A 55948-nucleotide genomic window follows, 5' to 3' on the forward strand; every position below is an offset into this window, starting at 1 on the left:
ACCTTCGACGGAGCGACCTGGCGCGCGCGTCTGACGCCGAAGGACGGAGTCGTTCAGGCGATCGCGGGCGCGGGATCGCTCACCGCCGCGGTGGGGGACGACGGTCTCGTCCTCACGCTCGACCGCCACGAGCCGCGCCTCGTCGCGCACGACGGCGCGACCTTCGAGGGGGTCTTCGTCCACGCGGACGGGAACGTCTCCGTCGCGGGGCGCGACGGCTGCTTCGAGGGACCGCTCGAGCGCCTCACCTCGCTCGACGCGCCGGCGGCGTCGTTCAACGACTGCGTTTCGTTTCAGGGAAAGACGTACTGGAGCGCCGCCGGCGACGAGGGGGTCGGAGGTCTGTACGTCCAGAACGGCCGGAAGCTCGGGCTCGTCTTCGAGGACGGGAGCTGCTTTCGCCTCACCGCGACCGACCGTTACCTCTTCGCCGCGACCGACTTCGGCGTCGTCCGCTACGACGGCGAGACCTGGAAGCCGCTCTACTTCGACTACGACGCGGACGCGTCCGTGTGGAAGGTGACGCGCACTCCGCCGGCAGACGACGAGTGAGTCCTCGCCGCGACGCGCGGGTGATGCTACGGAGCGCGACCTCCGATGTCTGCCGCTTCGAAGACCGACCTCGAATCGAAGATCGACGACCCCGCGCCCGCCCCGCCGGAGCCGCCGCACACCGAGGAGAAGCTCTCCTTCCGCGAGACGATCAAGACCTTTCGCAAGGTCTTCTACATGTGCTGCACGATCGAGATGTTCGAGCGCTTCGCGTACTACGGCACGCGACAGGTCGTCGGGATCTACATCGCGCAGGCGGACGATCCGGGCGGGCTCCACTTCACGCAGGCGCAGAAGGGCACCATCTTCTTTTACTGGGCGCTGATGCAGTCGCTCATCCCGATGGTGAGCGGCGGCTTCTCCGATCGCTACGGCTACAAGAAGACGATCGCGATCTCCACGCTGACGACCATCGCCGGCTACTCGTTGATGGGCACGCAGCGCACGTTCGGCGGCTTCCTCGCCGGCTGCCTCGTCCTCGCGTTCGGCACCGGCATCTTCAAGCCCGGCATCCAGGGAACGCTCGCGCAGACGATGACGAAGCGGAACTCCAGCGTCGGCTGGGGCCTCTTCTACTGGCTCGTCAACGTCGGCTCCTTCTTCGGCCCGATGTACGCCGCCTTCATGCGCGGCCGCGGGTGGAACTACGTCTTCTTCGGGTCGGTCGTCGTCGTCGCGCTGAACCTGCCGATGCTCCTCACGTACAAGGAGCAGGACTCGGGCGCGGACAAGACGAAGAAGCTGGGGCGCGTCATCGTCGACACGCTCGCGAACTTCTTCCTGAACCCCCGCCTCATCCTCGTCGTCGCGCTCTTCAGCGGGTTCTGGATGCTGCTCTACCAGCTCTGGGATCTGATGCCGAACTTCTACACCGACTGGGTCGACTCGCTCTCGTTCGTGGAGAAGAACAAAGGCTGGCTCCCGTCGAGCTGGATCTTCGACAAGGACATCCGCGGGCTGCAGCTCAAACAGGAGGTCGCGCTCTCGCTCAACGCCGCGCTCGTCGTGTGCTTCGTCATCCCGATGTCGTACGCGGTCGCGCGCCTCCGCGTCATGACGTCGATCACGATCGGCGTCCTCATCGCGACGACGGGCACGATCATCTACGGCACGTCGCCGAGCCTCTACGTCGTCGCGCTCGGCGTCGTCTGCTTCTCGCTCGGCGAGATGCTCACCGGCCCGAAGAAGACGGAGTTCTTCTCCCTCATCGCGCCGCAGGGGAAGAAGGCGCTCTACCTCGGCTACGTCAACATCCCGGTCGCGATCGGCCAGGCCGTCGGCGCCAAGATCGCGGCGTGGCAGTACGGCTCGCACGGCGAGAAGGCGATGCTCTCGCTCCGCTACATGGTCGAAAACAAGCTCGTCGCGCCGGAGGGCACGTGGGACGGCGATCCGGCGAGCCTCCCCGACTTCACCGGCATCGAGCGCACCGACGCGTTCGCGCGCCTCGTGAAGGAGCTCGGCCAGGACCCCAACCAGGTCCAGAAGATGCTCTGGGACACGTACCAGCCGTACCAGGTCTGGTACGCGTTCGTGGTCATCGGCTTCTGCTCCCTCATCGGCATCATCACGTTCTCCCAACTCAGCAAGCGCTGGAAGGACATGAACGTCTGAGCTTGCTTGTTCGAGAGGGGCCAGCCTCTCCGCGCGCGCGGGGCGCGCTCCGCCGCCCCGGACCCCCGAGAGGAGGACCGCGGGTGTCCGATCTTCGATTGCTCAACGCAGGGGCTCTGCCCCTGCACCCCGCTCGTCGATGCACGTTCCGAGCGGGGGGTGAGCTCGCGGTCGCATTCTTGTTCACGCACCTTCGATGCGGAGGCGGTGGCCGCACGCGATCGCGATCTCCTCGCCTGGCGCGACCTCGGTCGGCTCGCGGATCGAGAGGTCGCGTACCCATGTGCCTTGCGTGCTGCGCTGATCGGTGACGAGGAGCGTCCCGCGCTCCGTGCGCTCGACCACGGCGTGCCAGCGCGCGGTCGTGTTCTGATCCGAGTGCGCGCCTTGGCGCAGGCAGATCGCGCAGCCGTCGGCGCGGCCGATCATGATGCGGCCGCGGACGATCACTGTGTGACCGAGCGGCGTCTTCGCCGTCACGCGCTCCTCGCCGAGCGAGCCGACGTAGACGAGCCGGAGCGGCCCCGCCCGCCGCGCCGCGCGGTCCTCGCTCCGCGCGTACGCGATCGCCGCCGCGAGCATCGCCCGATCGCTCGCGTACGCGTCGGCGCGCACCGCGCGCTCGATCGGCGAAGGTTGCTCCCCGAATCGCTTCTCACTCGCCGCGAGGAACGCGACCCGCGGCCGCTCACCGTACGCGCGCGTCTCGCGCTCCCGCTCCGGCGAGAACACGACGACCCCTTCGATCAGCTCGAGCATCCCGACCTCGACGCCGCGGCGCGCGGCGTCTGACCCGATGGTGACGTCGCAGAAAGGCAGATCCCGCCAGCGCCCCTGACCAACGACGTGGCAGCCTGCTGGAGACTCGTGCGAGGCCCATTAAGAAAAAGAAGCCCCGAGCTGGATCGATCGGGGTGGATCGCCGATGTAGCAAATGCTGACACTTGTCCTACGATCTGCGCCAACTGCGCTGGCATAATTGTATGAAATAACTAGAAGCGCACATCTGGCTACCTGAGGTACGGAAGCTGCTTTGGTTGGGCTCAGGATGCGGCTGTCCTCTACTTCTCTCCTCCTCGCGGGCGCGCTCGCGGCGGGAGCGGCGATGTTCAACTGCGCACCCGAGGCGAGCGAGGAGCCGCCGTCGATCGACAGCGCTGCGATCACCGGCACGAAGAACCACATGGGCCTTCGTCTCGTTTACGACAAGGAGACGAGCCGCGTGCGCGCGACGTTGAGGCGTCCGCTCGCCGAAGACGAGAAGCTCCGCCTCCAGGTCCGCCGCGGCCGCCTGTCGGCGCAGTCGCAGCAGGAGCTCGATTGCATGGCGCTCCCGGAGGCGCCGGCGGAGCCGCCGTCGACGGCGAACATCGTGGTCGGCTTCCTCACCGAGCTCGCGACGGTGTACCTCGGCCCGTTCGTCGATCCCTCGCTCCTCGCCACCGTCTACGACGAGCGCTGGATCATGCAGCACGTCACGCCGAAGATGCTCGAGGAGCTCACGACGCGCGGCGCCGACTCGATCGTCGAGGCGTGCGTCGTCGCGGGCGACGAGGTGCGCGCGCGCGTGCAGACGTCGATCGCGTACGCGTGGGACCAGTCCGATCCCTCGCTCGTCGGCCACTCCCTCCTCGCCGCCGGCGGCGGCAACATCGCCTCGAACAACCCGATCGAGGCGACCAACCACGCGAACACGATGATCGGGCGACCGATCCGGAGCATGGAGAAGTACGCCGAGCTCTGCGTCGACGAGCTCGGCGAGATCCCGTTCTTCCCGAAGCTCGCGGACGGCAGCTACGACACGTTCGACTGCCGCGACTTCACGACCGGCAGCGGCCTCCCGATCGAGGGCCTCGAGGCGGCGATGATCCCGCAGTCGCAGCACGACGCGAGCGGCAACGACACGACGCCGGCCGAGTGCGACGACACCGCGCCCGGCTCCGCGAACTGCTGGAAGACGTGCGACCACCCGGACTGGCGCTCGCAGACCTGCGAGCCGGGCCCGACCGTCGCCTCCGCGCGCAACGCGAGGGGCACGCACTGGACGCTCCTCTGCCGCTCGCCCGGCGACTCGACCGATTCGCTCGCGTCGCGCAAGGCGACGAAGGTCTTCAACGACATCGCGATGATCGGTCACAACCCGAAGACGGGGAAGACCTGCTTCTTCCAGAACAAGCTGCACGAGGGCAAGGACGGCGGCCACGTCACGCACCCCGCCGACGTCGAGCGCGCGCGCGAGATCTGGGACAACCCGAAGGGCTACTGCGGCAGCTGCCACTCCGCGGACGCGTTCATCCACTCGCCGTGGATCGATCAGGCGAAGCGCTCCGACGGCACGCCGATCGTCCCGATGATGGGCAAGCACCACGACTTCGAGGTCAGCTGGCTCTCGTCGCCGTACTCGATCGTCAACCGCGAGGCGATGAGCAATGCCCGCGTCGGCGACACCGACTGGGCGAAGCCGAAGCAGCTCGTGAGCGCCGAGGCGGCGGCGTGTCTGTCGTGTCACCGCATCGGCGACGGCGACGGCATCAAGCGCTTCCCGATGTGGTCGGTCGGCGAGGAGGGGATCGCGTCGACGCAGAGCTTCGGCAACTCGGACGGCACGATCGCGCATCGCTACTCGGCCCTCGGCGCGAAGTTCGAGAGCACGCACTGGATGCCCCCGCGCCTCGACGGCCTCACGGAGGCGACCTTCCCGCTCTCCGACTACGCGAAGGCCGTCGCGCACATCAAGAAGTGCGCGACGAACGAGGACGCACACGGCTGCGTCTGGGCCGACGTCCCGGGGGAGTGACTTCGTTCGATGCGAGCTAGGTTCTAGCCGCGCAGCGACTGTGCGCGCGGCTTGCGGCGGGATGGCGTCTTCGTGCTTGGCGCGGGTTTCGCTCGCGCCTTCGACCTCGGCGACGCCTTCGTCACGGGGACGGGCTCGGGCTCCGGCTCGACGACGATCGGCTTCGGGTCGGCGTCGCGCGCGGCCCAGTAGGCGCTCATCTTCGGCCACAGGTTCTTCTTCGCGGCCTTCGACACGACCGCGCCGACGTGACCGCCCGGCAGCTCGAGCAGCGTCTTGTCTTGCGACGAGATGCGATCGACGAGGACCGAGGCGGAGTGGGCGGGGACGATGTTGTCGGCGCCGAAGACGACGCACATCGTCGGGCAGGTGATGTTCTCCATCCGCGCCGGCGTGGCGGAGAGCGTGAAGGTGCCGTTCATGAGGGCGTCGTTGCGATAGAGCTCCTCGATGTAGCGCTCGTAGCAGGCGCCCGGGAACGACACGTTGTCGTTGCCCCACGTCTCGATCGCGAGGAAGCCGTCGAGGAACTCGTCGTTCGCGGCGCGATCGATGACGCCGACCGCCTTCGCGAGGTTGAGCGTGGGCCGCAGCATGTGGAAGGCGCCCTGCATCAGCTGCCACGGCACGTTGCCGAAGCCCTCGACGATGGCGCCGACCTTGAACTGCGGGCTCCGCGTCCACACCGCCATCGGTCCGGCGTCGGCGAAGGAGACCGGCGCGGCGAGGACGAGGAGCGACGCGACGTGCTCCGGGCGCGCGGCGGCGTGGATGACGGCGAGCGTGCCGCCGAGGCAGTAGCCGAGCACGTGCGTCTTCCCGCGCGGCGAGGTCTTCGCGACCTTGCGGATCGCGCGGCCGAGGTACGTGTCGCAGACGTCGTCGAACGTGACGAAGCGATCCTCGTCGCCGGGCGTGCCCCAGTCGATGCAGTAGACGTCGTGCCCCATCGCGACGAGGTCCTCCGCCATGCTCTTCCCGGGGAGGAGGTCCATGACGTAGTGCCGGTTGATGAGCGACGGCACGAGCAGGATCGGCGTGTCGAAGCGCCGCGGCGCGTTCGGGTTCGCGCGGTAGCGGAGGAGGCGCCACTTGTTCTCGCGGTGCACCACGTCCGCCGGCGTGGTGCCGACCGGCGGGCGCGGGCGCGTGAGGAGCGAGGCGAGGTTCTTGAGCCGGCTCATCAGGCGCTCGCGGTGGGGGCCGCGCCCTTGTCGCGCGTGTCTTCGTAGAGCGCCTCGAACGTGTCCTTGAAGCGCTCGTAGATCTTCTTGCGGCGGATCTTGAGCGACGGCGTGAGGAGCTCGCTCTCGACCGTGAGCGGCGCGTCGATGATCGCGAATTTTTTGATCGACTCGTAGCTCGCGAGCGACTTGTTCGCGGCGTCGATCTTGTCCTGCACCATCGCGACGCGCGCCGCCTCGTCCTTCGGCGCCGCGGCGTCGTTGAGCCATACGCCGGCGACGAGGAACTTCTTGCCCTCGCCGTAGACGACGACGTGCGCGATGACGGGATCGTCGCGGAAGCGCATCTCGATGTTCGCGGGCGGCACGTTCTTGCCGCCGGCGGTGACGAGGATGTCCTTCTTCCGATCGATGATCTGGAGGAAGCCGTCGTCGGTGAAGCGGCCGACGTCGCCGGTCATGAACCAGCCGTCGTCGGTGAAGCACGCCTTCGTCGCTTCGGGGTCTTTGTGGTAACCGCCGAACACGTTCGGGCCCTTCGCGAGGATCTCGCCGTCCTCCGCGAGCTTCAGCTCGACGCTCGGGAACGGCTTGCCGACCGAGTCGAAGCGGAACGCGTCGGGGCGGTTCATCGTGAGGGTGGGGGAGGTCTCGGTGAGGCCGTAGCCCTCGATGATGGTGACGCCGCACGAGTAGAAGAAGTCCTTCACCTCGCGCTTGAGGCCGGCGCCGCCGGAGAGGCAGAACTTCAGGCTGCCGCCGGTCGCCGCCGCGAACTTCGCGAGGCGCGCCTCGGGGGTGGGCTCGTGCATCGCCTGGATCGCGAGCTTCTCCCAGTGCGAGGGCACGCTGAAGAAGACCTGCGGCTTCAGCGTCGCGAGCTGGCCGAGGCAGCTCGCGGGATCGGAGAGGTACGTCGTCCACGCGAGCGTGTTGCCGATGCACATCTCGCCGAAGCCGAAGATGTGGCTCATCGGGAGCCACAGCACGTCGGTCTGACGCAGCTCGAGGAGCGGGGCGAGCACCTTGATCCAGTCGAGCCCGTTGTGGCCGACGTTCTCGTGCGTGAGCGGCACGCCCTTCGGGTTGCCGGAGGTGCCGCTCGTGTAGAGCATCACGCCCGGCTGCTTCAGGCTGACGCCGTGCATCTTGGTCGTGAAGGCGGCGGGGTCCTTGGCGTGGAGGTCGGCGCCTCGCTTGCGGGCGGCGCCGATCGTCACGAGCTTCTTCTGGATCTCTTCGAGCGCGGGCGGGTTCGTCGCCTTCGCGTGGACGCGCGCGACGTCGAGTCCGTCGTCGAGGAGCACGATCTTCTCCACCGCGGAGAGGTTCGGCCACGCGTCGAGGACGCGGCCGAGGAGCGCGGGCGTGTCGACGAAGAGGAGCTTCGCGTCCGAGTGCGCGACGACGTACGAGAGCTGCTCCGGCGTCGACGCGGGGTAGACCGGGACCATCACGCCGGCGGCGGCCTGGATCGCGAGCGCGGCGCTCGCCCACTCGACGCGGTTCGGCGCGAAGATCGCGGCGCGATCGCCGGGCTTCAGGATCGTGCCGGCGAAGAGCGCGAGCTCGCGGATCTGATCCGCGAACTGGCCGAAGGTCACCTTCGTCCACTCGCCCGTGCCGGTGGGCACCATGAACCTCACATGATCTTTGCGTTCGTCGAGCGCGTCGAAAACCGCGCGCGGAGCAATCTTCAGATCGAGAAACGGCGTGACGTCCATGGTGATCCTCCCCTCAGTTGGCCTTGTTCTTCGCGAGCGCCTCGGCGAGCTTCTCCTCGAGGTCGATGAGGCGGCTCTCGAGCTGGTTCAGCGCGTGGAGCGAGCGCTCCTGATCGCGCTTCGTCGCGAGGCCGAGGTTGCCGACGAGGTCGGCGGCCTTCTTGTCGTAGGCGGCCTTCGCCTTCATCGCGCTGCCGAGCATGAGGCCGCTCGGGGCGAGGAGGAGCGGGCTCTTCAGCCACTCCTCCATGTACTTCGCGGTCGCGTCTTCCCACGCGTAAAACGCCTTTTTCCAGGTCTCCCAGAGCATGTGTCCTTCTCCTCTTATTGTTGGGCAAGGCCGCGACGCCGGAGCTCGGCCGCGACCGTGAAGTCTTCGTTCGGTTCGCCCGGCGCGCTCGTCGCGCGGGTGACCTCACCGAGGCACTCGGTGAGAAACTGCGTTTGGCGCGTGATCGTCACGACGCCGGACGACGGCGACACCGTGACCTTGAGCTTCACGCGCAAGACTTGTTGGAGCGTGAGCTCGGGGAGGCGCAGCTCGCCGGAGCCGTCGACCTTCACCTCGTAGGTGTCGCGGCCGGCGTAGGGCAGGCCCTGGAAGGTGCCGTTCTGGACGTCGGCCGACGTCGTGTACGTGAGGCCGGGCGTGAGCGGGAAGCGATAGAGCTCGATCGGCGTCGTGTACTTGAGGATGGTGCGGTTCGGGCCGTCCGCCTTCGACACGATGCCGTGGAGCGAGAACGCCTGCTCCGAGTGCGTGTAGACGCCCTCGTTGGTCCCGCCCGCGTCGATGTTCGTCACGAACGCGTCGACGAGGCCCGCGAACTCGCCGGCGTACCACTTCCCTTCGAGGGTGCTCGCGGTGAGGAGGGCGACGGTGTCGTCGGGGAAGTCCTGGTCGAACGTCCAGAAGCGCTTGCCGTCGCGCTCGACGCCGACCGTGTCGACGGTGCGCTGCGTCCCCGGCGACGACACGAGCGTCTGCGCGGTCGCGCCGATGACGGGGCGGAGCTCGCTCGCGTCGATGCGCCCGTCGAGGTTGGGCACGCACGGGAGCGGCGGCGGCGTGGCCCCGACGTAGTTCCCTTTCGGAGAGGGCGGCGTCTCGTTGTCGCCGCACGCGAGCGCGAGGACGGTGAGAGCGAGCGGGAAGAGGAGACGGCGCATCGGATGACTCAGAAGAGGTAGTTGAGGCGCAAGCGGATGAGCTGCGCGGGCTTGGCGGAGAGGTTCGCGACCGTGTTGTCGAAGCCTGCGAGCGGGAAGAGGACGCCGTAGTCGAGGGCGGCGAGGAACTGGTGCGTCTCGAAGACGAGCGACGGATCGATCTCGACGCCGAGCGGGGCCTTGCCGGAGGGCGTGGAGTTCTTCTCGATCGCGGTCGACGCGACCCCGGCGACGTGGGCGGTGAGCTGGGTCGAGCGCGCGCGCGCGATCTGGACCCGCGCGTGCGGCCGCGCGTAGGCCGCGTCCGTGATCGCGCCGAGGATCTCGCGGAAGAGGATGCGGTCGACGCGGTAGTCGGGGTGGAAGCGGAAGTTGTCGACGCGGTTGTCGCGCGGCGGATTTCCCTGCGCGCCGTCGAGATCGCCCGCGACCGGCGCGGGGTTGCCTGCGCGCTGCACGACGCCGAAGCCGGGGGTGGGGTCGCCGCTCGCGTAGCCGGCGTCGAAGCCGAAGGAGAACGGGCCGGTGCCGAAGTCGCTCTGCAGCGCGGCGCCGACCTGCTTGCTCTTCGCGGGGCGGTTGAAGAGCGTGCCGGGGAAGAGCGACGGCTGATCGACGGTGGCGGTGAGGAACGCGGCCTCCGCCTCGACGCGCCCGAACGGCAGCGTGAGGCGCGCCCAGCCGTCGAAGGCGGTCGCGGTGTAGCCGCGCGACATGATGCCGGAGCCGCCGTTGAGGAGCGGGTCGACGTTCGTGGCCGTCGGCAGGTAGGCCGACGGCACGTCGTTCTCTTGCCAGCGATGCGTGACGTAGGCGCCGTAGTCGAGCGTCGACTTCGCCGCCTTCGCCCGCCGCTCGCGCGCCTCGTCGGTGTGGTAGCGCATCCACACGAACGTCGCGGTGCGCACGTTCGTCGTCGGCTCGAGCGCGATCGTGCGGTTCTGCGCGGGGCGAGCGCCGAGCGGCAGGGTCGCGCTGAAGTCGTAGGCGAAGCCCCAGATGTGGCCCGCGAGCGGGGTGAGGAACGCGATGCGGTCGGCGGCGTCGGCGCTGTCGCAGTCGAGGCAGTCGCCGCCGTTCGCGACCATGCCGAGACCCCAGTGCGTGCCCATCCGGCCGGCGGTGATGAACCCGAACGGGAGGAGCAGCTCGCCCCACGCGCGGCGCACGCGGACGACGTCGGCGGGCGATCGCTGCGTCGTCGTCGCGGACGGGATGCCGTCCGGCAGCGAGCCGAGCGCGATGTTGTCCAGCATGTCGATGCGCGCCTTCACGCCGACCATCGATCCCGGCGCGTAGAGCGAGAGGTCGGTGCGGAACCGCATGTCCGCGTGCGTGAGCGTCTGCGCCTTGGGATCGGCCTGCGAGACGGGGAAGATGGGGAGGCCCGACGGCGTGAGGCCGCGATCGAGATCGAGGTTGTGCAGCGCCTCGGTGCGGAGGCGCATGTAGCCGGCGAGGTTCACCTCCGTCTTGTCGCGCGTCCGGTAGTCCTGGCCGATCTCCTGGTAGCCGGTCGCGCTTGCGTGCGGTGCAGCAAGCGTGCTCGCAACGAATGCTGCGGCGCACCAAAAGGGCCTGCGGCGCGTCACTGGAAGACGTCCTTTCCGCCGAGCCAGGCAAGGAGGTCGCGGTTCGACGCGTCGCGCGCCTCGATCATCGGGAAGTGACCGCAGCGCGGGTACACGATCATGCGCGCGTTCTGCAGCTCGCGCGAGAGGCGCTCGCCGTACTTGAGCGGGGTGACGGTGTCCTCGCGACCCCACATGAGGAGCGTCGGCTGCTTGACGTCCTTGTACTTGCTCTCGACGTCGGCGTAGCGCTGTCCGCGCACCGCGGCGAGGGCGGCGGCGCGGGTGCCGGGGCGCGCGACGGCCTTCTCGACGTCCTCGACGAAGCGCTCGGTGACGAAGCGCTTGTCGTAGAACGCGAGCGACATGCGCTCGTCGACGCGCTCGTTGTACCAGAGTCCGAAGAGCGCCTCGCCGACGCCGGCGGCGCGCGACCAATGGAAGAAGGTCGGGAGCTGGTCCTCGTAGACCCACGCGTCGTAGAGCGCGACGCGCGTGAAGCGCTCCGGCGCCAGGAGGAGCGCCTGCAGCGCGACGGAGCTGCCCCACGAGTGCGCGACGAGCATCGCGGACTTCACGCCGCGCGCGTCCATGAGGCGGAGGACGAGCTTCGCCTGCGCCTCCGGCGAGTAGTCGCCCTCGGGACGATCGGTCCAGCCGAAGCCTTTCAGATCGAGCGCGACGATCCGGTACTGCTTCGAGATGACGGGGATGACGGGCGCCCAGTTCTCGAGCGACGAGGCGAAGCCGTGGACCATGACCACGGTCGGCTTCTCCTTCGTCGCGGTCGCGACGGCCTCGTTGCCGTCGTCGGTCTCGATCGTCGTCTGGCTCCCGACCGACGAGGGATCGGTGTCGAGGTAGCGCACGCGCGCGCCTTCGACCTCGGCGAACGTCGCGTTCTTCGGCTCGCCCGGCAGCGCGCCCGGATGGAACGAGAGGCACCCGGCGAGGGCCGGCAAGCAAGCGAGGAGGAGACGGCGCGTGCGGTTCATCGGCCTCGGTCCGGTCGGTCTCGTGCTCTCGTCGGGTCAGGGGGCGATGCGCCGGACTTCGGCGGCGTTGGTGAACTCGACGTTGGGCTCGTTCAGCTCGGAGGTGACGGCGGCGACGTTGCCGTAGCACTCGGTGACGAACGCGAACTGCCGCGTCTTCACCACCGTCTCGGTCGGCACGGCCGGCGGCACGGCGGGGAACGTGCGCGTGATCAGGATGCGGACGCGGAGCACGTCGAACGTCCCGAGGGGTGCGACGAGCTCGCCCTCGCCGTCGACCTCGTTCTCGTAGACGTCGGTGTACGCGTACGGTCCCGACGGCGACGTCGGCGCCGTGGGGTAGGGCGCCACGCCGGTCACGTTGATGACCGAGGACTCCCACTTCTTGCCTTTCTCGAGCGGGAACTTGAGGACCTCGACCGCCTTGTCGTTGATGAGCTCGGTGCGGTACGCGCCGTCGTAGGAGCTCACCGCGCCGAGGATGGTGAGGCTGCCGTCGTCGGACTTCGCGAACACGGCGAGGAGGTCGGGCGACTTGCCGATGGGGGTCGCGTACGAGCCGTTCGGAAACTTGGGTCCGTACCACTTGTCGTCGAGGGGGAGCGTCTCGATGAGGACGTTCGCGTCGCCGTTCAGCTTGCCCGAGAGGTCCCAGCGCCGCTTCCCGCCGCCGATGTCGGTGCCCTCGGTCGACACGAGCGCCTTCGTCGCGAAGCGGAAGATGCCGTGGAGGCCGGCGCGCGTCGGCACCTCGTTCGCGGCGATGACGCCGTCGCGATTGGCGACGCAGCCACGCGTGGTGAGACCGCCGCCGTCGTCGGAGGGGCGTTTGATGACCTCGTCGTCATCGTCGTCGTCGTCGTCGGCCGGCGGCGCGCCCGCGTCGAAGACGCCGCCGTCCTGCACCGGCACGCAGCGGCCGTCGGCGGAGCAGACGCCGGAGGCGCAGTCGGCGCCGACGCGGCAGGCCCGCGCTTCGGAGTCGGAGCACGCGACGACGACGGACGTGACGCCGATGGCGGCGACGGCGACGAGCGGGAAAGTGAAGGCACTTCGCACGGATACCTCGGAGCGAGAATTCGGCGCTCCCATGACACCGCGCCGCGTCGGCAGCAAGGCGACCGCAGCCGCGGAGACGCGGACGATCCCCTTCGCGGAGAAGGGCCGAGCCTCGAGCATGCTGCGTCGCACCATCGAGGCGCTTCGTAGGCCTCTGCCGCGCGTCCGTCAACTCGAAATGTTGCGGCGCACCATGTTGAGACGTCCACTATGCTGCACCGGCGATGCTGGTGGTGAAGAAGTACCCGAACCGAAGGCTCTACGACACGCGCAACAGCCGCTACATCACGCTCGAGGACCTCGAGCAGACGATCCGCGGCGGCGAGGACATCGTGGTGCAAGACGCGGCGAGCGGACGCGAGCTCACGCAGGAGGTGCTCACCCAGATCATCCTCGAGCGCGGCAACGGCAAGATCTTGCCGTCGGCGCTGCTGATGCGCCTGATCCGCCTCGACGACGCGGCGCTCGGCGAGTTCCTCACGCGCTACGTGAGCTGGGCGCTCGACATGTACATGCAGATGAAGGACCGCACGACGTCGTTCTTCCACAAGAACCCGCTCGTCAACGCCCCCTTCGCCGCCGCCGACGCGCTCGCACGCATGGCGCTCGACGCTTCCCCCTACGGCCGCGCCCAGCAAAAGAAATACGAGATCCCCGCGCCCCAACCCTTCCCCTTCCCACTCCCCGACGACGACGCCCTCGACGCCGTCGGCTACGGCACGATGCCCTTCGAGCCCCCACCCCACGTCACGCCGCGCGCCGCCCCACCGCCCGCCACGGCCTCAGACGCTTCGCCGCCGCATGTTGCGCCGCCGGGTGTTGCGCCGCCGGATGCTGCGCCGCCGGGTGTTGCGCTGCCGCATGTTGCGCCGCCGCATGGCGCGCCGCGTCGCGCCGCAAGGTCGCCCCATGCTGCGCCGCCACAAGAAGCGCCGTCCCACGTTGCCCCGGGCCATGCTGCGCCGCCACAAGGTTCGCCCCGTCATGCTGCGCCGGCACAAGGTCCGGCCCGACATGCTGCGCCGCCGCAAGACCCATCGTCTCCTGCTCCGCCGTCGAAAGGAGCGTCCCGTCGCGCCGAGGCGTCTCCTCCGGCCGGAGCGTCCCGTCGCGCCGCGGCGTCTCCTCCGGCCGGAGCGTCCCGTCGCGCCGAGGCGTCTCCTCCGGCCGGAGCGTCTCGTCGCGCCGAGGCGTCTCCTCCGGCCGGAGCGTCTCGTCGCGCCGCGGCGTCTCCTCCGGCCGGAGCGTCTCGTCGCGCCGCGGCGTCTCCTCCGGCCGGAGCGTCTCGTCGCGCCGCGGCATCGCCTCACGGTGCGGCGCCGCATGGTGCGCCGCCGCAAGCTTTGGCGGAGTCGGAGTCGGAGTCGGAGTCGAGCGTCGAGACTCAGGTGCAGCAGCTCCGCGAGCAGATCGAGGCGCTGAAGCAGGCGCTCGTCCCGCCCCCCTCGACAAAGCGTCCTCGCCGCCCAAAGCCCAAACCCGCGAAGAAGCGCTAACACGCGCTAGCACGCGCTAGCACGCGCTAGCACGCGCTAGCACCCAACGAATCGCCATCGAACGCGATCGTGGGCGCGGGATGCGGGGCCGGCGGGCTTGCGCGAGTCGGGAGATCGCATGCCGTCGATGTTGCGGTGCAGCGTGGGACGAGAAATGGCGCGGGAAAGTCGCGTGAAGGACGGCGCCCTGGTTCTGCTTGATGTTGCGATGCAACAAAATGGGTTGACGGACACGCGGGCCCTCCTTAGGGTTGGGGCTCGATGGTGCGGCGCAACATTGGGCGTCGCCGGGAGGATGCGATGGAGCTCAAGGACCTGAATCCGTTCACGCAGATGGGGAAGATGATGGAGACCTGGACGAAGATGGCAGAGGACTCGGCGTCCCGCGCGTCGGCGTTCTGGGCCGAGATGGAGAAGGCGGACTCGCAGCGTGTCGAGCGCGCCTCGGCCGCGATCGACGAGGTCGCGAGGCTGCAGAAGGAGTCGCTCGCGTATGGCGCGCGCGTCGGCGCGGAGATGCGGAAGCTCTCGGTCGACGCGATGAAGCAGGTCACGTCGCTCGTGACGAAGTCGGCGCCGGCCGCGTCGGCCTGAGTTCGCGCTCGAGACGCTGGAACCGAACCAAAACCTGATCGGAGCTGCGCCATGTTCGAGATGCTCGAAGCGAAGATCGCACCGACGCCCAAGGACACGATCTACCGGGAGGGGAAGGGAAGCATCTACCGCTTCCGCGGCGGTAAGCCGGGGGCGGGGACGCACGTCCCCGTCCTCCTCGTTCCCTCGATGATCAACCGCTGGTACGTCCTCGATCTGCGCGAGGGCGCGAGCGTGGCGACGGCCGTGAGCGCCGGCGCGCCGTGGGACACGTTCCTCTTCGACTGGGGCATCCCGGAGGACGAGGATCGGTACCTCTCGTGGGACGACGTCGTCGCGAAGCTCGATCGTGTCGTGAGACGCGTCTTGCGTGTGACCGGCGCGCGGGCCGTCTCGATCGTCGGGTATTGCATGGGCGCGACGCTCAGCAGCATCTACACCGCGCTGCATCCCGAGCGCGTCGCGGCGCTCGTGAACCTCGCGGGGCCGATCGACTTCAGCCACGCGGGGCGCCTCGGCACGATGGTCGACAAGCGCTGGTTCGATCCCGAAGCGATGACCGCGCCGGGGAACCTCGGCGCGGCGCAGATGCAGAGCGGCTTCACCGCGCTCGCGCCCACCGGCAGCATCTCGAAGTGGATCGGCTTCGCCGACAAGATGCACGATCCGCGGGCCGTCGGTGCGTTCGCGGCGCTCGACAAGTGGGCGGGAGACAACATCCCGTTCCCGGCCGCCGCGTACGTCACGTACATCAAGGAGCTCTACCAGGAGAACCGCCTCTTCAAGGGCGAGCACCGCGTCGCCGGCGCGGAGGTCGATCTGCGTCGCATCACGTGCCCCGTGATGTCCATCGTCGCCGACCGCGACGCGATCTGTCCGCCCGCCGCAGCGACGGCGCTGAACGACAAGTCGTCGAGCACGGTGAAAGACGTCATGTCGATCCCGGGCGGTCACGTCGGCGCCGTCGTCGGCAGCCGCGCCGCGAAGGAGCTCTATCCACGCCTCCGCGCATGGCTCGACAAGCACGGCACCATCGCACGCACGCGGCAGCCGGAGAGCCGACTGTAGAACGGCAGAGCGGAGTCGGCAGAAGAAGGAAGCGGAAGGCGGGGGCCCGAAGCGGAAGCGGCGCCGAAGCGGAAGGCGGGGGCCCGAAGCGAAAGCGGCGCCGAAGCGAAAGCGGCGCCGAAGCGGAAGCGGCGCCGAAGTGGAAGGCGGGGCCCGAAGCGAAAGCGGCGCCGACGAGGAAGCAGCGCCGAAGCGGAAGCGGCACCGAAGTGGAAGCGGTGCGCCGAAGCGGAAGCGGGCGAAGTCGGGGCGGAGCGGAAGCGGGGTAAGCCGAAACGGGGCGAAGCGGAAGTGGGAGCGAAGCGAGGCGGGGGCGGAAGCTGGGGGACGGACATGCTGGAACTGAAGCTTGGAATCTGAGGAGAGAACGACATGAAGCTCGAAGAGCTGAAGATCATCGTTACGGGTGCGGCCTCTGGTATGGGCGCGCACTTTGCGAAACAGCTGCATGCCGCGGGCGCGAAGGTCGCGGCCGGCGACGTCAACGAGGCGCTCCTCGCCGAGCTCCCTGCGGGCATCGCGCGGCGGAAGCTCGATGTCTCGAAAGAAGACGAGGTCGTGTCCTTCGTCGACTGGGCGCACAAGGAGCTCGGCGGGCTCAACGCGCTCGTCAACAACGCGGGCATCATTCGCGATGGTCTCCTCGTGAAGCAGGACCGCGAGACGAAGGCGATCAAGCGGTTCTCCGCCGACGACTTCAACGCCGTCATCAACGTCAACCTCTTCGGCGCGACGATGATGGTTCGTGAGGTCGCGGCGAAGATGGCCGAGACCGGCACGAAGCCGGGCGTCATCGTGAACATGTCGTCGATCTCGCGGCACGGCAACCGCGGCCAGTCGAACTACGTGGCCGCGAAGGCCGCCCTCGTCGCCAACACCGTGACGTGGGCGCGTGAGTTCGCTCCGTTCGGCATTCGCGTCACCGCGATCGCTCCGGGCATGGTCGAGACGCCGATGACGAAGGGCATGAACCAGAAGGCGCGCGACGCCGTCGTCGCGACGATCCCGGTCGGTCGTATCGGCACCGTCGACGACCTCTGGACTGCAGTGAAGTTCGCGCTCGAGTGCGACTACTTCAACGCGCGCACCGTCGACGTCGACGGCGGCGGCTCCTTCTGACCCACGCACAGGAGAAACGGCAGTCGACGCCGTCGAGGGAAGGGCGAGCGCGTTGTCGGGGAAACGGCAGGCTGAGCCGTCGGGGGGAAGGGCCGGCAGCACCGTTGCGGGAACGGCCAGCGGCGACGTTGGGGAGGGGCCGGCGGCGCCGTTGAGGGAATGGCCGTCGCCGTCGCCGTCGCGGGAACGGCCGGCGGCGCCGTCGCGGGAACGGCCGGCGGTGCTGCCGAGGGCGCATTCGCGTGGGCGTCGGCGCTCTCGCGGTGAAGCGGTCGTCGTGAGTCGTGCGCTCGCGATGGCGGCGCTCGAGGTGGTGGGGGCGATCGTCGCCGTTGCTGCGTTCGCCGGGCTCGCGGTCGCGCCCGAAGATGAGCGAGGGCGAGCGCGCGACGAAGGGGGGCGTGTCGAGGGGGACGCGGCGACGCGTGGACGGAGTCGGCGCGGGGGCGGTGGTACGCTCGATGTGTGAGCGGTGATGAACCGAAGGTCGAGGACGGGGACGAGTCGCTCGTCGCGTTCTTTCGTTCGCTGAGCGCGGCTGCGCGGCGCGAGTACGAGTTGCTCGCGGAGCGCGATCGGCGCTTCGGCGAAGACGTCGCTGCGGAGCAGCGTTCGTGAGGACGCCGTGAGTTGGGTCGCCGACGCGGCGACGCTGGCGCGGGCGTGCGCGCGCATCGCGCCGGAGCTCGGGCTCGACGCGAAGGCGAGCGAGACCGCGCTGCGCATCGCGATGCGTGAAGCCGATCACCTCGCCGACGACGTCTACGACGTACCCGGCGCCGTGCTCTTTGCGCTGGGGCGTACGCCACGATGCTTCGCCGCGTTCCGCACGATGAGCGTCCTCGTCACGCAGTGGCAAGCGAAGAGCCTCGGGTTCAAGCTCGACGCCACGCCGCTGGAGCTCGCCAGCATCCTCGCGCGCGTCGCTCGCGGCGACGCCGACTACGCGGAGGTCCGCGCATGGGCCGCCGACCGGCTCTTTCCGTTCGGAGGGTGACGGATCGGAGGGGGACGGAGGGTGATGGAGATGACAGAGCGCTCTTCCGGAAATGGAGCGGAGTCGGATAGCTCGCGGCTGCCCGTTTCATTTTTTTCGAGCGGCGCGCTGCGGGGCATCGGAGCACCTGGGGCAGCGGATCTGGTTGATACCGCGCAAGGAATGCGCTGCGTCGAAGTCATGACGCGGATGGATCCTGATTAGTCCATGAGTTTTAGGCATTTACAGGCTTGACGGGGTGAGGTCTCCTGTCAGCATATACATATGCGCTTCGCACCTACATCGGCTCTCTGGTCGGCTGCGGTCATCGCCCTCGCGCTCGTGGGCTGCGCGACGGACAACGGCGACGTCGACGACGATGATCCGGCCGCCGTGCCCGCGACGAACGACGCGACCGGCGCAGGTGAGAAGAAGAGCGAAGAGGCGCGGAAGCCCGGCTCTCGCCCCGACTTCGACCCGCAGTTCGAGCAGGGGACGCCCGACGACGAAGAGGCGGACGATCCGTCGAAGGATCCGACCCCGCCCGGCGGCGCGGACCAGTGCATCGACACCGACGATCCCGGCTCGTCGCCGAACCTCGCGAAGAAGCTCCCCGACACCGACGACTGCAACCAGGACATCCTGTCGGTGAGCGGTGTGATGAACGGCGGCGTCGACGTCGACTGGTACTCGCTCTCCGCGACCGATCGCGGCATCTCGTTCGATCACCCGGTCGGCTGCAAGCTCGACACGACGTTCGAGACGAAGACGGCCGGCACCGAGCTCTGCGTCTTCGCGCGCTGCAAGAACTCCACGGACAACGCCGTCAGCGGCTGCGCCGCCGGCACGCCGACGACGGCCGAGAACGGCCTCAAGGGCTGCTGCGGCGCCGCGCCCGGCAACGGCAAGGCCATCCCGCAGTGGGACTGCGCCGGCTTCACCGACAACGACTCCGCCGACTTCTTCCTCCGCGTGAGGCAGACGAACAACGGCGAGAAGTGCCTCCCGTACAAGATCGAATACCGCTACTGATCGCGCGGGCGCCGCGCGTCCTATCGTCAAGGACGACGGGTCGGGACCGGGAGCGGAGTGCCGGCGCGGACGCTCTGCGCGATCGCGGCGCCGAAGTCCTTCTCGGCGCGGTCGCAGGCGACCTTGTCGCTCGCGCATGCCTTCTCGAGCGCGTCGCGCGTCGACTTGACCTTCGGCGTCGTCAGGAGCGCGCGCTTCGTCGCTTCCTCGAGGCGCGTCCACGGCATCTTCGCGGCGGGCTTCGGCTGCGGTGGGCGCCTCAGCGTGAGCTCGCCTTCCAGCACCGACACGCACGAGCCGTCCCAGCGAAGGACGTCGAAGCTCGTGTTGCCGCTCATCACGACGCCGCCCGCGCTCGGCGCCGAGTGGCGCGAGAGGACGATGACCTCCTCGTCGAACGCGAGCTGCGTTCGGCTCGTGAAGCCGCCCGACGCGTTCCACGCCTCGACGTCGCCCGCGAGCCACACGCGCGTCCACGGCGTGCCCTTCGCGAACATCGTGAGCGCCATGTCGGGGTAGGGGACGGTGCACAGCTTCTTCACGAAGGTGCCCGGCGGCAGGCACGTGTTCGTGCCCTTGATCGCCTGCTCGCCGACGCAGGTCGTCGGGATGGGCTCGGGCGGAGGCGTCTCTGCCGCAGCGCTCGAGACGATGCCCGCCACGAAGAGCCCTGCCAATGCGCCAATCCGCTTCATCCCTCGCCCCTTCCCCTGCAAGCTCGCCCCACCGACCACCGATCACCGACCCGTTCGTGTACCGTCCCTAGCGCCGATTTCTCCCCTGTCACGCGCCTTTTTCGACTTCCGCTCGGCGACTTGCATACGATCCGAGATCCCATGGCAGCGCGCTCGATAGGCTCCGGCACGATTTCGTTCGGGTTGGTGTCCATTCCGTTCAAGCTCTTTACGGCCACCTCGGCGAAGTCCGTAAGCTTCAACATGCTGCACAAGCCGTGCGGCAGCCGGCTGAAGCAGCAGCTCGTCTGCCCGGTCGACAACGTCGTCGTCGAGCGCTCCGAGACGGTGCGCGGCTTCGAGCACACCCGCGACCAGTACGTGACCTTCACCGACGAGGAGCTGAAGTCGATGGAGGCGGCGCGCACGGGCGTCCTCGACCTGCAGGAGTTCGTGCCGGCCGAGTCGGTCGACTACCTCTACATCGAAAAGACCTATTTCATCGGACCCGACAAAGGCGGCGATCGCGCGTATCGCCTCCTCGCCGAGGCGCTCGAGCGCAACAAGAAGCTCGGGGTCGGTCGCTTCGCGCAGCGCGGCAAGGACAACCTCGTCATCGTGCGGCCATACAAGAAGGGCCTCATCCTGCACGAGTGCTACTACGCCGAAGAGGTCCGCTCCTTCGAGGACATCGACACCGGCGCGACCTTCGAGTTCAAGCCGATGGAGCTCGATCTCGCGGACAAGCTGATCGAGCAGCTGCAGCAGGAGAAGTTCGACCCGAGCCACTTCAAGGACGAGTGGGCGGAGAAGGTCATGGCCGCGGTCCAGCAGAAGGTCGCGGGCGAAGAGGTCACCGCCGCGCCCGAGGCGCCGAAGGCGCAGATCATCGATCTGCTCGAGGCGCTCAAGCGCTCCGTCGCCGCGGCGAACACGACGAAGCCCTCCGACATCGAGGCCGCGCCGCCGGTGAAGCCGCCGAAGAAGGCGGAGCTCCGCGAAGAGGCGGCCGCGCCGAAGAAGCGGGCGGCGAAGAGGTAGCCGCCTCAGTTGCACGCGCACACGAACGAACCCACGACCATGAGCGAGCTCACCGACGAGGACATCGCGCGCATCGTGGCGGCGCGTCGCCGTGCGCGCGGTCTCCGTGCCGCCGCGCGTCGTGCGCTCGGCCTCGCGCGCCGGTACCGCGAAGAAGAGGGACCGCGCGGCGCCCGCGAGACCGCATGCGTGCGGCAGGCGCTCACCTGGCGCAGCGCCGCCCGCGAGCTCCTCTCCCCAACCGCCACCGCGCGCCCCGGCATCGCCCGCGCGAGCGCGCCGCCCGCTTCGGGAGACGAAGCGCGCAAGTCGGGATGAGCGGGACGACGACGACGCGCGCAAGTTCGGTTGAGCCGCGCATCTGACGATGCGCGCGAGTTAGGTTGAGGGCGCGGGCGCGCGCGAGTCAGCGTGAGCGTGGGCGGAGTGGTGCTACAGCTTCGTTTCGGCGAGCTTGAGGATCGTGGTGAGCTCGGCGTCCGTCACTGGGACGACGGAGATGCGGCTCCTCTTTACGAGCGCCATCTTCGAGAGGAGCGGGTGGGCCTTCACCGTCGCGAGGGACACCGGCTTCGCGAGGCGCTTGACCGGCGCGATGTCGACCGCGCTCCAGTCGCCCTCCTTCGCGGTCGGGTCTGCGTAGGCCGTCTTCGTCACCTTCGCGATGCCGACGATCTCCTTGCCCTTGTTCGAGTGGTAGTAAAGCAGCGTGTCGCCCTTCTTCATCGCGCGCAGGTTGTTGCGCGCCTCGAAGTTGCGGATGCCCGTCCACGCCGTCTTCTTCTCCGCGAGCAGCTGCTCGAAGGGATAGACCGTGGGCTCGCTCTTCACGAGGAACGTCGCCATGGCGACCACTTATACCGGAGCTTCGAGCGCCTTCGCGAGCGCCGCTTCGAGCTGCGCCGAGACGAAGCGCGCGAGCGCGGCGTGATCGCGGTCGGAGACGCGCATCCGCTCGGCGAGGCCCTGGCGCAGGCGATGGAGCAGCCGCTCGCGCGCCGCGCCGAGCACCGCGCGCGTCTCCTCGATCGTCATCCCGTACATCAGCCCGAGCGACGACGCGTCGAGGCCGTCGACGATCGCGTTGCGGAGGAGCGCGCGCTCCCGCGCCTCGAGTGACGAGAGCGTGTGCGTGAGCGCGAGGCGGAGCCCCGGCAGGTAGTTCTGCTTCACGCGCTGGATCTCCGGATCGAGCGCCGCGATCGGCGCCGCCTCCTTCTTGAGGAGCCCGTCCTCGATCGAGTCCGGCGGCGGCCGCGCCTGGCTCGCGGTCTCGAGCAACGTGCGGTTGATCGCGTTCCGCATCCACGACGCGAAGTCGGAGTCGCCGCGATAGAGCGCGACCCGCGCGGCCCCACCCTCCGCGATCGCGAGGTAGCGCTTGAACACGAGGTGGCGCGCCTGCACCGCGCTGATCGGCGGCCTCGTCCGCGCGTGCGCGCGATCGATCTCCCCCGCGAAGAGCTCGTGCATCGCGTCCTCCGCCGAGCGCACGCCCTTCGCGCACGCGCAGACGAGGAGGAGGTCCTCGATCCGCACGTCGTCCTCGCGCGTGTCGGGCGGGACGCGCGCGCGCACGAACGCCTCGAGCTCCGCGTCGGTGACGGCCCCGAGCTCGGGCCAGCGCCGTCGCGCACGCTTCACGAGGCGCGAGACCACCGCGCGGTCCATACCGGAGACGTTACGTCACTTCACGCACGCGGCCAGCGGCCTTTTCGCGTGTAGAGTCGGGGAATGCACCTCGCCCGCGCCCTCCCGTTCGCCGCGTTGCTCGTCGCATGCTCGGAGTCTCCGACGACGCCTCCCGGGCTCCTCGGCGAGGTCGATCTCCGCAGCCAGCTCCCCGCCGGGGTGGCGGTCCCGGCGGAGAGCGCGCTCGAGTCGCACGAGATGACGAAGTCGATCTGCGGGTTCGAGAGCTACCCACCCGCCGAGATCAAGGTGCGCTGGAAGTCCTTCCGCGACGGCGAGAGCGCGTACATCGCGTCGTACGCGGTGGAGGTGACCCAGTCGGGCAAGGCGCTCGCCGTCTCGCTCGGCAAAGACGCCCTCGTCGGCAGCGAGCTCCTCATGCCGGGCGTGAAGACGTACCGCGCGATCGCCACGCTTTGGGTGCAGTGTACACGAAAGACGTTCCGCCTCGACCAGCAGGGCGGCGAGATGATCCAGTTCCGCGCGGGCGAGAAGTGACGGCCGAGAAGTGACGCCCGCCACGCTCCGCCTCGCGGTCCCGCCCACCTCCCGCCACGCCGAGCTGTGCGAGCTGGTCGGCCACGTCTACGGCATCGCGCCCGAGCGCGTCGGCGAATGGTTCGCGAAGGCAGGGCACGAGCACCTGCGCGTCATGCTGCGCGACGGCGACGACGCGATGGTCGGCAGCCTCCTCGAGGTGCCGATGGCGCAGTACTTCGGCGGCCGCTCGGTGCCGACGATGGGCGTCGCCGGCGTCGCGGTCGCTCCGATCGAGCGCGGTCGCGGCGTCGGGGCGCGCATGATGGTGGAGATGCTGCGGAGCGCTCGCGACCGCGGCTTCCCGCTCTCGACCCTCTACCCCGCGACCGTCACGCTCTACCGCCGCGCCGGCTACGAGCGCGCCGGCGCGCGCTTCGCGATCAAGGTCGATCCGCGGCACGTCGAGGTCCTTCGCGAGCCCGGCGTCGTCCTCGCGGAGGTCACCGGCGCGCCCGAAGAGCTGCGCTCCCTCTACGCGCGCGCGGCGCGTCGCACGAACGGCTTCCTCGATCGCGGCCCCTACTGCTGGGACCGCGTCGTCCACCCGCGGAACCTCACGACGAAGACGTTCACGATCACGCACGAAGGACGGCTCGAAGGTTACGTCGTGCTCGCCCACGTCATGGGCGCGTACGGCTTCCCGACCCGCGTCGACGTCCGCGACCTCGCCGCGATCACGCCGCGCGCGACCCGCGCGATCCTCCGCCTGCTCGTCGAGTACCGATCGCTCGCCGACGAGGTGAAATGGGAAGGCGGCGTGAACGACGTCTTCGCGAACCTCCTCCCCGAGCGCCACGTCACGATCTCGCTCATCGACTACTTCATGGTGCGCGTGATCGACGTCGCGGCCGCCCTCGCCGCGCGCGGCTTCCCGCCGAACGCGACCGGCGGCTTCACGTTGGAGCTCGACGATCGCTCGATGCCGGAGAACAGCGGTCGCTACGGCGTGGCGCTGGCGGAGGGGCGCGCGACGGTGACGCGCGGCGGGACGAACGGCGCGCGCGTCGCCACCGACGAGCGCGGATTGGCTGCGCTCTACAGCGGCTTCACGCCCGCGCACGTGCTCGCCGACGCGGGCTGGCTCGAGGCCGACGAGGCGACGTGCGCGCTCCTCGACGCGTGGCTCGCCGGCCCGACGCCGACGATGCGCGACGCGTTCTGAGATCAGAGCCCCTTGCAGATCGCGGGGATGTTCGCCCCCTGCAGGTAGCCGCGGAGCGGGCCGAGCTCCGGCGCGTTCCCGCTCGGGCCCGCCTGCGCGACGAGCGCTTGGCACTGCGCGGCGTAGCCCGCGAGCATGCCGGCCTCCGGCGACGCGCCGAGCTGCTTCGCCTGCGTCGCGAGCGCGGCGCAGCACTGCCGCAGCTTCTCGAGGTTCGCGTTGCCGGGGACGACCGCGACCGGCTTGATCGCGGGGTCCTGGATCGTCGCGTACGTGCGCGTCTCCTCGAGGTCGGGGCAGCCGTTCGCGAAGGTGCGGCAATTCGTGCAGGCGAGCGCGCCGGCGGAGTCGCGGCACACGCGCTGGCCGGCGCAGTTCAGCGGCGTGATGTCGGTCGCGGTCTCGTTCGCGCTCACGCAGCCCTCGGGCGTCTTCCGGAAGCGCGCGGCCTCGGGCGCGAGCTGCTCGCCGACGGTGATGTTCGCGGCCTCGCCCGCCTTGCGACCGCCGATCTTGTCGACGTACGTGATGCTCACCTGACCGAGCGCCGGCACCGGCTGGCACGCGCTCGTCGTGATCTGCGCGACGGGGTCGGTGCACTTGTCGTCGCGGTAGATGCCCTGGAACGTCCACGCTTGCTGCGCGACGAGGGAGCAGCCCGCGCACTGGTTGATGTCCACCGCCGCGGGCTCGGCGTCGACGACGGCGACGGCGACGGCGCCGGCTTCGGGGACGAGGCCGGCGCCGGTGTCCTTGTTACCGCAGTTGGCGCCGAGGAAGAGGAGAGGGAGGAACGTGAGCAGCGCGCGCTTCATGGCGACGCAGCCTAACAGAACGCCACCCGGAAGCGCGGCATCATAAGCTCGGGCGGTATGCGTTATCTCGGCTTCTTCGTCGTCGCGGTCCTCGTGATGGGCGCGTCCCATCGCTACGTCTGGGCGCGCCTCGTGCGCGACGCGGGGCTGCCGCAGCCGTGGTCGCGCGTCGCCACGGTCGCGATCGTCGTCCTGTACGTGCTCCTGATGGGGAGCTTCGTCCTCGTGCGGACGCTGCATCGCTCGATCGGCGCGCCGCTCATGTGGATCACGTACACGTGGCTCGGCGTCCTCTTCTTCATGGTGCTCTCGCTCGGGCTCTCCGACCTCGCGCGCGTGATCACGATGCGCGTCCAGGGCAGCGGCACGATCGACGATCCCGAGCGGCGGATGGCGATCTCGCGTCTGTTCGCCGGCGGCGCGGCGATGCTCGGCCTCGGCGCGAGCGCGGTCGGCCTCGCGAGCGTGCTCGCGCCGGTCGCGGTGAAGCGGGTGAAGGTCACGCTCGATCGGCTCACGAAGGCGTCGTCCGGCACGCGCATCGTGCAGCTCACCGACGTCCACGTCGGCCCCACGATCGGCAAGGCGTACGTCGACCAGGTCGTCCAGCGCGTGAACGAGCTCGACGCCGACGTCGTCGTCATCACCGGCGACCTCGTCGACGGATCGGTCGAGGACCTGAAGGAGCACGTCGCGCCGCTCGGCACGATGAAGAACAAGCACGGCATCTACTTCGTGACCGGCAATCACGAGTACTACTCCGGCGCCGGCGCCTGGATCCGGTACCTCGAGAGCATCGGGATCAAGGTCCTCGCGAACGAGCACGTCCGCATCGGCGGAGCGGACGGGTTCGACCTCGTCGGGATCGACGACCCTTCGTCCGGTACGCAGGATCTGCGTAAGGCGCTGGAGGGCCGCGAAGCGGATCGCGCATGTGTTCTCCTCTCCCATCAGCCGCGCGGCATCGCGCTCGCCGAGAAGCTCGGCGTGGACCTCCAGCTCTCGGGCCACACCCACGGCGGGCAGCTGTTCCCCTGGAATTTCATGGTCCGTTTGCAGCAGCCGTTCGTCGCCGGCCTCCACAAGCTCGAGCGCGCGCAGATCTACGTCAGCTCCGGCACCGGGTACTGGGGCCCGCCGATGCGTGTAGGCACGTCGGCGGAGATCACCGAGATCGAGCTGTTGGCCTCTTGAGTGCAGGTGTCAGGGAAAGGAATTCCCTGCGTCGATCGTTGAGTCGTCATCTTGGTCTATCGATCTGCTTCTTCGCCTCCCTCGTCACCCCGTCCGGCGACGCTTCACGGCCTAGCCAAGGCGCCGCGGCGTGAGCATGTTTCACGTCGATCCATGTCCGCCGTGTCGTATCCGCCCCCGTCGAGCGCAGCCGCGTGGCAGCTCATTCGGGACGACGTGTTCGACCGCATCCTCGACGATGCGGAGCTCGAGCGCCTCGTCACGGACAAGGCGCGCACGACGAGCGAGCCGCACGCGGAGATCGTCCGCGTCATGCTCGGGATGAACTTGAGCGAGGACGAGGCGCGTTCGCTGTTCCATCGCGCGATGCGGCACCGGCAGGAGATGTCGCGCGCGCTCGGGCGCCCGGTCCACATCCGCGTCGCCGCGCTCGACCTCCTCGTCTCGCGCCCCGCGAGCCGCCGCAACCCGCGCGACAGCCGCCCCGTCATGGTCGCCCCCGCGTTTCTCGAGCGCGCCCTCGTCGAGGCAGGCTCCGACAGCGTGACGGGGCTCCCGCGCGCGGCGCACTACATGAACCTGCTCGAGCACGAGCTCCGCCAGCGCGGTCGCTCGGTCGTGGTCGTGTACATCGACCTCGACGGCTTCAAGCGCGTGAACGACCAGCTCGGGCACGCGCGCGGCGACGACGTGCTCCGCACGATGGCGGAGGCGGCGCGCTCGGTGCTCCGTCGCGGCGACCTCCTCGCGCGCGTCGGCGGCGACGAGTTCGCGCTCCTCCTCGACGCGTCGCCCGAAGAGGCGCGCAGCATCGTCGAGCGCCTGCGGTCGCGCTTCGAGGAGCTCACCGCGCCGCTCGGCACCTCGTTCTCGGCCGGCGTCGCGATCGCGGACGGCACGTCTGCGGCGGCGGAGCTCGTCGCGCGGGCCGATCGCGCGATGTACGAAGAGAAGCGGGAGCGCAAGGCGCGTCGAGGCTAATCTGAGCGGCGATGACGCCGCTCTTGCTTGCTCTCCTCCAGGACGTCGAAGACGCCGAGCCGCCTCCGCCGCAAGAGCCGGTCGTTCAGCAAGCGGAGCCGGAGCCGTCGATGTCGGAGGGGCGCATGCTCGTCTCGCTGTACAACGAAGGCTTCCAGTTCGGCCTCTCGCCGGGCGTCGTGTTCGTGCGCGGGAGGGCGGCGTTCGCGCTCGGCGTCCGCTTCGGCTACGGCATCGACACCGGTCCCGTCATCGTCGTGCCCGGCGTCCGGCTCGCGGGGTACTTCGCCGATCCGAACGTCTACCTCGGAATGCCGACCGTGAAGCTCATCGTCCCGATCGATCGGTTCGCGCCGTTCGTGGAGGGCGGCGGCGGCGTCGGGCACGTCTCGGATCCGAGCAAGACCGGCTTCGCGTGGCTCGTCGGCGGCGGGTTCATGATCCACTTCCGCCGCTTCGCGTTCGGGGCGGAGGTCTCGTACCAGGCGATCACCGGGACCGGCTTTCGCGGCATCGGCGTCGGACCGATCCTCGCCTTCGGCTTCTGAGGCGGTAGACTCCGAGAGGTGCCTATCTTCCCCACGCGCTACGTGAACCTCGCGCGCGCGCGCGAGCTCTACGGCGATCGCGTCGACCGGCTCGGGCATCACCTCACGAAGAGCGACGACCTCGCGGACGAGGTCATCACCTCCTTCGCATCGCTCGCGCGCGGGGAAGGCTGGCGCCTCTTCGAGCGCGCCCTCCGCGGCGACGTCGCGGCCGCCGCGCCGGCGCCGCTCTGCCGCCTCATCGAAGAAGCCGCCCACGTCCCCGCGTGGCTCGACTGGAGGACGGCCGACAAAGGCGGCGAGCTCCTCATGCGCTCGGGCGCGCTCGGCGGCGCGGTGCTCGGCGCGCGCTCGCTCGTCCTCGGCTACGCGTCGCCGGGCGGGAACAAGCCGCTCGTGATGTCGGGGCGCCTCGTCGAGCAAGCGAACCGCCGCCTCAACGAGACCGCGCGCTTCGTCCAGGCGGTGTGCCGTCCGTCCGGCATGCGGCCGTTCGCGGAGGGCTGGCAGATCACGCTGAAGGTCCGCCTCATCCACGCGCAGGTCCGCAAGATGATCCTCTCGAGCGGGAAGTGGCGCACCGCGGACTGGGGCCTCCCCGCCAACCAGCACGACCTCGCCGGGACGACGCTCCTCTTCTCCGCGTCGATCATCGACGGGCTCCGCGCGCTCGGGATGCAGGTCTCCTCCGCGGAGGCGGAGAGCTACATCCATCTCTGGCGCTGGGTCGGGCGCGTGATCGGCGTCGACGCGGACGTCTTGCCCGCGTCGGAGCCGGAGGCGATGCGCCTCGCCGATCTGATCGAGACGACGATGGGCGAGCCCGATCAGGACTCGCGCGACCTCACGAAGGCGCTCTTCGACGCCGGGGTGAAGGACGCCCGGAGCGCGCGCGAGCTCCGCGCCGCCAAGCGCGCGCAGGTCTTCGGGTGGCTCATCTGCCGCGAGCTCGTCGGCGACGACCTCGCCGACAAGCTCGGCGTGCCGCGGCAGACGGCGCGGTTCGCGATGCCGCTCGTGAAGCGGTTCATCGGCGCGGTCGAGAAGGCCACGCGCGTGGTCCCGTTCGGGGAGCGGAGCGCGGTCGCGGCGGGGATGCACTACTGGGACCGCGTGGTGGAGATCGGTCTCCGCGGAGCGACGTACGACTTCCCGCTGCCCGTCTCGCTCGGCAACCTCGCGGCGTGAGCGCGCGTGATCGCGGGAGCCAAGGAAAGTCGGTCACAGACGGTCCATCCCCGTCGACGAGCCACCATGCGTCTCTCCGTCGTCGCCCTCCTCCTGATCGGATGCACCGGATCGGATCGTCCCGTCGCGACTCGCCCCGCGCCCGCGCCGGTCGCGAAGATGGTGGAGGCGAAGGAGTCCGTCGACGCCGCCGCCGCCGTCCCCGAGCCGCCGCCCGCGCCGGCGGAGCCCGCGTACGACCTCGCCGCCGATCGCGAGCGCCGGATCAAGACGGCGAAGCAGGAGCTCGGCGCGCGGACGACGACGAGCATCGTCTCCGACATCTTCGTGATCGTGAACCCGCCCGGCGCGCAGAACGAGGCGAGCGTGCAGCTGATGCGCAGCGCGATGGCGGGCTACATGAACGGCCGCTTCGACAAGAAGCCGGAGGAGGCGATCTCGGTCTACCTGTTCCCGACCGCGGCCGGCTACGAGCAGTTCTGCGCGAAGAAGTACAACGCGCCGTGCATCGCGCACTTCGGTTTTTACCAGCCGAACGACCGCTACATGGTCATGAACATCGGCCTCGGGCTCGGGACGCTCACGCACGAGATCGTGCACCCGCTCGTGGAGGCCGACTTCCCGAGCGCGCCGACGTGGCTCAACGAGGGGATCGCGTCGGTCTTCGAGCAGCCGCAGATCCCGAAGCCGGGCGAGATCCACGGCGGCAAGAACTGGCGCTGGCCGCGGCTGAAGAAGGCGCTCACGACCGCGGAGAAGGACAAGGCGCGGCTCGATCGCTTCTTCGGGATGAAGGACGAGGTCTTCCGCGGCGACGGCGAGGACCTCCACTACGCCGCCGCGCGCTACGTCTGCCAGTGGCTCGACGAGCGCGGCAAGCTGTGGGCCTTCTATCACCGCTGGCGTGACAACGTCGCGACGGATCCCTCCGGCGAGCGGTCGTTCAAGGAGGTCGTGGGGATGACGCCGGCGGAGGCGCATCCGGTCTGGGCGAAGTGGGTCCTCGCACTATGATGCGGCGGTGGCTCGGACCACGGAGCTCAGGTTCGACGTAGGCGCGCACGGCAAGACGAGCGGCGCGGTGTACCGCGCGGCCGATCCCGTCGGCGCGACGCTCGTCTTCGCGCACGGCGCGGGCGCGCCGCGGACGCACCCGTTCGTGGTGGGGCTCGCGAAGAAGCTCGCGGCGCGCGGCGTCGACGTCGTCACGTTCAACTTCCTCTACGCCGAGGCCGGCAGGAGGGCGCCCGATCGCGTGGAGCTCCTCGAGACGTGCTGGCGCGCCGCGATCGCGAAGGTGCGCGCGCGCACGGGGCTCGAGACCTCGCCGCTCTTCGTCGGCGGAAAGTCGATGGGCGGGCGCATCGCGACGCGCGTCGCGGGGGCGAAGGAGGGACTCGTCATCGACGGCGTGGTCTGCGTCGGCTATCCGCTCCATCCGCCGGGCAAGCCGGACGTGGCGCGCGCCGAGATCCTCTCCGTCGATCTGCCGCTCCTCGTCGTGCAAGGCACGCGCGACGCGTTCGGCGGCGCCGCGGTCCTGAAGAAGTACCTGCGGCGGCGGGCGAACGCGCGCGTCGTCGCGATCGAGGACGGCGATCACTCGCTCGAGGTGCCGAAGAGAGCGGAGCGTGACGCGCTCGCCGAAGCGGCGGACGCGATCGCGACGTTCGTGAAGAGGCTCGTGAAGGAGGGGGGCGCATGAGCGCGATCGACGGCGGGACGGTGCTGGTGACGGGCGCGTCGTCCGGGATCGGGATGGAGATCGCGCGCGCCGTCGCGCCGCGCGCGAATTGTGTCGTCCTCGTCGCGCGGCGCCTCGCGCGCCTCGACGAGCTGAAGGAGGAGCTCACGAAGTCGCATCCGTCGCTTCGGGTCGAGACCATCGCGTGCGATCTCTCCGACCGCGACGCGGCGAAGAAGCTCCCCGCCGAGGTCACGGCGCGCGGGCTCGCGGTCGACGTCCTCGTGAACAACGCCGGCGTTGGAATGATGGGCGCCTTCGATCGCGCGGACCCCGACAAGCTGCTCGCGATGATCGATCTGAACGTGACGAGCCTCACGATCCTCACGCGCGCGCTCCTCCCCGCGATGGTGGAGAAGGGGCGCGGCGGCGTCATCAACGTCAGCTCCGGCTTCGGCGTCGCGGTGATGCCTTCGTTCGCCGCGTACGTCGCGACGAAGCACTACGTGACGGGCCTCTCCGAGGCGCTGGTCTCCGACCTCGCCGGCACGGGCGTCGTCGTCACCCAGGTCCTGCCCGGTCCGGTCGCGACCGAGTTCGAGCAGCAGATCGGGAACTACACCGGGAGGCGAGCGCCCGGGATCGTGGAAATCAGCGCGGCCCGCTGCGCGCGCGCGACGATCCGCGGCTTCGATCGTGGCCGCGCGATGGTCGTGCCCGGGGTCCTGATCAGCTTGGCCCTGCTGGTGAATGCCCTCAGTCCGCGTTTCATGCGACGCCTCTTCGCATCGATCCTCGGTCGCGTCGCGCGCCGGAAAGAGGCGGAGGCCACCGCCGGATGACGCGGTCGGTGCTATAGTAGGAGGCGTTCCGATCACATGAGCTTCCAGCCTAAACGTCCATCCTCGCCCTCGAATCCGGCTGTCCGTCCGCCCACCTCCCAGAGCCCGGGGGGCGCGCCGTCGACGCGTCCGCACAACGTTCGCGATGCCGCCGCCGAGGCGCACGCGCTCGGTGGCGGCGCCGTCGCGCGTCCGTCCGCTGCGGTCGCGAAGGGGCCGGGCAAGAAGACGATCTTCATCGTCCACCCCGACGCCGATCTGCGGAGCCGCCTCCGCACCGTGCTCGAGGCTTGGTACGACGTCATGGAGGCGAAGGACGGCATGGAGGCGGTCGAGATGTCGAGCTCGATGGCCGCGCCCGGCATGATCGTCTCGGACACGGCGATGCCGCGCGTCGACGGCTTCACGCTCGCGAAGATCCTCCGCAACAACCCGGTGATGAAGAAGGTGCCGATCATGTTCGTGTCGGCGCAGCACTCGCCGCAGCACGTCACGCAGGCGCTCGTCATCGGGGTGAGCCAGTACCTGCCGAAGAGCACTCCGGTCGCGCAGATCGCGGAGAAGATCCGGAAGATCGTGGTCTGAGCGAGGAGCGACGGCGATGGCGGCGATGGACTTCAAGATCGGGAAGATCCCCGTCCAGATCCAGGGCCGCTTCTTCCTGATGACGCTGCTGCTCGGCTTGAGCGAGCGCGATCCGGCGCGGCTCGCGGTCTGGGTCGGCGTCGTCCTCGTCTCGATCGTGGTCCACGAGATGGGGCACGCGTTGATGGGGATGGCGTTCGGCTATCGCCCCGCGATCGTGCTCCACGGGATGGGCGGGCACACGAGCTTCGGCGAGGGCCGCTGGACGGAGACGACGGGCAAGAGCATCGCGATCAGCTTCGCGGGCCCGCTCGCGGGCTTCGTGTTCGCGGCGCTCATCGTCGGCGTGCAGCTCGCCGGCTTCCAGCCGACCGCGCCGCTCGCGGGCTTCGCGCTCGGCAAGCTGCTCGTGGTGAACATCGGCTGGGGCATCTTCAACCTGTTCCCGATGTTGCCGCTCGACGGCGGCAACATCATGCGCTCGTTCTTCCGCCACTTCGCGACGAGGCGCGGCGAGTCGATCGCGCGTGTGGTCTCGATCGTCTGCGCGGTGGCGATGGGGCTCTGGGCGGCGACGAGTAACCAGTGGTGGCTCCTCTATCTCGCGGCCCTCTTCGGGTTCCAGAACGTGCAGGCGTTCCGCAACGCGTCGTCGTCGTCGTCGGGTCCGGCGTACGAGAAGCCGGCGGCGCGCGCGGTCGAGGAGAGCTACGGCGCGCTCAACCGCGGCGACACGAAGCGCGCGATCGCGCTCCTCCAGCCGGTCATCTTCGGCCGCAACGTCGACGTCGACACGCGCCGCGCGGGTCTCGAGGTCTACGTGGTCTCCCTCATCAAGGAGGAGCGCTGGTCCGACGTCGTCCGCGCGCTCGAGCGCGATCGCGAGATCGTCGGCCCGTCGAACCTGAAGTCCTACGCCGGCCTCCTCCGCAAGGCGGGCCGCGACGACGAAGCCGCGCGCGTCGAGGCGCTCGGCAAACAAGCCGCCGCCTTCGGCGAGTTCCGCGCCTGACGAGGCGACCGGTGTCGCAGCCACGCGACGCGATGATCGATCGGGCCACCCGGATCGCCTGAAGGCACCGCCGTCGATCCCTGATCCGTCGGCTCCGAGGCGAAAAACCGAACGATTTCGGTTTAAGGCTACAACAGGGGTGGATGTGGGTGTTGGTATGCCGAATGCAGCTGGGTCGGGCACATCCCGAAACGCCCCGGAAGGTCACCATGAAGATCTCGCTCCTCCCCAGCCTCGTCCTCGCGTCCGTCCTCTCCCTCTCCGCCTTCGGCTGCGCCGCGAACAGCGGCGACGACGCAGGGGCCACCGCCGCCGAGCAGGAGGTCCGCACCGCGGCGCGCGAGGTGAAGGCCACGACCGAGGCGCGCTTCGGCTGGCTCAACGGCGTCTGGAACGTGCGCGGCGTCGACAACGAGGCGGGCATCGACCTCTCGATCATCGAGGCCGGCGGCGGCGATCCGGCGCTCAACGGCAACCACCTGTTCCTCTCCGCGTACGGCCCCGATCACGGCGGCGGCGGCGTCTTCGAGCTCGGCCTCAACATCTCGGAGCTCACCGGCGTCGAGATGGTGGGCGACACCACGTTGAAGCTCACCGGCACGTACGACGACATCATCGGCGAGGACGGCGACATCACGGGTGGCCACCCGTTCGAGGCGCTCGTGAAGCTCACGATGAACGCGAACGACGTGCAGGAGTCGCTCACGGTGACGCGCGCGGGCCACACCGAGACGGTGAAGGCCTCGACGGAGGAGGGGATCCAGTTCTTCTCCTCCATCTTCGAGGTGAAGCAGAAGGAGACGAAGGAGGGCACCATCGTGCGCCTCTTCGACACCGGCAAGGGCGGCGACCCCGCGATGAACGGCGGGCAGCTCCTCCTCTCGATCATGAGCTGGCCGGAGGAGAAGACCTACGACCTCGGCCTCAACATCCTCTCCGTCACGAAGTTCGAAGTCCCGAACGAGTCGACCGCCCTCATCGAGGGCAGCGAGCACTACATGGACGCGCAGGGCGAGATCAAGACGCGCCCCTACTCGTACAAGCTCGACTTCTCACTCAAGGACGGCGAGCCCGCCGAGACGATCAAGCTCCAGCGCCTGCTCTGACTTCTGCTCACTGCGCGTCGGGGGGTGGGGCTTCCTTGCAGCAGCGGAAGCCGACCTGTTTGCCGGCGTAGTCTTCGGCGTGGGCGGTGGTGGCGGCGCGGCAGCGGTTGCGGCCGGGGAGCCACCAGCCGCCGCGGAGGGCGGAGCGGTTCGGGGCGGACATGCCTTCGCGCTCGACCCACTCGTCGACGTTGCCGACCATGTGGCGGACGCCGAAGGGGCTCTTGCAGTCGGGGTAGTCGCTGACCTTCGCGCGGAGGTCGTGGAGCTTGTCCTCCCGCCCGCCGAGGTTCGTCTTGTCGAAGTTGCAGACCGTCGAGTCGCGCTTCCAGCCGTAGGGGTACGGGCTCATGTCGACGCCCTCGCACGCGAACTCCCACTCGCTCTCCTTGCAGAGCCGCGCGCCGCGCGCCTTGCAGATGTCCTGCGCCTCGTTCCAGTTCTTGCCGACGAGGGGGAGCTCGCTGTCCTTGTCCTGGACGTACTCCTCGCGGTCGATGCAGAAGCGGCGATGAACGCGCGGAACCTTGCATGTTACAGGTTTCGCGTACTCGGCGCAGCGCAGGTTCGAGTACGGCGGCGGATCGATCCACTTCAGACACACCTGCGCCGCGTCGGGACACGCGTCGCCGTCGACGAGGATCATGTCGCCGCCGCACGGGCTGGGGGCGACGGGGTCGATCTCCTTTGGAGGCGGCTGCTCCTGAAGTGGGATCGGCGGTGGCTCGCTCGCAGGGACGAAGTCGGGCGCCGTTTCCGTCGGACCGAGCGCGATGGTGAAAAATGCCGCGGCGAAAATTGCTTTGATGTTCGAAGTCGGGAGGTTCAAAACTTCACCCTCCACTTCATAGTGTGAGCCCGGCTTTCGGTCGGAGCAAGTTGACGTACCATGGGCGGTCCGATGGCGACGGCAAAGCTGGTCCACGAGGTCCTGTTCGATACCGCGAAGCGCTATGGCGACCGCCCGGCGTTGCGCGTCAAACGCGACGGCGCGTGGCGCACGATGACGTGGAGCGCCTACGAGAAGGACGCGCGAAGAGCGGCGCGTTCGTTCCTCAAGCTCGGCATTGCGCAGGGGAGCGGCGTCGCGATCATCGGCTACAACTCGCCCGAGTGGCTGGTGGCGGATGTAGGCGCCATCCTCGCCGGCGCGATGCCGGCGGGCATCTACACGACCAACACGCCGGAGCAGGTCCGCTACATCACCGCGCACTGCGACGCGAAGATCGCGTTCGGCGACACGCCGGAGCAGATCGAAAAATTCATCGACCAGGCCGAGCACATGCCGAAGCTCGAAGTGCTGGTGCAGATGCTCGGCGCGCCGAAGGAGCGGAAGCGCGGCCGGCTCGAGGTCCTCTCGTGGGACGAGTTCATGAAGCTCGGAGACGAGACGCCCGAGGCCGAGCTCGACTCGCGCCTCGCGGCGCAGAAGCTCGATGACGTCGCGACGCTCATCTACACCTCGGGCACGACCGGCGAGCCGAAGGCGGTGATGATCACGCACCGCAACCTGACGTGGACGTCGGCGGCGACGGTCGAGGCGATGGGCTTCGACCAATCCACGGTGTCGATCAGCTACCTCCCGCTGAGCCACATCGCCGAGCAGGTCCTCACGGTTCACCTCCCGATGGCGGTGGGGACGCTCGTGTACTTCGCGGAGAGCCTCGAGAAGCTGCCCGACGCGCTCCAGGAGGTGCGGCCGACCGCGTTCCTCGGCGTGCCGCGCGTCTGGGAGAAGATCCAGGCGAAGATGATGGCGGCGGGCGCGCAGGCCAAGCCGGCGCAGAAGAAGATCGTCGCGTGGGCGAAGAAGGTGGGCCTCGCCGCAGGCTACGCCGAGCAGAAGGGCGTGGCGCGTCCGCTCACGTACCCGATCGCGAAGAAGCTCGTCTTCGACAAGGTCCGCGCGCGCCTCGGCCTCGATCGCGCCCGCATCTGCGTCACCTCCGCGGCGCCGATCTCGAAGGACACCCTCGAGTTCTTCCTCTCGCTCGGCATCCCCCTCCTCGAGGTGTACGGCATGAGCGAGTGCACCGGCCCCGCGACGTATTCGCCGCCCGACGACTACCGCACCGGCAAGACCGGCATCGTCCTCCCCGGCGCCGAGCTCAAGATCGCGGAGGACGGCGAGATCTGCATGCGCGGCCAGCACGTCTTCAAGGGCTACCTGAAGGACGAGGAGGCGACGAAGAACGCGCTCGACGCGGACGGCTGGCTCCACTCCGGCGACATCGGCGAAATCGATAAAGACGGCTTCCTCAAGATCACCGACCGCAAGAAGGACCTCCTCATCACCGCCGGCGGCGAGAACATCGCGCCGCAGGTGCTCGAAGGACACCTCAAGGCGATCCCGGTCGTGGGGCAGGCCGTCGTTGTCGGCGACCGCATGAAGTACCTCGCCGCGCTCGTCACGCTCGACCCCGAGCGTGTCCTCACCGAGGCCGCGCTCTGCGGGAGCCCGGCCAAGACGATCGCCGAGGCCGCGACGTGCGAGACCTTCAAGACGCACCTGCAGAAGCAGATCGACGAGGTGAACAAGGGCCTCGCGCGCGTCCAGACGATCAAGAAGTTCGTCGTCGTCCCGACCGAGTTCACCATCGACGGCGGCGAGCTCACCCCGACGATGAAGGTGAAGCGCAAGGTCGTGAACGAGAAGTACAAGCAGGAGATCGCCTCGATGTACGCGAGCGCGGAGTAGCGCGCGCGGTTCAAGCACGCGCGGAGCGGGAAGTACGTTGGGGCCTCGCCGAGCTCCCACGCGCGGACGGAAAAGCCGACTGGTTCCGCGCGTTTCATCGCCTCGGCGAGGAGGGCGCTCTTGCCGATGCCGGCCTCGCCCCGCACGAGCACGAGGCCGCCGCGTCCACCTCGCGCGCTCGAGCATGGCGGTGAGGGCGTCGATCGCGGGGCCGCGGGCGACGAGCATGGGGGGAGCCTACAGAACTTTTCGCGAGCATCGACGTCGAAGGCCTTCGTGACCACGCCGTACCGGAACGAGACCGAAGCCCTCCGCGAACGCAAGGCGGCGCTGGAGCAAGAGACGAACCGGCTCAAGGAGCAGCGCGCGCAGCTCGAGTGGATGAGCGCGCGCGAGAGCGAGATCGCGAAGGAGCTCGCCGCGATCGACGAGACGCTCGCGAGCGGCGCGAAGCGGCGGCTGCCGACGCTCGATCAGGTGTCCGTCGCGTCGCCGTGCAGCGCCAATTGGAACGAGATGCTCGGCGACGAGCGCGTTCGCTTCTGCCTCTCGTGCGAGAAGCACGTCTACGACATCAGCGCGATGCCGAAGGCCGAGGCGGAGGCGCTCATCGCCGCGCAGGCCGAGGCCGCGGGCGAGCTCTGCATCCGCTTCTACCGCCGCGAGGACGGGACGATCATGACGTCCGACTGCCCGGTCGGCGTGACGCGGAAGCGGCGCAAGAAGCTCGCGCTCGGCGTTGCCGGTGCGGGCGCGCTCGCGTTCGGCGCGTTCGCGGCGCTACAGCGCGCGGCGGACGACAGGGTGATGGGCAAGATAGAGGCGGTCTACGTCGAGCCGCCGCCGCAGCAGCTGCAGCCGCCGGAGCTGGACGTGCATCCCGTCACGACCGAGGAGCCGCCGGCTCGTCCGGATCGGTACGTCGCGGGCCGGATGCTCATCGCTCCGAAGCCGAAGCCCGCGCCGGTGCATCCGCAGCCGAAGACGCGCTGAGGCGCGTACCATCGACGCATGTTGCGTCGGTCCGCGCTCGCTTGTCTCGTCTTCGTTGGTGGTTGTGCGTCGTCGACTTCGCCCGCGACGAGCGCGGGGACGGCGTCGCTGCCTGCGCCGTCGCAGGCACGGACGCCGGCGAGCGAGGAGGAGAGCAGGGGCAGCGGAGGGATCTGCGAGCTCGACCCGTCGGCGTGTCCGCGGGACGGGATCTCCTTCGCGAGCCAGCCGCTCGTCGCGGAGGTGTACGCGCAGAGCACGACGGTGTCTTCTCGGCGCGCCGGGTCGGCGTCCGCGTCGGCGTCGCTGCCGGCGGCGGCGAACGCGCGCCCGCACGAGATGCTCGACATCGACGCGCGGTTCGCGATCGAGTGCGAGTCGGTGACGGCGGCGGCGGCGAAGCTCCGCGAGAGCGTGCGCGAGGCCGGCGGCACGATCACCTTCGACCAGTCGGAGACGCGCGAGCAGCGCTCGGAGACGACGCTCGAGATCCGCGTCCCCGCGCGCGACTACGAGCGCATCGCGGTGGAGCTCGGCGGCGTCGGGGCGATCCGGACGCGCGAGGTGAAGGTGAAGGACATCACGAAGGAGCACCACGACGCGCAGCTGCTCCTCTCGAACCTCGAGGCGGCGATGCGTCGCTACGAGGAGCTGCTCGCGAAGGCGGCCGCGGTGCCGGAGGTGCTCGCGATCGAGCGCGAGCTCGAGCGGCTCCGCGCGCGCATCGATCGGGTGAAGGGCGACCTCGCGTGGATGCAGGACCGCGTCGCGCGCGCGACGGTCCGCGTGCGGCTCTTCACGACGTCGCCGGCGGACGACCTTCCGCTCGCCACCCGCTCGGCGCTGTACCCGTCGCTCCGCGTCGTCATGCCGTTCGATCTGCGCGGCGAGTCCGAGCGGCACGGGTACCTCGGCGGCGGCCTCGGCCTCGCGTGGCACCCGGAGGCAGGCGTGATCCGCTCGGTGGGCGCCGACTTCGGCGTCGCGCGCTCGGCGTTCACCGGTCGCCCGCCCGGCAGCCGCTACGTGTACCTCGCGCTCACGTCGCTGGACCTCTACTCCGATCTCCTCGGCGGCGGCCGGCGGCGCTTCTTCAATCCGTTCCTCGGCCTCCGCGCCGGCTACGCGCAGTCCGGCGGGCGCGGCGATCTCGCGCTCGGCGGCGCGCTCGGCGTCGACGTGTGGAAGGGCAGGAACGCGCTCGTCGGGCTCGGCGTGCAGGGGCTCGCGCTGATCGGGAACGATCGCGGCGTCCACGCGATGCTGATCCCCGAGCTCGCGTTCGCCTTCGCGTTCTGAAGCTACGGCGCCTTCGTCGTCAGCTTGTCGACGGCGTGCACCGGCGCGCCGTCGCCCTTCATCAGGTGCGCGATCGCGCCGTAGACGAGGCGCTGGCTCTCGACCATGTTCTTGCCCGCGAAGACGGGCGAGACGACGGAGATCGTGAAGTGCCCGCCCGAGCCGGCCTCGACGGCGACCTGGCCGTCCGGGATCTTCTCGAGGATCGCGCTCTTGATCTGGTCCTTGATCTCGCTCATCGGTCAGTACCTGGGCACCGAGGCGTCGACGGTCTGCGACCACGCGTCGATGCCGCCTTCGAGGTTGTAGACCTGCTTGTAGCCGCTGCCGAGGATGCGCTCCGCGGCCTGGCGCGAGCGCATGCCGTGGTGGCACATGAAGACGATCGGGTGATCCTTGGCGATGCCGGCGAGGCTCTTCTCGCCTTCGTAGTGCGTCGCGGCGGCGACCTTCGCGGTGCGGAGCTCCTCGTCGGTGCGCACGTCGAAGAACGCGAACTCCTTGCCCGCGTCGAGCCACTTCTTCACCTCGGCGGCGGACACGCCCTTCACGCGCGGCGGCTCGTTCGGGTTGTCGATGCGGAACGCGCCGCCGTCGGGCGTCTCGACCCAGTGGATCGCGAGGCCGTCGGCCTTCTTCGCGCTCATGCGATCGAAGTAGACCTTCACCCCGCCGGCCTCGACCTCGACGTCGCCCGGCTTCTTCGCGTCGAAGGAGAGGTCGTATTGCCAGTTGTTGGAGATGACGAGGCGGAGCACGTCGCCCGAGCCGTCGTCGGCGTCCTTGATCGCCTTCGCCGCGCCGGCGTCGATGCTGACCTTCGGCGGCGTGACGGGCTTGTCCTCCACCCCGAGCTTCTTCTGGAGATCGCCCGACGCGTACATCTCCTTGACGATGTCGCAGCCGCCGACGAACTCGCCCTCGATGTAGAGCTGCGGGATCGTGGGCCAGCTCGAGTATTCCTTGATGCCGTCGCGTACGCCGGGATCTTGCAGCACGTTCACGGTCTCGAACGGCGTGCCGACCTCCTTGAGGATGCCGACCACTTGCGCGGAGAACCCGCACTGCGGAAAGTGCTTGTTGCCCTTCATGAAGAGCAGCACCTTGTTCTTCTTGATGAGGTCTTCGAGCTGCGCCTTGACGGTGTCGGAGAGCATGTTTCCCGAGGTTTTGCCGCTGGTCCGCCGCGCGGTCAAGCCCCAGGGCGTCGTCCGCATGACGCTTCGACGGCGACGTGACGCTCGCGGTGCGGGCGAGCACGTACGGCCGCGCTTCGAAACGTCACGCGGCTGACGATCGCGCCGGCATGGAAGGTGAAGGAGCGCCTGTCGTTCGGAGGAACTTTCATGAGCGACGAGACGACGGCGAACGAAGCGAAACATGGCGAGAGCAACGGCCCGGCGTCGATGCCCACTGCGCTGCCGGCGCCGCCGCGGATGCCGACGTTCATGCCGCGCATCGTCTCGATCGCGGCGCAGCGTCCGACGCTGAAGCTCGTGTGCTCGAACCCGACGCCGGCGCCGAGCCGGCCCACCGTCCCGAACCTCCGCGTGATCTACGGCAAGCCGTCGAGGCCGCCGCCGTCGATCCCGCCGACCGGCAGCACGCCGATCCGCCGCGCGGCCTGACGTGCGATAGTCGCGGGATGCACGTCCCGCGCGCGTCGATCGCGCTGGCGGTCGCTCTCTCGATCGCCGCCTGCAACCGGCACGAGCCCGTCGCGCGATCGGCGAGCGTCGCGGACGCCGGCGCGCCGGGGCCTTCGGAGCCGGTCGCGGCGGACGCTGCGTCGCCGTCGCCGTCGCCGTCGCCGTCGCCGGAGGACGCCGGGGCGCCGAAGAGCAGCGCGCCGGGGTTCGAAGGCGGCACGATCGAGGGGGACGGCGCGCGCATCGTCATCCCCGAGGGCGCGGTCGCGGCGCCGGTCGCGATCAAGGTCACGCGCGTTCCGGACGCGGAGCTCTCGTCGTGGCCGCGCGGCACCGCGCTCGGCTTCGTGTTCGAGCCGGTCGCGCATCGCTTCCACGTGCCGATCAAGATCGAGCTCCCGCACGACGATCCGTCGGGCGAGGTGATGTGCGAAGCGTCCGGCGGTGAGCGGCAGCTCGAGCGCTTCGACACGAAGCCGGGGCCGAAGCCCTTTCGCTTCTACGTCGTCGAGCTCCCGAAGCGATGTGCGGTCTACTCCCTCGCGCACATGAAGGCGCGCAAGAGCTCGCAGGAGAAGGCCGACGCGATCGTCACGAAGCAGAACGCGTCCTTCAAGTGGGAGAGCAAGGGCAAGGTCTGCGATCCGCACGAGTTCGTGCGCCCGAACGCGGGCAAGGACCTCCGCGAGCCGGCGGGTCTCGACGGCTGCCCCGCGGGGATGGCGAAGATCCCGGGGCGCGCGGCGTGCGTCGACCGGTGGGAGGCGCACGTGGTCGAGGTGCTCGAGGACGGCACGGAGCACACGTGGAGCCCCTACTTCAACCCGGCCGGCGTGAAGATCCGGGCGAAGAGCGCGCCGGGCGCGGTCCCGCAGGGGTACATCTCCGCGCTCCAGTCGGCGGAGGCGTGCAAGGCGGCGAGCAAGCGGCTCTGCAAGGACGACGAGTGGGTCGCCGCCTGCAAGGGCGCGAAGGGCGTGCAGTTCCCGTACGGCAACGCCGAGAAGCGTGGAACATGCAACGATCATCGCGTCGCCCATCCCGCGATGCAGTACCTCGAGTCGCGCGACCTCTCCGTGTTCTCGAAGCTCGAGCACCCGTGCATCAACCAGATCTCCGATTCGCTCCTCCCCGCCGGCAGCAAGAAGGAGTGCAAGACGTCGGAGGCCGTGTTCGACATGGTTGGAAACCTCCACGAATGGAGCGCCGATCCCGACGGCACCTTCCGCGGCGGCTACTACGTCGACACGTGGCTCAACGGGCACGGCTGCGACTACGTAACGACGCGGCATGAAGCGCGTTATTGGGACTACTCGACGGGCTTCCGCTGCTGCGCCGACCTCGCGAGCGCGAAGTAATCCTTCGCCGTCCCGGATCGGTGGCTGGCGTTCGTGGTGCGCCGAGAGCACGATGAGAGGATGCGCCGCGTCTTTTCGTTGGTCATGGCGTCCTCGTTCGCGGTCGCGATCGTGGTCGCCGCGTGCAAGTCGGGAGAGCCCGAGAACCAGTTCGTGCCGCGCCCGTCTCCGTCACGATCACGGACGTCCGCGGCCGCACGGAGACGATGCAGATCAACGAGGCCGGCAACTTCAGCTCGACGCGCCGTCTCAACGCGCCATACAAGGTGGCGGTCACCTCGCCGAAGGGCACGCGCGTGATGCAGCGCACCATCAACGGCGGCGACTGCAACGGCTGCCACACACAGTGGGGCGACGCCGGCGCGCCGGGCCGAATCGCGGAGTCGTAGCCGGCTCCATGCCTCCATCGGCGCGCCCGGGCGGCGTTGCCGTCGCGTCCTCGCCTCCTCGTCTTTCCGCTGGGCGGCGCGAGCCGCGTGGCGTGGCGGCATCGCCGCGCCCGTAGCTCCTCGCCTCCCGATGGGGGCGCGCATGGGCGCCCGACTATAGTTTCCCGTTTTAGCTACTTTTTCTCTTTCGCCTGCTCGGCGAGCTTGTGGAAGCGGTCGTGGACGGAGCTGAGCTTCGTCTCGACGTCGCTCTTGCCGGGCTTCTCGCAGGCGGCCTTCACGGCGTCGGCGCTGGCGGTGAGCTCGGCGTCGCCGACGGCGACGGCCTTGTCGCGGAGGGCCTTCTCGCCGCTGCACGCCTTCGCGACGCGCTCGTCGCCGGCCTTGGTGTGCCAGATCGGCGCGATGACCTCGTGGAAGTCGTGGAGCGCGGGGTTCATCTTGCCGTGCTCCTCGTGACCTTTGCCGTCGCCGTGGTGACCTTCGCCCTTGCCGTGCTCACCGTGCTCGCCATGCTCGCCGCCGGTGGAGGCTTCCTTCGCCTCGCCGGGCGCGGGGGTGGTGGCGGCGGTGTTGGACGGGGCGACGGGCGGCGGCTCGGAGCCTCCGCACGCGGTGAGGGCAATGACGGTGACGGCAGAAAGGATGAGGGCTCGCATGGAGCCGCTCTTTACTGCGAATCGACCTGGGGCGCGAGCGCGGCGTGAACGGCGGGGTCGGCGTCGGAGAGGAAGTGGAAACCGGTCTTTTGCTCGAGCTTTTCGAGGCTCGTGAGGTAGCGGCGGTAGTTGCCGTTGACGCTGGTGTCGTTCGGGACCTCGACCGCGATGACGCGGGTGGCCGGCGTGACGTCGCTGGGCCGCGGGTGATCGCCCTGCATGACGACGACGACCTTGAAGAGCGAGGTCGGGACGTGCACGCCGTTGCCGATCCGCCGCACGTTGCCGGAGTAGATGGTGCCCGCGATCACGAAGACGTGGTTGTTGCCGGTGCGCGCGAGGGAGCGCTCTTCGTTCTCGAGCGTGAGCCAGGTCCCGGAGTTGCTCTGGGCCGTCTGCGGGACGGCGTTCGTGAAGACGAACGTGGAGCGGTTGTCGGCGTCGTTCTTGGTGCGGTCTGCGCTCGGGCAGAGGTGACCGCGCTGAAACCCCGAGTTCGTGAAGTCGGAGTTGACCGCCTGCGGGATGCCGGTCGCGAGGTCGCGATCGATCGACCACGAGTTCGAGCGGTCGGCGCTGCCGAGCCAGGGTTGCGTGAGCTCCCAGCTCACCCAGCGCGGGTTCTTCCGCGAGCCGTCGTACGACGTGACGTACTGGCGCTTCACGATGAGCGCGTGCTCGGGATCGGTCGGCGTCGCGTCCTCGGGAAAGCCGAGCGTCGTGTGGACGCTGACGGCGAGCCCGTGCGTCGCGGGCGCCGCGTCGACACCGGCGCCGTCGGTGTCGTCGGTGCCGGTGTCATCGGCGCCGGCGCGGTCGGCGCCGGTGTTGCCGTCGGACGTCGAGGCGACATCGGTCGTGAGCTCGTTGCTGGCGAGCTCGGTGTCTTCCCCCGCCTGCTCGACCGCACAGCCACCAAGCACGCTCGCGAGCGCGGCGACGAGGAAGGTGGAGCGGACGGAGCCCGTAACCATGCCGCTCCTTGTTACGCCGCACCCCCCTGGATCTCCCGCCCCCCTGACGTCTCACAACTGCCCGTAACTTCAGAGCAATTGAGCGCATCTGTGCGCGCGTGAGTGGCCGTGTCCGACACCCGCCGACGCCGTCCCCACGCCGTAACGCAACGAAATCCCTTCGATCACGACATCACGAACGCACGCTCCCACACCGCCACGGCCTCGAACATTTTCGGTCGCGCGCTGCCGCGTCGCGGGCCGAGTCGTCCGTCCGTCCGAGCCGTCGCGGTCCGAGCCGTCGCGGTCCGAGCCGTCGCGGTCCGAGCCGTCGCGGTCCGTCCGAGTCGTCGCGGTCCGTCCGAGTCGTCGCGGTCCGTCCGAGTCGTCGCGGTCCGTCCGAGTCGTCGCGGTCCGTCCGAGTCGTCGCGGTCCGAGTCGTCGCGGTCCGTCCGAGTCGTCGCGGTCCGAGTCGTCGCGTCCGATCCCTGAACGTCGTCGCCGATTTCGCTTCGCGGAGCGCCCTCTTCGCTGGGCTCCCCTTGGCGTCGCGGGCTTCCCTTCGGCTTCGCTGGGCTCCCTCTTCGGCGTTGGCGGGATCCCTTGCGGGGCTTCCTTGGCTTTTTTGTGGGGCCCCTTTGACTTCGCGGGGGCTTCCCCTCGCCGAGGATTGATACACAACCATGGTTGTGTATTGGGGGCCTGCGCTTGCACAACCATGGTTGAATAATTGCAAAGGATGGCGACAGCTCGCCGAGGATTGATACACAACCATGGTTGTGTATTGGGGGCTTGCATTTGCACAACCATGGTTGAAGAATCGCAAGGATGGCGACAGCTCGTGGACGAGGAACGAACCGCGGAAGTGGAACGTCAACGCGTGGCGGCGCACCGGCGACGCGGGGTGCGACGGCGGAGCGGGGCGCGCCGGTGACGCGGGGTGCGACGGCGGAGCGGGGCGCGCCGGTGACGCGGGGTGCGACGGCGGAGCGGGGCGCGCCGGTGACGCGGGGTGCGACGGCGGAGCGGGGGGCGACGGCGACGCGGGGCGCGACGGCGACGCGGACGCGGAGTGAGGGGGTGCGGGAGCGGAAGGAGGGGGTTGCGCGGTTGGCGCCGGAGGTGGAGGTGGGCGAGCTTGGGCTGACGTTTCTCGCGCAGTTCGTGGCGGAGGCGGCGGGGGGGCGTGTGCTTGCGGCGCTTGCGCGGAAGCATGGCGGGGTTCGCGTTTCTTACGGGTGGATCATGCAGCATCTGATGGGGGGACCGCAGAGCGTTACGTATGTCGCGCGGGCGCTGGGCATTTCGCAGCAGGCCGTGTCGAAGTCGCTGCGCGAGCTCGAGCGGCTCGGGTACGTGAAAGAGAGCGACGGCGAGGACGGACGCGCGCGGTACGTCGCGCTCACGGCGCGCGGTCAGGACCTCGTCGCGGCTGCGAGGAGATCGCGGGCCGCGGTCGACGACGACGTCCGCCGCCTCCTCGGCGCCGACACCTACGAGAAGACGCGCACCGCGCTCCGCCGCACCCTCGAGCACCTCGCCGCCGCCGCCGTGCGCGCTCGCGCCTGAAGCCAATCGCGTGACCACACGAGAAGAGGGATCCCGACACCGCGGACGCGCGTGCTGCCAGCGCGGGCGTGCGTGATGATGCGGGGATGGACGCCGCGGACGTGATGGTGCTCGGGGCTGGGTATGTTGGGGGTGTCGTTGCGCGGCGGGCTCGTGCGCGGGGGCTTCGGGTCGTGGCGACGGTGCGGCGGGAGGAGCGTGCCGAGGGGCTTCGGCGGGACGAGGTTGGGATCGTCGTTGCGGAGGTGCTGCGTGGTGAGGACGTTGCGGCGTTCGTCGGAGAACGCACGCTCGTCGTCGTTGCGTTTCCGCCGGATGGTGAGAGCGATGCGCGCGTCGCGGCGGGCGTCGCGCGCGCGCGCGCGATCGCGTACGTGTCGAGCACCGGGGTGTACGGGGCGCGGCGTGGGACGATCGATGACGCTACGCCGGTGGAGGCGCCGGCCGGGCCGCGGGCGGCGCGTGTGCTTGCAGCGGAGGAGGTCTGGCGGGGGATGGGGGCGACCGTGCTGCGCTGTCCCGCGATCTATGGGCCCGAGCGTGGGCTTCACCGTCGCATCGTTCGCGGCGAGCACCGGATCGCTGGTGACGGAAGCGCGTTCACGTCGCGCATTCACGTCGACGACCTCGCTGCGTTGCTGCTCGCGATCAGGGACGCCGACGCGCGCGTCGTGCGCGGCGCCACCTTCGTCGTCGGCGACGCCGCCCCCGCGACCCAGCGCGAGATCGCCGAGTGGGTCGCGCGGGAGTACGACGTGCCATACCCGCCGCACGTCCCCGCCGAGGAGGTCCACGAGACCCTCCGCGCCGACCGCCGCGTCGACGGCTCACGCGCCCTCGCGGTCCTCGGCGTCACGCTCGCGTATCCCCACTACCGCGACGGAATGAAGCGAACACTCGACCGAGCTCCGCCGTAGCGAGGCAGGACGAGGCGCGACGAGGCGCGACGAGGCGCGACGAGGCGCGATGAGGCGCGACGAGGCGCGATGAAGAGTGGGTGCCGACCGGCCGTTAGGCATTTCGGGGCCGGCATTCGTGAACGATGGAAAGAAGCTGCAGGGGACCGGCGACGAGCAAGGCGGCTCCGCGTCGGGGGAGCGCTTGGGGCGGTACCTCGAGCCGCTGGCGGAGGCGCTCGTCGTCTTCGATGCCGCTACGCAGGTCGTGGCCTACACGAACGAGGCGATGGCGCGGCTGCGTGGATTCGCGACGAAGGCCGAGATGGAGGCCGAAGACACACCGATCTGGAGCCGGCGGTCGAGCGAGCTCCTGCACCGCGTCTTGCCCGCGCGGCGCGCCGCGTTCGAGCGCGGGGAGCACGAGCGGTACGTCGACGAGATCGCCCACACCCACAAGGACGGCACGACCGTGCGCGCGGAGCTCCTGTCGTTCCTGCAGCGCGACGAGGTGAGCGGCGCGCTGCTCGTGTGCGCGCGCTCACGGAGCTTGAGCGACGCGCTCTCCTCGCGACGGCACCTGCAGCGCCTCCTCGATCACCTCCCCGACCTCGTGTCGTTCTGCGATCTCGACAACCGCGTGCTCGCCTGCAACACGCGGCTCGAGCGCCTCTACGGCGTCGGGCCCGGTGAGCTGCTCGGCACGGTGCTGCCGCGCGCCACGCCGGTGGAGGCGCTCGGCGACGAGCCGCTGCGCGAGGACCGCTGGCTCACGTTCGCCGACGACGGGCACCGCGAGCTCGTCGAGATGCTCACCATCCTCGTCCGCGGGTCCGACGGCGAGAAGCTCGGGATCCTCGGGATCGGTCGCGACGTCACCGCCGCGCGCAAGACCGAGGAGCAGCTCCGCGCGGTGCAGAAGATGGAAGCGATCGGACGCCTCGCCGGCGGCGTCGCGCACGACTTCAACAACCTGCTCAGCGTCATCCTCTCGTACACGAACCTCGCGATCGAGACGCTGCCGCCGCAACATCCGCTCCAGGAAGACTTCGCGGAGATCGTCGCCGCCGGAAAGCGCGGCGAGAGCCTCACGCGGCAGCTCCTCACCTTCAGCCGCCGCCAGCTGCTCCAGATGACGCCGCTCGTCATCCGCGACGTCGTCGACACGACCGGCAAGATGCTCGGACGCCTCATCGGCGAGGACATCGAGCTCCGCTTCTTCCACGACGGCGAGCCCGCCGCGGCGAAGGTCGATCGCGGACAGCTCGAGCAGGTCATCGTCAACCTCGTCGTCAACGCGCGCGACGCGATGCCCGAAGGCGGACGCCTCACGATCGGGACGCGGTGCATGACGCTCGACGCGCACGAGGCGGCGCCGCTCGACCTCCCCGCCGGGACGTACGTGTGCCTCTCGGTCGAGGACAACGGCGTCGGGATGGATCCGCCGACGCTCGCGCGCACCTTCGAGCCGTTCTTCACCACGAAGGGGCTCGGGAAGGGGACCGGCCTCGGCCTCGCGACCGCGTACGGCATCGTGAAGCAGAGCGGCGGCGCGATCACGATCGAGAGCATGCCCGCCGTCGGAACGACGGTGCGCATCTACCTCCCGCGTCACGCCGGTACCGCGGTCGCGAGCTCGCCGAAGCCGCCGCCCGCGAACAAGGTGCGCGGCGCCGAGACGATCCTCGTCGTCGAAGACGAGGGGCCGCTCCGCACCGTCACGCGGCGCATCCTCCGCGCCGCGGGCTACGAGGTCCTCGTCGCGGCCAACGCGGAGGAGGCGCTCCGCATCGCGCACGAGGTCGGGGACCGCATCGACCTCGTCTTCACCGACGTCGTGATGCCCGGCATGAACGGCGGCGAGCTCGTCGAGCGCCTCGCCACGCTCTTCCCGCGCATCCGCGTCCTCATCACCTCCGGCTACACCGACGAGAAGCTCGCGCGGAGCGGGGTCGGCGAACATCGCTTCCTCGCGAAGCCCTACGAGCCGGCGCAGCTCGTCGACGCGATCCGCCTGGTGCTGGACGAGGCGAGCCTTCCGTAACGGGCCGCCGCCGGTGAGGCCGCGCGTCCATCGTAGTATGCTCCACCTTCCATGGCCGCTCGTCGACAGACGCCACAGACGCCGCAGCTCCGAGGGGAGGCGGTGGTGAGGAACATCCTCGCCGCGGCGGTGGCGGAGCTCTCACAGAAGGGATTCGCCGCGCTCTCGATCGAGGAGGTGGCCGCGCGCGCCGCCGTCGCGAAGACGACGGTGTACCGCCGCTGGCCGACGAAGGGCGAGCTCGCGGTGGCGGCGATGAAGCACGTCGCCGGCGACATCATCCGCATCGAGGACACCGGCTCGCTCCGCGGCGACCTCATGTTCCTCCTCCGCTCGTTCCGTGACTTCGTCTCGTCGCCGCGCGGTCAGGGCCTGATGCGGATGATGGTCGTCGACGTCGCGAACGAGGAGATCAGCGAGTTCGCGCGCCGCGTCCGCGAGGAGAAATCCCACGAGCCGCACCAGATCGTCCATCGCGCGATCGCCCGCGGCGAGCTCCCGCGCGGGACCGATCCGACGCTGCTGTTCGAGGTCATCTTCGGAGCGGTGCAGCACAGCCTGTGCTTCATGCACTCCCCGATCGACGACCGGCAGCTCGAGACGATCCTCGAGCTCGTGCTCACCGGCGCCGAGAACGGCGGCGCGATCCCGAAGCGCGCGCCCGCGAAGAGCGGCGCCCGTTCGCGCAGCACGCGACCTTGAGCTCCAACCGTGCTTGGATGCGCGGGTGCCATGAGACGCTTCGAAGCAGCCGTCGTCCTCGTCGTCCTCGCCGGCTGCAAGCCGAAGCCACCGCCGGCCGAAGTCGACGCCGGCACGGTCGCGGTCGCGGTCGCGGGCTCGACGCTGATCGACGAATGCGAGTCGATGAAGCCGAGGGCGGCGGTCGCGTGCGACGACCTCGGCGATGCCTATGCGGAAGGAAAGGGCATGCCCGCCGACGCGGCCAAGGCCGTCGCCGCGTACCAGCGATCTTGCGACAAGGGCTTCACGATCGGCTGCACGCACCTCGCGAAGCACTACCTCGAGGGGCGCGGCGTCGCGAAGGATCCGGCGAAGGCGGCCGAGCTCCTCGACGCGACGTGCAAGCGCGGGCTCGACATCGCCTGCGATCAGCTCGGCGAGCTGTACGACAAGCAGGTCCCCCCGGACGAGGCGAAGGGCGCGGAGGCGTTCCGGCGCGGCTGCGACCTCGGCTACGCGCGCGCGTGCCGCGAGCTCGGTCGTCACTACCGCGACGGCAGAGGCGTGCCGAAGGACATCAAGCTCGCTCTGCCGCTCTACGAGAAGGGTTGCATGGGCGGTGACGCAGTGACCTGCTACGACCTCGGCGAGATGTTCGCGGAGGGCATCGGCGTCCCGATCGACAAGGCGAAGGCGCGCGACTGGTACACGAAGGGCTGCGACGCGAAGTTCGAGCTCTCGTGCACGAAGGCGAAGGAGCTCCGCTAGCTTCAGCGCAGCGAGCGGAGGAGCTCCTCGGCGGCCTCGCGGTCGAGGCGGAGCGCGCGCTCGGCGGTGGAGAACGAGTAGCCCGCGCGCGCGAGGGCCCCGAGCCAGCGCTGCCGTTCGCGCGCGTCGATCTCCGCCGTCGCCTTGCGCGAGAAGGCGCCGATCCGCTTCTTGCGCAGGAGCGACGCCGCCGCCGCGAGCTCCGTCGCCGGATCCTGATCGATCGACGCCCGCGCGAGCTCGCTCGCGATCCCGCGCTTCGCGAGGTCGAACGAGACCGCGCGGCGCGACTTGCCCTCGCGCGCGAGACGCTCCGCGCGGTGCTTCGCGTACGTCACGTCGTCGAGGAGCCCGCTCGCCTGGAGTCGCTCGATGACGGCCTCTGCCCGCTCGCGTGCGGTGTGGGCCCCGGCCTCGATCGCCTCGGCGTCGACCTCCGCCTTGCGCGCGCGGCGCGCCCAGCCGTCGATGCGCCGCGCGAGCACGCGCCTCATCTCCGCGACCGAAGCGGGGCGGTTCGTGAGGTACGCGAGCGCCCACTCGTGCACCGCGGCTTGGGTCGGCGGCGTCATCTGTGGACGAGCACTTCTTGCCGGCAATGATCGAACGGCCAGAGCTGAGCGCCGTCGTAGCAGTGGAGCTGCTTGCTCGCCGCCTCGACGTCGCCCGCGATCGTGACCTTGCCGTCCTGCGCGAGCTGGATCACGAAGTCGGGAGCGACCTCGAGGATGGCGCGCGGGACGGACGCGGGATTCGTGACGAAGTCTCCGGGGAGAACGGCCGCTTCGTACCCCGAGCTCAGGACGAAGTCGTCGCCGGCGCTGACGATCGACCCCATGTGCCGACCCACCGGCGGCGCGCTGCGCTTGCCGACGAGGGAGAGGTCCTTCGGCGAGAGCTCGTAGATGAAGAGCCGCTGCTTCGCCTCGCACGACATGAAGACGCGTCCGCCGGCGCCGATCGCGCCGTAGATGCAGCTCGCCGGAATCCTGGCGTGGAGCGCGGGCTTCTTCGCGCGCCGGAGGTACACCTGCGTCTCGGTCATCGTGTTGTTGATCGAGATCGTGAGGATCGAGCCGTCGTCGCCGACGCTCACGAGCGATTCGTCGAGGCGATGGCTGTTCGGGAGATCGCTCGTCGTGCAGCCCTCCGCGCGGCAGATGCACACGACCTGCGCGGTGACGAAGTCCTTGGCGGACTTGTAGTCCGTGAAGGCTGCATACGCGTCGTTGCGTCCGTGGCCGCTCCAGCCGGACTTCGAAGGCGCCTTCCCGCACCCGTCGGCCGAGAAGGGCTCGCCCGGGTCCGGCGCGCCGGCGGGAGCGCCGTCGAGCCGCGCGAGCAGCGTGCGCTGCTTGCGCTGCCGCAGCTCGAGCGCGCCGCGGTGATACGTCCACTCGGCGTCGAGCTGCTGCGTCTTCGGACGGCTCCAGTCGACGACGGCGTTTCCCTTGGGGTCACGAACGACGAGCCCATCGGAGAGCTTCAGCGAGTAGGCGTTGTCGGCGCGGAACGTCGGGAGGTCGCAGCGGTTGTCGCTCCGCGGCGTGCCTTCTTTCACGCACTGGATCGGATGTGTCCTCGACGCGTAGCCCTGGATCTCGTCGTAGCTCGCGGCGCGCACGACGCCCTGCTGCGGCAGCACGACGAACCTGGTGGCGCCGGAGCGGACCATGAAGTCGGCGGCGCCGCGCGGGACATGCACCTCCGGCGGGAAGATGCCGGGGTTCGGGATCCGGAACTTGAGCTTCGTCGTCTTCTTCGACGCCAGGTCGGTGAGAAGAACGCCGTCGTCACACACGCCGATCACGCGCGCGCCCTCGGCGTCGGCCTCGCTGCCGAGCTTTCGCCCGGGGCTGCACGAAGCCCCGATGCTCGCCGTCTTCCCGCCCGGGACCTCCACGAGCTCGACCGTCTTCGACGCCGCGTAGAACGCGGTCGCGCCGTAGAAGCCGCGTGCGACGTAGTCGCCCGCCATCACCTCGCCGCCGCCGCTGCCCATCGGCGACATGCGGCCGTTGATGTCGAGGACGTAGAAGCCCTCCTTGAACGTGGACAGCGCCTTGCCGTCGACCGACGAGACCCCACCGCGACCGGCGACGTACTTACCGCTCGGATCGAAGACGACGTTCGCGCCGTCGATCGCGCCGAGGACGTTGCCGCTCGCGACGTCGTAGAACGTGGTCTCGTTCTTCCACGTCGCGCCCGTTCGCGTCACCGCGATCGTCGTCTGGTCCGGCGAGAAGCGGAGCGCGAGGATGTCGGTCGGCTTCGAGGGCGGCGGGAGCGTTCGCTTGCGCGCGGTGTCGTCGAGGATGTCGACGCTCGAGTCGTCGAGCGCGACGGCGACGAGGGGCGAGGCGGACGTCGCGGTGATGACCTCGTTCGTCGAGGCCGGGCCCGCGAGCGGCGTGATGCGGACGAGCTCCGGCTTCTCGGGCGTGAAGCGCCAGACCTCCGTGCGCGTCACGGCGACGATCCCGTTCGAGACCCACGCCGCGCCGATGAAGCCGCCCGGACCTGTGAAGAGGACCGCGCGCGACGGAGCCGCCGTTGCCTTCGGCGCCTCGACCACCGGCGCGAGCGCGACCGGCGCCGGGGCCGGCGGCACCACGACGGGCGCCGGCCGATCCGGCGCGCCGCAATGAACGAGCGCTCCCGCGAGCGCGGCGAGGTAGAAGCGCGTCATCGTCGCGCGAGCTTACAAGATACTAGCGCCACACGAGCGTGCGCCACGCGTCGCGTTCGAAGACGTCCGGCCGGCGGCCTTCGAGGAGGGGAGCGTAGCGCGCGATGACGGCGGGGACGTCGGTGGAGACGAGCCCGGAGAGCACGAGCGATCCGTCGACGCGCGTAGCGATCGTGGGGGCGAGCTCGAGGAGCACGTCGCGAAGGATGTTCGCGATGACGACGTCGAAGCGGCCGTCGGGCGGCCACGTCGTCGCGAACGCGACGCGGTCCCGTACCCCGCTGCGCTCCGCGTTGTCCTTCGCGGCGGCGACGGCCTCGGGATCGATCTCCACGCCGACGGCCTCGCCGCCGAGCTTCGCCGCCGCGATCGAGAGGATGCCGGAGCCGCTGCCGACGTCGAGGAGGCGAAAAGGCCGTCGCGGCGCGTATGCCCCGAGCGCCTGGAGGCACATCCGCGTCGTCTCGTGCCGTCCGTCGCCGAACGCGCGCGTCTTCGCGAGCACGATCGTGCGATCGTCCGTGGCGTGATCGTCGCTGACGACACGGAAGCGCGGCGGGACCTCGATGACGGTCATCCGCCGGGACGCGCGGCCAAGAAGCGAGAACGAAGCTCGCCCGCGTCGCGGCGCGAGAGGCGTGTCGTGCGTCCGAGCTCGGCCTTGCGCTTCACGCCGAGCGCGAAGCGCGGCACGTGCTCTGCGGCGACGACGAGCTCGACCTCCGCCTCGAGGACTCCCCCGGACGCGTGGTCGAGGATCGCGAGGAGCGTCGGGTGCTTGGTCCCGCCGGGCGAGAGGTCGTCGGCCTGGTCCTCGGTCAGCGGGCCGAGGACGGCGCGGAAGCGGCCGGTGCGGTCTGGCACCGTGCGGCCGATCGCCATGTCGACGCCGAGCGTCGTGTTGCGAACGCCGAGCGTCACGCGCTGCTCTTCGCGCAGCTCCGTGCGCCGGAGGACGAAGCACTCGATGTCGAAGGGAACGCCCGGGAGGAGCTTCCCCGCGAGGAAGCGCGTCGACTCGACCGTGCGTGCGCGCACGCCGAGGACCGGCGCGAGGCCCAGGCGTACGAGCGGCGCGAGGCCGTTCTTCGGCGGAGTCGCTTGCGCGTCGACGCCGACGAACGCCGCGACGCGCGAGGTGAACGCGTCCGATGCGTCGGAGCGATGTCCTGCGTGGAGGCGGTGCCGCTGCCAGGTCCGGAAGAACAGACCGAGGATGCGGTGATGGAAGATGTCGTAGAAGGCGCGTAGCCCGGGCGTGTCGCTCTGCTCGGACGCGAGCACGTCCTCCGTCATGTTCGTCGGCAGCGGTGAGACGACGCCGAAGAGGCCGAGGAACGTCGTCCGTATCGTCGTGAACGGCGGGTCCTGCGTCGGGAACGGCGGGCGAACGAAGCTGACGTCGCTCGTGTGGAACACGAGCTCGGGATCGTGCTCGAAGCGGAGCGCCTCTTTCGCGGCCGGGCCCGCGTGACCGACGGGGACGGCGTCCGGGCGCATGCGCTCGACGAGATCGACCGCGTCGAAGAACCCGAAGCTCTTCGCCTCGCGCTCGAGCAGGCGCCTCAGGTGAGCGTCGACGATCCGCTTCGCGCCGGCCATGTGAACCGATGACGGGAGGGCGTGCCTTCGAGGCTCACCCGCGTGAACGAGTTGATGGAAACGTACGACGCGAAGAAGCGATCGAGCACGGCGCCGAAGAGGTACATGTCGCCGGCGCCCGTGAAACCGCTGTCGGCGACCTCGATGTCGATCGCCACGCCGCGGACGGGGACGCCGCGATGGAGCTGGTCGGCGGGCGAGACCTTCACGCGCTGGAGCGCGGCGAGGCGAAGCTCGTTCGAGCGCGCGGCCTGAGCGTCGACGCGCGCGTGGAAGTTGTAGACGTCGAGCGCTGCGCGCAGCACGTTCACGTCCGTGATCGCAGAGAGGTTCATCGCCGCGTGCGCGACGACGCGCCATTGCTGATCACGCCCGAAGGGCGGCGGCACGTACGCCGTCGGGGGCGCGAGGTTCCGGAACGTCGCGACCGCCGGCGACGACGCGGTGGGGACGCAGATCTCTCCGGCGCGGATGGCGCGTGCGAGCGACCGGTTCGTGGCGAGGAGATCGATCGAGATCGCCTCTGCGTCGGGGAGCACGCCCGAGTCGCGCGCCGTCCCGAAGGAGATGACGGTGTCGGCGCCGCCGCCGACGACGCTGGGCCGGACGTGCGCAGCGTAGAACGCCTTCTGCGCGGCGCCGCCCAGGTAACTGAAGTCGTAGAACGAGGAGAGGACCGCCCGCGAGCCACCTTCCGCGATCGCCTCGACCTGCGTGATGGCGTAGACCTCGGCGTGTCCGGGCGCGAAGCCCGCGGGGCGGACGAGGTACTCGTCCTTCGCGGGGCGGACCGCGAGCGGCTCCGCCGTGGCCGCGAAGACGTTCACGATGGGGACGCAGTGAAGCGCGATCGCGTCGCGATCGACACGGACGTCGGCGGGCGGCGGCGAGTCGAGCCGGAGCACGATCGAGAATCGGTTCGCGGTCTTCGAGATCTCGCCGAGGCGCGCCAGCCCGACGACGTCGACGAAGGCGAACTTCGCGGGGAGCGCGTAGTACTCCTCGAGCAGGCGCGGCCCTGCGAACGCGGTCGTGGGCGCCGGCAGGAGCGCCTCGTTCGCCTCGAAGCCGACGCTGCGCACCGCGTTTCGACCGAGATCGACGTCGCGATCGCCGCTCGGCCCCGCCGCCCGGATGGCGGCCGACTCCACGCGCTCCTGGACCCAGGTGAGGAGGCTGAGGCTGCGCCTCGTCTCGCCGGCGAAGTGGAGGCGGACGCGGTCGGCGCCGAGCGGCGCGATGGGCATCGCGAGCGGCATCTTCAGGTCGATGCGGAGCTCGTATTTGCCGCCCGCGAGCGGCGTGGCGCGGACGTCGTCGATGACCCACGGCATCAGCTCGCAGTCGGAGGTCGACCGGAAGGTGCACGGCGTCCCGTCGACCTTCACGCTCGCGAACTCGGTGCCCGCCGGGACCAGCATGCGCTCGCGCAGCACGGTCGGCAGCGGCGTCAGCTCGAGGATCGCGGCCGAAGGCATCGGCCGGACGACGTCGGGGAAGAGAAGCTGGGCGATGCCCTGGATCGCGTGCGGGAGCTCGTCGTCGAGCTTCTGCCGGACGCGGCCCGTGAGGAACGCGACGCCTTCGAGCAGGCGTTCGACGTCCGGATCGCCGCTGCGCTCGGCGAGCATGGGCGCGAGCGCAGGGTGTGCTGCCGCGAACTCGCGGCCGAGCTCGCGCAGG

Annotated in this window: 59 protein-coding genes (2 of these 59 only partly in view); 37 read left to right on the forward strand and 22 right to left on the reverse strand. The window is 69.6% G+C overall.

Annotated features, from left to right (window positions below; translation table 11 throughout):
- Together KF837_28535 and KF837_28540 are read left to right on the forward strand one after the other, a co-directional pair.
- A protein-coding gene (locus KF837_28535) for a hypothetical protein (GenBank protein MBX3231305.1) crosses the window boundary here: on the forward strand, nt 1–552 show its 3' portion. It extends 432 nt beyond the left edge of the window; only the last 552 of its 984 coding nucleotides appear in the window; the start codon falls outside the window, past its left edge; it ends in the stop codon at nt 550–552.
- A 45-nt stretch (nt 553–597) separates the two neighbouring features.
- Nucleotides 598–2166 carry an MFS transporter gene (locus KF837_28540; protein ID MBX3231306.1) on the forward strand — a complete coding sequence of 523 codons (1569 nt, stop codon included), beginning with the start codon at nt 598–600 and terminating at the stop codon, nt 2164–2166.
- Nucleotides 2167–2349: 183 nt separating this feature from the next.
- Here KF837_28540 and KF837_28545 read toward each other — a convergent pair whose 3' ends face one another.
- On the reverse strand, nt 2350–2925 hold the full coding sequence (locus KF837_28545; protein ID MBX3231307.1) for an FHA domain-containing protein: 576 nt from the start codon (nt 2923–2925) through the stop codon (nt 2350–2352).
- Nucleotides 2926–3199: 274 nt separating this feature from the next.
- Between KF837_28545 and KF837_28550 the strand changes: the two genes are divergently transcribed.
- A complete protein-coding gene (locus KF837_28550; GenBank protein MBX3231308.1) occupies nt 3200–4963 on the forward strand; it encodes a hypothetical protein in 1764 nt (587 codons plus the stop codon).
- Nucleotides 4964–4986: 23 nt separating this feature from the next.
- On the opposite strand, the gene KF837_28555 is transcribed toward KF837_28550, so the two are convergent.
- The 7 genes from KF837_28555 to KF837_28585 all read right to left on the reverse strand — a co-directional run bounded on the left by KF837_28555 (nt 4987) and on the right by KF837_28585 (nt 12666).
- On the reverse strand, nt 4987–6147 hold the full coding sequence (locus KF837_28555) for an alpha/beta fold hydrolase (protein MBX3231309.1): 1161 nt from the start codon (nt 6145–6147) through the stop codon (nt 4987–4989).
- Entirely contained in the window at nt 6147–7784 is a 1638-nt protein-coding gene (locus tag KF837_28560) for a long-chain fatty acid--CoA ligase (GenBank protein MBX3231310.1), read from the reverse strand. Before KF837_28560 ends, KF837_28555 begins: the two co-directional genes overlap by 1 nt.
- A gap of 100 nt (nt 7785–7884) precedes the next feature.
- Nucleotides 7885–8181, reverse strand: coding sequence for a hypothetical protein (locus KF837_28565; GenBank protein MBX3231311.1), 297 nt, complete (start codon nt 8179–8181; stop codon nt 7885–7887).
- Between the two features lie 14 nt (nt 8182–8195).
- A complete protein-coding gene (locus tag KF837_28570) occupies nt 8196–9041 on the reverse strand; it encodes a hypothetical protein (GenBank protein MBX3231312.1) in 846 nt (281 codons plus the stop codon).
- A gap of 8 nt (nt 9042–9049) precedes the next feature.
- Nucleotides 9050–10633 carry a TIGR04551 family protein gene (locus KF837_28575; protein MBX3231313.1) on the reverse strand — a complete coding sequence of 528 codons (1584 nt, stop codon included), beginning with the start codon at nt 10631–10633 and terminating at the stop codon, nt 9050–9052.
- Entirely contained in the window at nt 10630–11607 is a 978-nt protein-coding gene (locus tag KF837_28580; protein ID MBX3231314.1) for an alpha/beta hydrolase, read from the reverse strand. Before KF837_28580 ends, KF837_28575 begins: the two co-directional genes overlap by 4 nt.
- A gap of 36 nt (nt 11608–11643) precedes the next feature.
- Nucleotides 11644–12666, reverse strand: a complete 1023-nt coding sequence (locus tag KF837_28585) for a hypothetical protein (GenBank protein MBX3231315.1) — start codon at nt 12664–12666, stop codon at nt 11644–11646.
- 224 nt (nt 12667–12890) lie between these two features.
- On the opposite strand from KF837_28585, the gene KF837_28590 reads away from it, so the two are divergent.
- The 8 genes from KF837_28590 (at nt 12891) to KF837_28625 (ending at nt 18951) form a co-directional block, all read left to right on the forward strand.
- A complete protein-coding gene (locus KF837_28590) occupies nt 12891–14162 on the forward strand; it encodes a hypothetical protein (protein ID MBX3231316.1) in 1272 nt (423 codons plus the stop codon).
- A gap of 300 nt (nt 14163–14462) precedes the next feature.
- Nucleotides 14463–14756 (forward strand): hypothetical protein, encoded by a 294-nt coding sequence (locus tag KF837_28595; GenBank protein MBX3231317.1) that lies wholly within the window; start codon nt 14463–14465, stop codon nt 14754–14756.
- A 51-nt stretch (nt 14757–14807) separates the two neighbouring features.
- The gene (locus KF837_28600; GenBank protein MBX3231318.1) at nt 14808–15824 is read left to right on the forward strand and encodes an alpha/beta fold hydrolase; all 1017 of its coding nucleotides are present in this window, start codon (nt 14808–14810) and stop codon (nt 15822–15824) included.
- Between the two features lie 372 nt (nt 15825–16196).
- Nucleotides 16197–16943, forward strand: coding sequence for an SDR family oxidoreductase (locus KF837_28605; protein MBX3231319.1), 747 nt, complete (start codon nt 16197–16199; stop codon nt 16941–16943).
- 277 nt (nt 16944–17220) lie between these two features.
- Complete coding sequence (locus KF837_28610) at nt 17221–17412, forward strand: hypothetical protein (GenBank protein MBX3231320.1); 192 nt, start codon at nt 17221–17223, stop codon at nt 17410–17412.
- On the forward strand, nt 17409–17561 hold the full coding sequence (locus KF837_28615; protein MBX3231321.1) for a hypothetical protein: 153 nt from the start codon (nt 17409–17411) through the stop codon (nt 17559–17561). Before KF837_28610 ends, KF837_28615 begins: the two co-directional genes overlap by 4 nt.
- A gap of 7 nt (nt 17562–17568) precedes the next feature.
- Nucleotides 17569–17940 (forward strand): hypothetical protein, encoded by a 372-nt coding sequence (locus KF837_28620; protein ID MBX3231322.1) that lies wholly within the window; start codon nt 17569–17571, stop codon nt 17938–17940.
- Nucleotides 17941–18204: 264 nt separating this feature from the next.
- The gene (locus KF837_28625) at nt 18205–18951 is read left to right on the forward strand and encodes a hypothetical protein (protein MBX3231323.1); all 747 of its coding nucleotides are present in this window, start codon (nt 18205–18207) and stop codon (nt 18949–18951) included.
- Nucleotides 18952–18977: 26 nt separating this feature from the next.
- Here the strand turns inward: KF837_28625 and KF837_28630 are convergent, their stop codons facing one another.
- A complete protein-coding gene (locus KF837_28630) occupies nt 18978–19646 on the reverse strand; it encodes a hypothetical protein (protein ID MBX3231324.1) in 669 nt (222 codons plus the stop codon).
- Between the two features lie 141 nt (nt 19647–19787).
- Here KF837_28630 and KF837_28635 point away from each other — a divergent pair, with 141 nt between their 5' ends.
- Together KF837_28635 and KF837_28640 are read left to right on the forward strand one after the other, a co-directional pair.
- Entirely contained in the window at nt 19788–20666 is an 879-nt protein-coding gene (locus KF837_28635; protein ID MBX3231325.1) for a Ku protein, read from the forward strand.
- Nucleotides 20667–20705: 39 nt separating this feature from the next.
- Nucleotides 20706–20984, forward strand: a complete 279-nt coding sequence (locus tag KF837_28640; protein MBX3231326.1) for a hypothetical protein — start codon at nt 20706–20708, stop codon at nt 20982–20984.
- Between the two features lie 114 nt (nt 20985–21098).
- Here the strand turns inward: KF837_28640 and KF837_28645 are convergent, their stop codons facing one another.
- Together KF837_28645 and KF837_28650 are read right to left on the reverse strand one after the other, a co-directional pair.
- Nucleotides 21099–21512, reverse strand: a complete 414-nt coding sequence (locus KF837_28645; GenBank protein ID MBX3231327.1) for an EVE domain-containing protein — start codon at nt 21510–21512, stop codon at nt 21099–21101.
- Nucleotides 21513–21521: 9 nt separating this feature from the next.
- Nucleotides 21522–22337 (reverse strand): hypothetical protein, encoded by an 816-nt coding sequence (locus KF837_28650; GenBank protein MBX3231328.1) that lies wholly within the window; start codon nt 22335–22337, stop codon nt 21522–21524.
- A 63-nt stretch (nt 22338–22400) separates the two neighbouring features.
- On the opposite strand from KF837_28650, the gene KF837_28655 reads away from it, so the two are divergent.
- Nucleotides 22401–22856, forward strand: a complete 456-nt coding sequence (locus KF837_28655) for a hypothetical protein (protein MBX3231329.1) — start codon at nt 22401–22403, stop codon at nt 22854–22856.
- Between the two features lie 10 nt (nt 22857–22866).
- Nucleotides 22867–24060 carry a GNAT family N-acetyltransferase gene (locus KF837_28660; GenBank protein ID MBX3231330.1) on the forward strand — a complete coding sequence of 398 codons (1194 nt, stop codon included), beginning with the start codon at nt 22867–22869 and terminating at the stop codon, nt 24058–24060.
- A gap of 2 nt (nt 24061–24062) precedes the next feature.
- Here the strand turns inward: KF837_28660 and KF837_28665 are convergent, their stop codons facing one another.
- Entirely contained in the window at nt 24063–24875 is an 813-nt protein-coding gene (locus KF837_28665) for a hypothetical protein (GenBank protein ID MBX3231331.1), read from the reverse strand.
- Nucleotides 24876–24932: 57 nt separating this feature from the next.
- Between KF837_28665 and KF837_28670 the strand changes: the two genes are divergently transcribed.
- The 10 genes from KF837_28670 (at nt 24933) to KF837_28715 (ending at nt 34015) form a co-directional block, all read left to right on the forward strand.
- Nucleotides 24933–26069 (forward strand): metallophosphoesterase, encoded by a 1137-nt coding sequence (locus tag KF837_28670; protein MBX3231332.1) that lies wholly within the window; start codon nt 24933–24935, stop codon nt 26067–26069.
- Nucleotides 26070–26222: 153 nt separating this feature from the next.
- Nucleotides 26223–27050: a GGDEF domain-containing protein gene (locus KF837_28675; GenBank protein MBX3231333.1), complete on the forward strand. Its 828-nt coding sequence runs from the start codon at nt 26223–26225 to the stop codon at nt 27048–27050.
- Between the two features lie 11 nt (nt 27051–27061).
- Nucleotides 27062–27598, forward strand: a complete 537-nt coding sequence (locus KF837_28680; GenBank protein MBX3231334.1) for a hypothetical protein — start codon at nt 27062–27064, stop codon at nt 27596–27598.
- Between the two features lie 18 nt (nt 27599–27616).
- Nucleotides 27617–28786, forward strand: a complete 1170-nt coding sequence (locus tag KF837_28685) for a DUF2236 domain-containing protein (GenBank protein MBX3231335.1) — start codon at nt 27617–27619, stop codon at nt 28784–28786.
- 66 nt (nt 28787–28852) lie between these two features.
- Nucleotides 28853–29800: a hypothetical protein gene (locus tag KF837_28690; protein MBX3231336.1), complete on the forward strand. Its 948-nt coding sequence runs from the start codon at nt 28853–28855 to the stop codon at nt 29798–29800.
- A 7-nt stretch (nt 29801–29807) separates the two neighbouring features.
- Nucleotides 29808–30491 carry an alpha/beta fold hydrolase gene (locus KF837_28695; protein MBX3231337.1) on the forward strand — a complete coding sequence of 228 codons (684 nt, stop codon included), beginning with the start codon at nt 29808–29810 and terminating at the stop codon, nt 30489–30491.
- Nucleotides 30488–31312: an SDR family oxidoreductase gene (locus KF837_28700; GenBank protein MBX3231338.1), complete on the forward strand. Its 825-nt coding sequence runs from the start codon at nt 30488–30490 to the stop codon at nt 31310–31312. The genes KF837_28695 and KF837_28700 overlap by 4 nt, the downstream gene beginning before the upstream one ends.
- 36 nt (nt 31313–31348) lie before the next feature.
- Complete coding sequence (locus tag KF837_28705; GenBank protein MBX3231339.1) at nt 31349–31897, forward strand: response regulator; 549 nt, start codon at nt 31349–31351, stop codon at nt 31895–31897.
- 16 nt (nt 31898–31913) lie between these two features.
- Nucleotides 31914–32909 carry a hypothetical protein gene (locus tag KF837_28710; protein ID MBX3231340.1) on the forward strand — a complete coding sequence of 332 codons (996 nt, stop codon included), beginning with the start codon at nt 31914–31916 and terminating at the stop codon, nt 32907–32909.
- A 209-nt stretch (nt 32910–33118) separates the two neighbouring features.
- Nucleotides 33119–34015, forward strand: a complete 897-nt coding sequence (locus tag KF837_28715; protein ID MBX3231341.1) for a hypothetical protein — start codon at nt 33119–33121, stop codon at nt 34013–34015.
- Nucleotides 34016–34022: 7 nt separating this feature from the next.
- On the opposite strand, the gene KF837_28720 is transcribed toward KF837_28715, so the two are convergent.
- The gene (locus KF837_28720; GenBank protein MBX3231342.1) at nt 34023–34844 is read right to left on the reverse strand and encodes an SUMF1/EgtB/PvdO family nonheme iron enzyme; all 822 of its coding nucleotides are present in this window, start codon (nt 34842–34844) and stop codon (nt 34023–34025) included.
- A gap of 72 nt (nt 34845–34916) precedes the next feature.
- Here KF837_28720 and KF837_28725 point away from each other — a divergent pair, with 72 nt between their 5' ends.
- The 3 genes from KF837_28725 (at nt 34917) to KF837_28735 (ending at nt 39005) form a co-directional block, all read left to right on the forward strand.
- Nucleotides 34917–36713 (forward strand): AMP-binding protein, encoded by a 1797-nt coding sequence (locus KF837_28725; protein ID MBX3231343.1) that lies wholly within the window; start codon nt 34917–34919, stop codon nt 36711–36713.
- A gap of 276 nt (nt 36714–36989) precedes the next feature.
- On the forward strand, nt 36990–37706 hold the full coding sequence (locus tag KF837_28730) for a hypothetical protein (GenBank protein MBX3231344.1): 717 nt from the start codon (nt 36990–36992) through the stop codon (nt 37704–37706).
- An 18-nt stretch (nt 37707–37724) separates the two neighbouring features.
- Complete coding sequence (locus KF837_28735; GenBank protein ID MBX3231345.1) at nt 37725–39005, forward strand: DUF4349 domain-containing protein; 1281 nt, start codon at nt 37725–37727, stop codon at nt 39003–39005.
- A 2-nt stretch (nt 39006–39007) separates the two neighbouring features.
- On the opposite strand, the gene KF837_28740 is transcribed toward KF837_28735, so the two are convergent.
- Complete coding sequence (locus KF837_28740) at nt 39008–39244, reverse strand: BolA family transcriptional regulator (GenBank protein MBX3231346.1); 237 nt, start codon at nt 39242–39244, stop codon at nt 39008–39010.
- A 3-nt stretch (nt 39245–39247) separates the two neighbouring features.
- Nucleotides 39248–40162, reverse strand: coding sequence for a Grx4 family monothiol glutaredoxin (gene grxD, locus KF837_28745; GenBank protein MBX3231347.1), 915 nt, complete (start codon nt 40160–40162; stop codon nt 39248–39250).
- Between the two features lie 189 nt (nt 40163–40351).
- Here grxD and KF837_28750 point away from each other — a divergent pair, with 189 nt between their 5' ends.
- The 3 genes from KF837_28750 to KF837_28760 all read left to right on the forward strand — a co-directional run bounded on the left by KF837_28750 (nt 40352) and on the right by KF837_28760 (nt 42401).
- Nucleotides 40352–40633 (forward strand): hypothetical protein, encoded by a 282-nt coding sequence (locus tag KF837_28750; protein MBX3231348.1) that lies wholly within the window; start codon nt 40352–40354, stop codon nt 40631–40633.
- A 17-nt stretch (nt 40634–40650) separates the two neighbouring features.
- A complete protein-coding gene (locus KF837_28755) occupies nt 40651–42012 on the forward strand; it encodes an SUMF1/EgtB/PvdO family nonheme iron enzyme (GenBank protein MBX3231349.1) in 1362 nt (453 codons plus the stop codon).
- Between the two features lie 122 nt (nt 42013–42134).
- Entirely contained in the window at nt 42135–42401 is a 267-nt protein-coding gene (locus KF837_28760; GenBank protein MBX3231350.1) for a hypothetical protein, read from the forward strand.
- A gap of 173 nt (nt 42402–42574) precedes the next feature.
- Here KF837_28760 and KF837_28765 read toward each other — a convergent pair whose 3' ends face one another.
- Both KF837_28765 and KF837_28770 read right to left on the reverse strand, forming a co-directional pair.
- Entirely contained in the window at nt 42575–43060 is a 486-nt protein-coding gene (locus tag KF837_28765; protein ID MBX3231351.1) for a hypothetical protein, read from the reverse strand.
- Between the two features lie 11 nt (nt 43061–43071).
- Entirely contained in the window at nt 43072–44034 is a 963-nt protein-coding gene (locus KF837_28770) for a DNA/RNA non-specific endonuclease (GenBank protein ID MBX3231352.1), read from the reverse strand.
- A gap of 791 nt (nt 44035–44825) precedes the next feature.
- On the opposite strand from KF837_28770, the gene KF837_28775 reads away from it, so the two are divergent.
- From KF837_28775 to KF837_28800, 6 genes are all read left to right on the forward strand, one after another.
- Nucleotides 44826–45089 carry a hypothetical protein gene (locus KF837_28775; protein ID MBX3231353.1) on the forward strand — a complete coding sequence of 88 codons (264 nt, stop codon included), beginning with the start codon at nt 44826–44828 and terminating at the stop codon, nt 45087–45089.
- A gap of 52 nt (nt 45090–45141) precedes the next feature.
- Complete coding sequence (locus tag KF837_28780; GenBank protein ID MBX3231354.1) at nt 45142–45582, forward strand: helix-turn-helix transcriptional regulator; 441 nt, start codon at nt 45142–45144, stop codon at nt 45580–45582.
- 86 nt (nt 45583–45668) lie between these two features.
- The gene (locus KF837_28785) at nt 45669–46499 is read left to right on the forward strand and encodes an NAD-dependent epimerase/dehydratase family protein (protein MBX3231355.1); all 831 of its coding nucleotides are present in this window, start codon (nt 45669–45671) and stop codon (nt 46497–46499) included.
- A 118-nt stretch (nt 46500–46617) separates the two neighbouring features.
- Nucleotides 46618–48522 (forward strand): response regulator, encoded by a 1905-nt coding sequence (locus tag KF837_28790; protein ID MBX3231356.1) that lies wholly within the window; start codon nt 46618–46620, stop codon nt 48520–48522.
- A gap of 51 nt (nt 48523–48573) precedes the next feature.
- Nucleotides 48574–49224 carry a TetR/AcrR family transcriptional regulator gene (locus KF837_28795; GenBank protein ID MBX3231357.1) on the forward strand — a complete coding sequence of 217 codons (651 nt, stop codon included), beginning with the start codon at nt 48574–48576 and terminating at the stop codon, nt 49222–49224.
- A gap of 30 nt (nt 49225–49254) precedes the next feature.
- Entirely contained in the window at nt 49255–49974 is a 720-nt protein-coding gene (locus KF837_28800) for a sel1 repeat family protein (GenBank protein MBX3231358.1), read from the forward strand.
- Nucleotides 49975–49976: 2 nt separating this feature from the next.
- Here the strand turns inward: KF837_28800 and KF837_28805 are convergent, their stop codons facing one another.
- The 5 genes in view from KF837_28805 to tssF are tightly spaced (at most 22 nt apart) and all read right to left on the reverse strand, a layout consistent with a single transcriptional unit that may run on beyond the window.
- Nucleotides 49977–50546 carry a RecX family transcriptional regulator gene (locus KF837_28805; GenBank protein ID MBX3231359.1) on the reverse strand — a complete coding sequence of 190 codons (570 nt, stop codon included), beginning with the start codon at nt 50544–50546 and terminating at the stop codon, nt 49977–49979.
- Nucleotides 50543–52663, reverse strand: coding sequence for a hypothetical protein (locus KF837_28810; protein ID MBX3231360.1), 2121 nt, complete (start codon nt 52661–52663; stop codon nt 50543–50545). The genes KF837_28805 and KF837_28810 overlap by 4 nt, the downstream gene beginning before the upstream one ends.
- A gap of 22 nt (nt 52664–52685) precedes the next feature.
- Complete coding sequence (locus tag KF837_28815; protein ID MBX3231361.1) at nt 52686–53240, reverse strand: 50S ribosomal protein L11 methyltransferase; 555 nt, start codon at nt 53238–53240, stop codon at nt 52686–52688.
- Nucleotides 53237–54265, reverse strand: coding sequence for a type VI secretion system baseplate subunit TssG (tssG, locus tag KF837_28820; protein MBX3231362.1), 1029 nt, complete (start codon nt 54263–54265; stop codon nt 53237–53239). The genes KF837_28815 and tssG overlap by 4 nt, the downstream gene beginning before the upstream one ends.
- Nucleotides 54229–55948 carry the 3' portion of a type VI secretion system baseplate subunit TssF gene (tssF, locus tag KF837_28825; GenBank protein MBX3231363.1) on the reverse strand. Its footprint extends 41 nt past the window's final position, so the window shows 1720 of its 1761 coding nt (coding positions 42–1761); its start codon lies off the right edge, out of view; the stop codon is at nt 54229–54231. Before tssF ends, tssG begins: the two co-directional genes overlap by 37 nt.

This window comes from Labilithrix sp., assembly GCA_019637155.1.
In the GTDB taxonomy this organism is placed as follows: domain Bacteria; phylum Myxococcota_A; class Polyangia; order Polyangiales; family Polyangiaceae; genus Labilithrix.

Bases quoted from the DNA above. Each gene is read 5' to 3' on its own strand.
- KF837_28595 (MBX3231317.1), top strand. From the start codon at position 14,463: ATGGAGCTCAAGGACCTGAATCCGTTCACGCAGATGGGGAAGATGATG.
- KF837_28690 (MBX3231336.1), top strand. From the start codon at position 28,853: ATGCGTCTCTCCGTCGTCGCCCTCCTCCTGATCGGATGCACCGGATCG.
- KF837_28640 (MBX3231326.1), top strand. From the start codon at position 20,706: ATGAGCGAGCTCACCGACGAGGACATCGCGCGCATCGTGGCGGCGCGT.
- KF837_28630 (MBX3231324.1), bottom strand. From the start codon at position 19,646: ATGAAGCGGATTGGCGCATTGGCAGGGCTCTTCGTGGCGGGCATCGTC.
- KF837_28635 (MBX3231325.1), top strand. From the start codon at position 19,788: ATGGCAGCGCGCTCGATAGGCTCCGGCACGATTTCGTTCGGGTTGGTG.
- KF837_28545 (MBX3231307.1), bottom strand. From the start codon at position 2,925: ATGCTCGAGCTGATCGAAGGGGTCGTCGTGTTCTCGCCGGAGCGGGAG.
- KF837_28815 (MBX3231361.1), bottom strand. From the start codon at position 53,240: ATGACCGTCATCGAGGTCCCGCCGCGCTTCCGTGTCGTCAGCGACGAT.
- KF837_28580 (MBX3231314.1), bottom strand. From the start codon at position 11,607: ATGAACCGCACGCGCCGTCTCCTCCTCGCTTGCTTGCCGGCCCTCGCC.
- KF837_28590 (MBX3231316.1), top strand. From the start codon at position 12,891: ATGCTGGTGGTGAAGAAGTACCCGAACCGAAGGCTCTACGACACGCGC.
- KF837_28800 (MBX3231358.1), top strand. From the start codon at position 49,255: ATGAGACGCTTCGAAGCAGCCGTCGTCCTCGTCGTCCTCGCCGGCTGC.
- KF837_28710 (MBX3231340.1), top strand. From the start codon at position 31,914: ATGGCGGCGATGGACTTCAAGATCGGGAAGATCCCCGTCCAGATCCAG.
- grxD (MBX3231347.1), bottom strand. From the start codon at position 40,162: ATGCTCTCCGACACCGTCAAGGCGCAGCTCGAAGACCTCATCAAGAAG.
- KF837_28725 (MBX3231343.1), top strand. From the start codon at position 34,917: ATGGCGACGGCAAAGCTGGTCCACGAGGTCCTGTTCGATACCGCGAAG.
- KF837_28605 (MBX3231319.1), top strand. From the start codon at position 16,197: ATGAAGCTCGAAGAGCTGAAGATCATCGTTACGGGTGCGGCCTCTGGT.
- KF837_28540 (MBX3231306.1), top strand. From the start codon at position 598: ATGTCTGCCGCTTCGAAGACCGACCTCGAATCGAAGATCGACGACCCC.
- KF837_28740 (MBX3231346.1), bottom strand. From the start codon at position 39,244: ATGAGCGAGATCAAGGACCAGATCAAGAGCGCGATCCTCGAGAAGATC.
- tssG (MBX3231362.1), bottom strand. From the start codon at position 54,265: ATGGCCGGCGCGAAGCGGATCGTCGACGCTCACCTGAGGCGCCTGCTC.
- KF837_28700 (MBX3231338.1), top strand. From the start codon at position 30,488: ATGAGCGCGATCGACGGCGGGACGGTGCTGGTGACGGGCGCGTCGTCC.
- KF837_28655 (MBX3231329.1), top strand. From the start codon at position 22,401: ATGCACCTCGCCCGCGCCCTCCCGTTCGCCGCGTTGCTCGTCGCATGC.
- KF837_28805 (MBX3231359.1), bottom strand. From the start codon at position 50,546: ATGACGCCGCCGACCCAAGCCGCGGTGCACGAGTGGGCGCTCGCGTAC.
- KF837_28665 (MBX3231331.1), bottom strand. From the start codon at position 24,875: ATGAAGCGCGCGCTGCTCACGTTCCTCCCTCTCCTCTTCCTCGGCGCC.
- KF837_28675 (MBX3231333.1), top strand. From the start codon at position 26,223: ATGTCCGCCGTGTCGTATCCGCCCCCGTCGAGCGCAGCCGCGTGGCAG.
- KF837_28810 (MBX3231360.1), bottom strand. From the start codon at position 52,663: ATGACGCGCTTCTACCTCGCCGCGCTCGCGGGAGCGCTCGTTCATTGC.
- KF837_28560 (MBX3231310.1), bottom strand. From the start codon at position 7,784: ATGGTGCCCACCGGCACGGGCGAGTGGACGAAGGTGACCTTCGGCCAG.
- KF837_28625 (MBX3231323.1), top strand. From the start codon at position 18,205: ATGCGCTTCGCACCTACATCGGCTCTCTGGTCGGCTGCGGTCATCGCC.
- KF837_28785 (MBX3231355.1), top strand. From the start codon at position 45,669: ATGGACGCCGCGGACGTGATGGTGCTCGGGGCTGGGTATGTTGGGGGT.
- KF837_28765 (MBX3231351.1), bottom strand. From the start codon at position 43,060: ATGCGAGCCCTCATCCTTTCTGCCGTCACCGTCATTGCCCTCACCGCG.
- KF837_28735 (MBX3231345.1), top strand. From the start codon at position 37,725: ATGTTGCGTCGGTCCGCGCTCGCTTGTCTCGTCTTCGTTGGTGGTTGT.
- KF837_28795 (MBX3231357.1), top strand. From the start codon at position 48,574: ATGGCCGCTCGTCGACAGACGCCACAGACGCCGCAGCTCCGAGGGGAG.
- KF837_28645 (MBX3231327.1), bottom strand. From the start codon at position 21,512: ATGGCGACGTTCCTCGTGAAGAGCGAGCCCACGGTCTATCCCTTCGAG.
- KF837_28650 (MBX3231328.1), bottom strand. From the start codon at position 22,337: ATGGACCGCGCGGTGGTCTCGCGCCTCGTGAAGCGTGCGCGACGGCGC.
- KF837_28670 (MBX3231332.1), top strand. From the start codon at position 24,933: ATGCGTTATCTCGGCTTCTTCGTCGTCGCGGTCCTCGTGATGGGCGCG.
- KF837_28570 (MBX3231312.1), bottom strand. From the start codon at position 9,041: ATGCGCCGTCTCCTCTTCCCGCTCGCTCTCACCGTCCTCGCGCTCGCG.
- KF837_28565 (MBX3231311.1), bottom strand. From the start codon at position 8,181: ATGCTCTGGGAGACCTGGAAAAAGGCGTTTTACGCGTGGGAAGACGCG.
- KF837_28555 (MBX3231309.1), bottom strand. From the start codon at position 6,147: ATGAGCCGGCTCAAGAACCTCGCCTCGCTCCTCACGCGCCCGCGCCCG.
- KF837_28750 (MBX3231348.1), top strand. From the start codon at position 40,352: ATGAGCGACGAGACGACGGCGAACGAAGCGAAACATGGCGAGAGCAAC.
- KF837_28755 (MBX3231349.1), top strand. From the start codon at position 40,651: ATGCACGTCCCGCGCGCGTCGATCGCGCTGGCGGTCGCTCTCTCGATC.
- KF837_28680 (MBX3231334.1), top strand. From the start codon at position 27,062: ATGACGCCGCTCTTGCTTGCTCTCCTCCAGGACGTCGAAGACGCCGAG.
- KF837_28770 (MBX3231352.1), bottom strand. From the start codon at position 44,034: ATGGTTACGGGCTCCGTCCGCTCCACCTTCCTCGTCGCCGCGCTCGCG.
- KF837_28705 (MBX3231339.1), top strand. From the start codon at position 31,349: ATGAGCTTCCAGCCTAAACGTCCATCCTCGCCCTCGAATCCGGCTGTC.
- KF837_28715 (MBX3231341.1), top strand. From the start codon at position 33,119: ATGAAGATCTCGCTCCTCCCCAGCCTCGTCCTCGCGTCCGTCCTCTCC.
- KF837_28600 (MBX3231318.1), top strand. From the start codon at position 14,808: ATGTTCGAGATGCTCGAAGCGAAGATCGCACCGACGCCCAAGGACACG.